The sequence below is a fragment of the Haloechinothrix halophila YIM 93223 genome (assembly GCF_000504245.1).
GTDB classification, from domain to species: Bacteria; Actinomycetota; Actinomycetes; order Mycobacteriales; family Pseudonocardiaceae; genus Haloechinothrix_A; species Haloechinothrix_A halophila.
On record NZ_KI632509.1, the window covers coordinates 4,266,545 to 4,324,215 of the forward strand.

The following is a 57,671-nucleotide window of genomic DNA, read 5'->3' on the forward strand; positions in this document are numbered from 1 at the left end:
TGCCTATGAAGATGTCGGCATGCCCGTCGCCGTCGAAGTCGCTGATCGCGACCGCGTTGGTGTTCCACAGTGGACCGTCGTATGTGTCGGTGCCGCCATGCGGCAGCAGCTCGGTTGGCCGGTAGGTGGCTGCGGAGAGCACCGTGTCGCCTTCGGGCCCGCTCTGGCCGTCCTTGGCGAGGAACACGATCGGGGTGCGGCCCCAGTAGTAGACGAGCAGGTCCATCCTGCCGTCCTCGTTGAAGTCGCCGGGCGCGCAGCCCATCGGCGCCATCGCGTGGTTCATCGGCAGCGGCGCGGGGTCCAGCGCGAACTCGTCATAGCGCCCGACACCAGCACCCGGCGTGGAGGTCACGACGACCTTGTCGATGCGAGGGTCGGTGATGCACAGGTCGTTGTCCAGGCCGTCGCCGTCGAGATCGTTCATCGCGATGCCCGCGCCGACCGACGAGATCCAGCCGTCGATGTGCTGGTACTCTTGATTGACCTTGCGGATCTCCTGCTGCTCGTACCCGCTCGGCATCGCGATCGACTTGGCCGCGAAACCGTACGAGTTGGCGACCTCCGATGTCTCGGCCTCCGACGCGGTCGGCCGGAACGACACCAGGTACATGCTGACCATCACCAGGACGGCCACGATCCCGGGCAGCTGTTTCCGCAGCCACCGCAGCGTCGCGCTCATCAGTTACCTCCCATGACTGCGAACTCGTTGGCGATCGACTGCCGCCATGTCTCGTAAGCGGGCACCGCGCCGTCGGCGGGGAGCCCGGACCGCGCGTCCTGTGTCAGCCGCGCCGCCCGCTCCGGTGTTGTGCCGCAGAAGATCCGCGTGGCCAACTCGGTGTGCGGCACGACGACGTCGCCACGCACTCGCGCCTCCGCGGCGAACGCGGCGGCCTGGGCGATCTGCGCCCGGTGATCACCGGCCTCGTCCCAGAACGCGCGCAGCTCACCCTCGTCCGCGCCGCCCGCATAGGTCGCCGCCAGGCCAGCACCGCTGTAGAGGTCGGCCTTGCGGCTGTCCGCGAATCGCTCGATCAGCGTGGTCACGCGGCTGGCGTCGGTGCCACCGACGAACCACAGCGCGCGGCCGATGCCCTGGTCAATCGCGCGTAGTGCGTAGCAGGCGCGGTACCGATCGATCCAGCGGAATTCGGCGGGCTGGTACTGCTCGTGCACGTAGCGGCGAGTGCGGAAGTACGCCTGGTGGAAGCCGTAGCCGTCGAGCACGAGCCAGCGCAGCAACGGGTCGAACGACTCTGGGTCCGGCCAGCGGAACCGGGGCAGCCGCGCCATTGCCCATCCGACGCCGACATAGGCGGTGTAGATGTGCTTACTGCCGTCTCCTGCAAGGAACCGGTGCACGTGCCTGTCACCGCCCAGCGGCAACCCGTCCCTGATCGCGAACCCCATCGCGGCGCCCTCATAGGCGAACCCCCGAAACCGAGTCGGCACCGTCTCCAGCTTGCCGACGGCGTCGGCAAGGGCAGCAGCCTCTGCCGCGTAGGAAAAGCCGGCGATAAACGACGTGCCAACCGTTTCCAACAGTTCCTGGGCCGCAGGACTCTTCTTATAGAATTGTCGTTTTTCTATCGATGTCGCCGAGGCATTCGGCGTGAGAACGCGACGACGAAGCGCACGCAAACCGGCTCCCACTATCGGCCTCCCATGAGATCAACGCAGCCGGAAAACTGCTGGAATCAGCGTCGCAAGCCGAGCAGCTCAACAGCTACTCACACGTTGCTGAGGGCGTTGGCGAGCCGCGCACGAATAGCACTTCGCCACAATTCATAAGCGGGCGCGGAATTGCCTTCCGCGGTTGTGGCGGTCTCGTCACCCACGGACGTCGCGGTGCCTGCTGCGACTTCGGTGGCATCGGCCAGCGCCACGGCGTCGGCGACACTGACACCCGCGAGCACGCGCGCCGCCAGCTCGGTGTGCTCCGGCACCGTGCCCGCGTAGTCGCGCGCCTTCGCCGCGAACACCACCCCGAGCGCGACGTCCGGCCGGTGTCGTCCCGCCGCGTCAGCGAGCGTGGCGAGCCCGTCGGCGTCGCAGCCACCGGCGAAGGTCGCGGCGAGCCCCACGCCGCTGAACAGGTCCGCACCGCGGTCGGCGTCGAACCGGTGCACAGCGGCGGCAACGGCGGCGGGATCAGCGCCGTGGATGAACCACAGCGCCCGTCCGATGCCCTGATCGACGGCGCGCGGGAAGTAGTCCGGCGCGCCTTCCCATGGGTACGGCTCCGGCCTGCGCTGCTGCTCGACCCAGCGGTGGGTGTCAAAGTAGGCCTTGTCGAAGCCGTAGCCGTCGACGGCGAGCCAGCTCATCGTCGGGTGGTACGGCACGCCGGGCAGTTCGGGCAGCACGCCGCGCCACAGCACGCGCGGCAGCCGGGCCATGGCGAATCCGATCCCAATGTAGGCGAGGAACAGATGTCTGCGGCCGGGCCCGAGCAGCAGCGCGCGCGTGCGGTCGCCACGTCCGCCGGGGAACGAGTCCGTGATCGTCCACGCCATCGTCGCGCCTTCGTAGGCGAACCCGCGTAGCTCGGCGTCGACCATGCCGAGCCTGCGCTCCAGCTCCGCCAACTCGGTGGTCTCCATGCCCCACTCGAACCCGCAGATCACCGACTGCGGGATCCGTTCGAGTTGTTCCGCCGACGAGGATGTCGCCCCAGGGAAGCCGCGCGTGGCGAAGCGCACCGACTCCAGCCGGGGCGCGAGCAGCTTCTTGCGCAGCACTCCGATCAATGTCGCCATGACCGCCCCTACGCGACCGCGCGCAGTGCGGCGCGCTCCGGTATGCCGGTCCGCTGGCCACCGGTGGTGATTCCGGCCGCGAGTGTGATCGCGAACGGCGGATCAGTCGGTCTGACCTCGCGCATCCGTAGCGCGATGCGGCTGACGTGACCCGCGGCCACCGACACCGGCTGCTGCAGATCGCCGAGGAAGATCCGAGGCACCCGCGGCCCGGTCGCGGCAGGCTCGGCAACCGCGATCACCCACCAGTCCCCTTCTGGCACGTTGTTGATCGCCATGTCGCCCCCGCCGGAGTGCGGCAGCGCGGTAAACGCGATCGGGCCGCGCTGGGGTATCCGGTTGTCGAACACTCCGATGAGGACGTCAGCGGGCGCGAGTTCGTCGGGGACGTCGACGGAACCCACGATCGACCCGCCGATCGCGGGACGCAGACCGACGCACGTCTTACCGACGCTACGCAGCTCCTGCAGCGAAGGAAGGCGGTGATACTCCGGAGCAACCGCGATCAGCATCTCCTCCACCTCGGGAGCGCGGTACTGCGTCGGCGTCATGCCGACCGCCTGGGTGAAGCGAGTCGTGAAGGTGCCGACGCTGCTGTATCCGACGCTGCACACGATGTCGGACACGGTCAGCGAACTGTTCAGCAACATCCGCTTCGCCTCGAACAACCGGATAGAAGTGAGATACCGTCCTGGTGTCACTCCGGTGTCCCTGGCGAAAATCCGAGAGAAATGAAAAGGACTGACGAACACCTCGGCGGCGATCTCATGCAGCGTGATCGGCTCGTGGTATCTCTCACGCATCGACAGAATTGCCTGTTTGACAGCCGTTTGCATGAGCACTCCTTTATCCGGTCGAGCAGTCTGATATCGACTACACGTCGGTAGTAGCGGAATCTCCGGTCGTAACCGGACAACATCAGTGAACCTCGCGGAAATACAGCCGCACTTGAGAACGACTGGAGGCTCGTTCGGGCGAGCGTCGACCGCGCGGGCATCCGGCTGGCCGCTGCCCGCCAGTGCACCACTGCCGGACAGATACGATCACGGCACCGTTACGAACGTCGCGAAGCTGTCATATCACCCATATCCGACACGTCACTATGTGAGGTTGCTCCACAGAGATCAGTTTGCTCCATACGGCCTACACAAGTGTTCGGAAATCAATGACAGACTTCGTGGCGTGACAGTGATCAGGGGAGGTCCGGATTGATCAAGGTCCTGCTAGCGGAGGACATGCACATGGTCCGGGGCGCGTTGGTCGCGTTACTGGACCTTGAGCACGATATCGAGGTGGTCTCGCAGGTCACCTCCGGTGACGAGATCCTGCCCGCGATCCGCGCGACCGGTCCCGACGTCGCGGTCATCGACATCGACCTCCCTGGAAAGGACGGCCTCACCGCAGCGGCCGAGATCAACGAACTACCCGAGCGCAGGTGCCGCACGCTCATCCTGACCAGCCTGAGCAGGCCGGGCACCGTACGCAGGGCGCTGGACGCAAGGGTCAACGGGTTCATGCTGAAAGACGCCCCGCCCGACAAGCTGGCCAACGCGATCCGGCAGATCGCGGCGGGCGGCAGGGTCATCGACAGCGATCTCGCCCTCGCCGCGTGGGAGTCCGCGGACTGCCCGCTCACCAACCGCGAGATCGAGATTCTGCGGCGCGCGGCGTCCGGCGAGACCGTCACCGAGATCGCGGCACACCTGTTCCTGTCGGCGGGAACGGTGCGCAACTACCTCACCACGACCGTCACCAAGCTCAACGCGCGCAACCGGGTGGACGCGATCCGGATCGCCACCGACGCGGGCTGGCTATGATCGCGCGGCGGGCACGGACGACGCATCCGGTGGCACACCCGATGTCACCGGCACTCGCACGCAGAGTCGGTAGACATCGTCGGTTTCCCGTCCGTAGCTGAGCAGGCCACCGACCTCCCGCACCCGATGCGACAGGTTCCTGATCCCGTTGCCGCCGTCAGCCGACCCGGCGTCGCTAGCCGGCACACCGCCGTCGCTGGCCGCGCAGTCATCGGTGACCAGGCCGTCGTTGCGGATCTCCAGCTGTACCTGTCCGCCCAAGTCCCGCAGCGAAATCTCACACCGTTCCGCCTTGCTGTGACGCAACACATTGGTGACGCCCTCCCGCGCGACCATCGCCAGCACCGACTCGCGGTCCGGCACCGACAACGCGACGGTGTTGATGACGACGTCAATGTCGGCCGACGCGAGCACCGATCGCGCCGAAGCCAGTTCGTCGGCCAGCGACAGTTCCTGATAGCCGCTAACCACCGAGCGCATGTCGCCGAGCGACTTCCGCGCGAGGGCGCCCATCTCGACGAGTTGCTGCCGCGCCCGGTCCGGGTACCTGGCAAGCACCTTGCTGGCCACCTCGGCCTTGAGGGTGATCGCGGACAACCCCAGACCGAGCAGGTCGTGGACGTCGCGGGCAAACCGCAGGCGCTCCTCGGCCACCGCGATGCGCGCCAGCTCACCACGGGCAGCATGCAGATCAGCCACCAGCCGCGCGAGCCGCGTCAGCCCATAGATCATCAGCGCGGTGGCCGCTGTCGTGGCGACATCACTGACCACAACCACCAACCCGCCGCCGAGCGCGGTCTGCAGCCACGCGACCCCGGTCAGCACGGCAAGAGCGAGCGGCACCGACACCGCCAGCCGGAACACCAGCAGCAGACTGCCCGCAAAGAACCCCGCAAAGCTCCGCAGCCACCACTCACCGAACAACAGCACCGGCGGAAAGACAAGGCAAGCCTGCGCGAGCATCACCATAATGTGCGGCACCGGGCGCGCGTGGATGCCGGGCAGCACGATATAGCCGAGCTGCAGCGCGAGCACCATGATGAGCAAAGTAGAACCCAGCGCGATCTTCCACGGCGTGGTGTGGGTGACCACGAGGTCGGTGAGCACGATGCCGCCGAAGCAGCCGAACACCCCCGCGACGACGACGGTCGCCAGCTTACGGGACACCGACGGCACGATCTCGCCGCCGCGATCGGCCACCAACGCGTCCGATTCGTCGGCGCTGCGCGGCACCGTCACCCGCAGCCGGTAGATCCCGTCGCCCGCCTGCCCCGCGGACATCTCGCCGCCAACGGCAGTCACCCGCCGCGCCAGACTGTCGAGGCCATTGCCGCTTGCGCCCTCGGTGCCCACGCCGCTCTGGTCGATGACGCCATAGTCGTCGACGTGAACGTTGCCATCGCCGCCAGCGACGTCCGCGCCTGCCGCATGTCGCTCGGCGACGCCATCGTTGACGACGTCCAGGTGGAGCCGATCACCGACCTGACGAACCGCGATCTCGCACCAGGTCGCGGCGCTGTGCCGCAGCACGTTGGTGACACCTTCGCGCAGTGCCGCGGCCACGGTGGTGCTCTCCATCTCGGCGAATTCGTCGTCATCGGCGTCGCAACGCACCGTGATCTCCGCCGCGGTGAGCACGGACCGCGCGGACGCCAGTTCCTCGGTCAGCGAAAGCTGCCGGTAACCGCTCGACACCGTCCGCACGTCCGCCAGCGCTCGCCGCGCGACCGCGAGGATGTCCCGCAGTTCATCCGCTGCCTGCGCCATGCGGGTGCGAAGCAGATCGACGGTACGGTCGATCCGCGCGATGATCGCCGACAGCCGGTTGCCAAGCAGGTCCTGCAGATCCTGCGCGAACCGGAACCGCTCATCCGCCACCCGCATCCTCGCCAGCTCATCGCGCGCGACATCGACATCACGGACCAGCGACGCCAGCCGCGTCAACCCATAAACGGCGAGCCCGGTCATCAGCGTCGTGAACGCGCTGTACACGACGACGAACGTCCCGTCGCCGAACGCCGCACGCATCCAGGTGAAACTCCCGACGGTGACGAAGAACAGCGGCACCGCCGACACAGCTGGCAACAGCAGCAGCACGCTCGCCGCGAGGATCCCCGGCAGCCCCAGCCACCAGGGAAAGTGCAGCGACGGCAAGTACACAAGGACAGCCTGAACCAGCAGCACGGCACAGACACCCGCCGTCGTCAGCTCACTGCGAGGCGGGCTGACGTAGCGAACCTGCACTCCGATCAGTGCGGCCAGGTAACCGAACCCCACGACGGCCTGCCACGACATCCCCGTGAAATACACGACCCGTGCGGCAGCCAGCACCCCGAGGCATACCAGGAAAGCGACTACCGTGACGGTCGCGAGCCGCACGGGCGATTGCCCACGTAGCGGCGTCAGTACGACCCCAGCTAAGCCTTTCATCTGCGGAAATACTGATCGAGTGTGGCGCGTTTCCGATACATCCCCTGCGCGATGTCCACCCGTATCATCGCCCCTCCTTGTGGGAGATCGGCTACAGACCGTCAGAGACGGTACACAGATGGGTATTCGCGAGGCAATAGGACAAACTTGACGCACCAGACGTTCACACAGTTGCCTCATTTCGGACGGTCGACAACACACTCCGCAACACTGACCTCATTGGGCCATGGCACATCGAGCACCCGATCGACGGTGTCCTGCGCGTCCACCGGAACGGCGTGCGCCGCGAGGCCCAGCGTCGCCGCGACGAGTGCGATCGTCTGCTGCAGCGCGCCCGCGTGCATCAACGTCGTGCGGTACGCCGCACCCGCCAACGCCCGCATCCGGTCCATCCTGGCGGTCATCGTCAGCACGGCAGCGGGGTTGCGCACGCACCCCGCAGCCATCGTGGCCATATCGAGTATCTCCCCCAGGTCGGATTCCTGGCGGTTGATCAAGGTCAGCGCGTGGCCCGCGGGGTCGTAGTGATAGATCCCGCGCGGCAGCGCGTCACACTGCCCGAGGCTGAGGTAGATCTCCAGCTCATAGAGGCAGGCCACGCTGAAGTACGGGCGCTGACTCGCCTCGTGGGTCATACCATGCGGCAGGTGCGGCGGACCCGGGCCACGCACCCGCGCGCTCCGGTACAGCAGCTGACCGAGCTGCTCCGCAGTGAGTTCACGGCCGGAGAAATCAGGGCAGGCCAGGTCGACCTCAAGCAACGCGCGCAGCGGGGTACTCGCCGCGAGGTCACCGGGTGTCGGCCGCGGCAGCGGAAACCGGGTTCCATGCGGCGGCGGTTTCACCGCGGGCGCCGACACGGTCGGCTCGCCCTCGGGGGTATCGCACGGGCCGTCGCCCTGCCGCGACCTGCTGCGCCGATGGAACATCAGCTCATGCGTGGTCCACGATCGCCACGTCGCCTCGGTATCCTCGGCGAACCGCCCGTCTCCCGCGTCGACGAGCACGATGCCGACAGCGACCAGATACGCGACGATATCGTGCGCGACTGGTGGCGTGACCCGCGCTAGAGTGGCCAGCTCGGCGAGTCCACGCGGTTGGGCGAGCGCGGTGGCGATGCTGGCCGCCACCGGCTGATGCAGGATCACCCGGAACTGTGCCAGCGGCGACTCCAGCACCAGCTCGCCGCCACAGGATCGCATCGTGGCGAACCGCGACAGCCGCGCCGACCGGGTCTGCTCGATCTCGGCTAGTGGGAACTCCGGGTCTGAAGCACTCGGCACGGCGGACAGCACGGGTCCCTGCCCATCGGGCAGGCCGAGCGAGCGCACCACGGAACCGCTGAGGGCGGCGAGCACGTCGTCGAGGCTGTCCACGACCCGGCCCTGGGACGATCCTCTGCCTCGCGCGGGGCTGACGTTACCCAGCGAGACCGGGCCGAGCGTCATTCGCCGCAACGACTCTCGCACCTGATCGTCCGGGTTCTTCACCACAATCTCGCCCCACATGCTGACGACGACGAGCGAACCGTGCTCGTCGTCGGTCTCCACGAGAACGTCGTCGCGCAACGACTGGAGGTGGATGGTCGAGGCCGATCCCCCAGTGCTCTCCACGGAAATCCAGCCCCCTACAGGAATATCGGAATCGGATTGAGCTCGGCATACGAGGTCGGCCGCTCGAGTCTGCCGAGCATGACCGGAACATCGTAGAGCCTGCCCGGCCCGAAGCGGGCCCAAAAATGCCGCATTCCCGGCACGATCACCTTGACGACCGGCATCCCGATGTCCGGTCGCGTTTGATCGAGCACCAACGTGTCCATGCCGAGAGTGGCGAGCCTCGTCGTGATCAGATTGACCTCCTGTCGAATGTCGTCGCGCCGCTGGTCGGGATAGTCAGCCGGGGTACGCGCGGCGAAGGAGGGATCACCGGCCAAATAGGGCTGGTTGGCCAGCGTGGCCTCGCGGAACCACCATGCCGCGTCCGGGTCGTCCAGCACGGCAGGCTCGTCAGCGCCATCGGCCTCATCGGCAAGGAAGGCGGGAGCGAACTGGTTCAGCTCGGTAACCGCGCGGCGCAGCGCGATGCGCGGGTCGAGGTGCGCGCCGAAACCAAACATGATTCGCTCCCGTGGGGCCGTCAGGCTGCGCGATACCGCGACCATCACCGGGATGTCGAGATCCGAGGTGACGTCGAGAACCCACAGCTCCCGGCCGAGCCCGCGGTATTCCGCGCGTACCCACGCGAGCCAGTCGTCGCCGAAAGCATCCAGGTCAACGGCGGGCGCGGCGATGCGGTTATACCACCACAGCGCCACCGCGTCGCGCTCGACGAGTTCGAGCAAACCTTGCAGCACGGCGTCCGCCAGTTCGCTGCCCGCCGCGTTGCCGTTGGAGTCGGAACACAGCCGCCCGCCGCCGAACTCGCTGGGTGTTCCGAAGTAGAGCATGGCCGTCGGTAGCAGCCGGTGACGTCGCTGGCGTAGCGACCACACCGGCGTCCAGTCGATCTCCTCGTGCTCGTCGAAAGGCTGGCCGACGGCGTGGAACCGGCCGTGCGCGCGGTTCCAGCGCTCCCGGTCGGCGTACTGCCGCTCGTGGATCAGCAGGACATCGTTCGGGTGAATAGCTCGCTCCCCCAGCGCGCGGTAGCTGCCGCGTTCCCGCGCCTCGTCGCCGTGGAACGTGGCGGAGTAGCGTTCCACTGCCTCGCACAGCGCGCCGACCTCGGCCTCGATGGCGGTCGCGCCCTTACCGCCGCTCTGCTCGCGCAGCCCGCGCCGGAAACCGGCCATGTCGCCGTGGCGTGCAGCCGCGTTGGCCCCTGACCGGTAGGAGTTGAACAGCGAGGGACACCGATTGTCCCTGGTGATCTCCTTGATGATGCCGGTGACCGGGCTGACGAGATGCTGATAACGCACCAGAACCTCCTCCGGTGGCAGCGATCGATGACCGCCGCCGTAGGAGGACTTCTCGGTCGGCCGCAGGACGACGGGACGATGGGCCATGTCAGCGATCAGCGACGGGTCACCGCAGTGCGAGCACTGCGGTCGCTGCCGCAGTTCGTGGCGGCTGCCGCTCAGATCGACGGTGTCGAGTGTCCACACGCAATGCTGCCCCGAGTAACGCAAGCCCGCCAGCCACTTGGTGGCTTCGAGCGCGATCAGGTTCAACCCGGTCGACAGTAGCGCGGGGATGGCGACGGCGGGGCGACTAGCGGGGCCGCGCCTACCGAGCGCGGCCTGCGCGCAGGCTTCCGCGTCGCGATGACGCCAGAGACAGTGAGCCAGGCAATGCCAGCAGCCGTGACCGGACTGGAAAACCGGCCCGACCCAGACCTGGGTGCCCACCGGTTTTGCCAGTAGCCACGGCACGCCAGCCTCGCGGTGCGCACGGTCGATCTCGGACAGTGCGGGATCGAGGTAGTCGTCGCAAACGACGACCGTGAGTTCCCCTGTGGGACGCGCCGAACCGGACGCCAGGGCCGGCCGTGACGTGACGGCGAGCCCGGCGGCGTCCAGCGCGCTGACGACCGTATCGGCGGTGATCGCGCTAGCCACCGACACGACGTCGACAGCGGAAGTGCGGCGACGCTCCACCGCCACACCGCAGGCGTCCCAGTAGGCCAGCGCCCGCTCGTCCATCCCGAGTTCCCGAGATGGTCCTACGGTCACCAACCCGGCGGCCATCAACTGCCGGATGAGTCCGGCGGCCTGCTCCGGGTCCACGCCGTGCGGCATGGCATAGAGCAGGTCCGCCATACTCCGAGTGCCGTCAAGCAGGGCGATGATCGGCTCGATTCCGCGCCCGCGCAGAACGGTCACGCCACGCTCCGAAAACAGATACGCGCCGTGCCCGTCGCACACCTCGGCGCGCAGGTGCCGCTTGAGACCGATCAGCTCCTGCTTCACAGCACTTCGCATTGTTAGGCAGCCTGGTTCCACGATTCGCCGTCAAAACCACAGGCGCCACAGAAACTGATAACGTCCGCAGTCGCCGAGTTGCTCCATTGATCGTATTCTTCGATAACCAACTCGTTCAACTCGTTGGTGTGAACATTGTCGTTGTTCGTTGACCGCAGACTGATGACGTTCGAATACTGAGGATCCCGGTGTTGCATCATAGCTCCTCGGGTTGTGGTCCATTCAAGAACCTATTGTCTGGCGTACGCCCGAGCGGTGACAGTTCAGAATTCATACCCTCAATATGCATTCTTCACAAATAGTGAGGTCTAATTCACAGCGGTACCGGTGGTCGCCACACTGTGGCGTTCCGTAACTCCTCTGCCACGCTTACCACTCGATCGTGGCTGCGTAACCTTGGTGAGCCATGAGGGAGGCTCCGGCGCACGTCACGGATAGGAGGCTCCGGCGTGCACGACGAACACTCCGTCACCGACACCATTGCACGTGGTGGCACCGAGGCAGGCGACATTGATGCGCGCGCGGTGACGTTCACGCTGCTCGGGCCCCTTGAGATCCGCAAGGATAACCAGGACTACGCGCCAACCGCGCCCAAGATCCTACAACTGCTCGCGATGCTGCTGCTGCGCGCGGGCGAAGTCGTCCACATCGATTCGATCATCAAGGAGTTGTGGGCAGGCGAGCCGCCACGCAGCGTGCGCACCACCATGCAGACCTACGTCTATCAGTTGCGCAAATGCATCGCGGCCAACAACCTCGCCGCCGACGCCGACAAGCTGCTGATCACCAAACCGCCCGGCTACGTGTTCCGGATCGAACCGCAGCAGGTTGACGTGTTCCAGTTCCAACAGCTCTGCGAGCAGGGCAAGGACCTTTTTGGGCAAGCGGACTACCGCAGGGCGTCGCAGTCGTTTCGCGCCGCGCTCGATCTCTGGGCGGGCCAGCCGCTCGCCAACGTGCACTGTGGACAGATACTGACCGCAGCGGCCGTTGAGCTGCAGGAACAGCAGCGGAACGCACTTCACCTGCGCATCCAGGCCGACATGGCAGCGGGCTTGCACCGCGAGCTGATCGGCGAGCTGCGCTCGCTGGTGACCACGAACCCGCTCGACGAGGGCCTGCAAGGTCTGCTGATGCGGGCGTTGAGCGCGAGTGGCAGGCGGTCCGACGCGCTGGCGACCTACCGCACACTGCGCGGCGTGCTGAACGAAGAGCTCGGCGTCGAGCCGTGCGACGAGCTGCAGCTGCTGCACCGAGAGTTGCTGTCGGCGGGCGAGCCCACTCGCTAACTACGGACTGTCGTCAACCGTCCGTCATCGCATCGCTGGATCGAGTGTGGCCCGAGCCAAGCTCGACCTCACCTCGAGCACGGGGGTGCATGCTGCCTGTCAGTTGTCCATCCGCTGCCGTCAGGAGCCGTCGATGTCGATTCTGTCATCGTTTCCGTCATTAACGGTGACCCGATCGCGAGTTCGTATCCGGCGACTCTCGACGTCAACAAGAAACGAACAATACCGCGCGCTAGCGAACCTATACCGTACGATGGGATCGCTGAAATATGCGATTCCGTACCGCCAACGACGTCCCGGCTCGACCCGGAATAGCTTCCGGGTCGCGTGTTTTTCGAGCGAGGCTTGAGCCCCGGTGACCAAACTCAAGTATGTCGGTTTAAACCGCATCGCGGAAACCGCAAACCACCACCGGTACAGTAAGGATGAAACTATGCCCGGTCGAACCTATGGACAGTTCTGCGGCCTCGCACGCGCCCTCGAACTCATCGGAGAACGGTGGTCCGTGCTCGTCATCCGCGACCTACTGCTCAGCCCAAAGCGCTTTACCGAGCTTGCCCAGTGCCTGCCCCGCATCCCCTCGAGCATCCTGTCCGCCCGTCTGAACGAGTTGGAGCAAGCGGGCGTGGTGCGCCGTCGCGTCCTGCCGCAGCTGGACGCCGCCGTCGTGTACGAGCTGACCGACTACGGCAGCGAACTGGAGCCCATCCTGCTGCAGCTCGGGCTCTGGGGTGCGCGGTCGCTGACCGAGCCGACCGAAGGCGACACCGTCACCCTCGACATCGCGATGCTGGCGCTGCACACGACGTTCCGTGCGGAGCACGCCGAGAACCTGCATGTGACCTACCAGCTGCACTTCGGCGACATGACCCTGCACGCCCTCGTCGACGACGGCACCCTCAAGGTCGCCGAGGGCCCGCTGCCCAACGCCGACCTCACCATCAGCACAACCAAGCTCAAGCAGCTCATGGCCGCCGACTTGACGCCGCAGGACGCGATCGCGAACGGCGACGTCACCCTCGACGGCGATCCCGAACTGCTCACCCAGTTCACCCAGCTGTTCCACATCCCGCCGGCGCCCACCCCGCCGCAAGGACTGACCACCCGCTGACCAGCGGCATGGTAGGAACGACGCCTTCAGCCCGCCCGGTGGCGGTACATCGTGCCGACGGGCGTTGGGAAGGCGTCGTTCGCCGCGGCTGGTGTGCCCGGCGCATCCTGCGCGACGGACGCTCCTCAGCAGGCCGCCATCTCCGGCACCGTGCCCGGCGGCACGGTGCCGATCTTCCAATGGCCGTGTTCCAGCGCGATGGGCAGGGCGAGCCACCAGCGGATGCAGCGGCGGGGCAGGATCACCGGCGCGTCGCGGATGTCCTGAGTGCTGGTGAAGCTCAGCAGCACCCGCATGGTGTCGTCGTGGGCGGTTTCGATGCGGTGGACCAGGATGTTGCCGTCCTGGGTGGAGCGGTAGTCGCGCAGCCATTGCTGCTCGGTCTTGGCGCGCACCCGTTCGCTCGTGACCGACGTCTTCCAGCGGTCGTAGTTGCGACCGTTGATGCCGTCGAAGTACGCCTGCAGCAGCCGCCGCACGGTTTCGTCGTGCGGGTGCCTGGCCGCGTCAGGAGTGAGCTTGACCAGCGGCGAGCCGGGCTGCTGCTCGGGCGCGAGCGAGGTCGTCGTCGGCAGGCTCACCGGACCGATCGCGGCGTCGCTGTCAGCCCGCTGGTAAAGATCCCTCGCGAGGAGACCGCCCGCGAGGGCGAGCGAGACGACGCCGATCAGTACCGGCACCAGCCAGCGGCTGCTCACGCTGGCGTTGACGATCGCTGGCACACGGCTAGCTTAGTAGCTCCCGACACCGGACTGGGCCAGACGAGTGATCAGCCGACCTGGTGCAACCAGGTAACGGTCGCGCCGTCCCCGGCGTGCCGGAAGGGTTCAAGCGCTTCGTCCCAACTGGACCCGAGAAGTTCGTCGATCTTGTGCGCGAACTGCTCACCCGCTCTGCTGGCATTGGCGAGCGCGCGCAGCTGGTCTTCGGCCACGATGATGTCGCCGTTCGCACTGGTGCGGCCGTGCCAGAGCCCGAGTCCTGGCGCATGGCAGAACCGTTCGCCGTCGACGCCGGGGCTGGGTTCCTCGGTGATCTCGAAACGCACCATCGGCCATGCCTTGAGCGCGTTCGCGAGCGCGCCGGCGGTGCCCGCTACGGCACGCCACGCGCATTCGGCGCGCAGTTGTCCTGGTGCCGCTGGCTGTGCGGTCCATTCCATCTCGGCCCGCTGTCCCAGAGCACCAGAAATCGCCCACTCGACGTGCGGACATACCGCAGCTGGCGACGAGTGGACATACACTACGCCACGGCTGAGCTCACGTGCGCTCACTGCTGACCTCCGCTAGTCGACGGTGCTGAATTGACGAGGAGCATCTTCCCCTACGACCTCGTCAATAGCCCCGGAGTTCAGTCACTGAGCGCGGGCTCGCTCTCCTTTATGGTCACACACTATGCCAATCTCGCCCCATCCGCACCAGATGTCACAACGAAAGATGGCTCACCGGGAGCCACAACACAACACGATCGTGTCATAGCTCCCGATGAGCCGGTGCGTTTTCGCGAGGAGGGTCAGGACGCCGTCAGGTGATCCACGGCGGCGACGACGTCAACGAGGCCCGTGCCCTTGTCGAAGCTCGACGTGTAGCTGTCGAGCGGTTCGTAGGCCGCGCCGTCGCTGTACTTGTACGCGGTTGCCTTGAGCGCGTCCTCGATCTCGGCAGGAGTGGCGTCCGGCTTGGCCTGGAACAACTGCGCCACGATGCCCGTGATCTGCGGCGCCGCCATCGACGTCCCGCTGATCACGTTGTAGGTGGCGAGGTCGAGCAGGCCAGGACCGCTATACGGCTCGCCCCCGGTGCTGCAGATCAGCAGGTACGGGCGGCAGGCGGACACGATCGCCTCACCGGGCGCGGAGATGTCCGGCCAGGTGGATGAATCCTCGGCCAGACCGCGCGAGGAGAAGTCGGAGATCTTGCCGTCGCGGGTGCCGGTGCCCTCATCGAAGTACGACGCCACGGAGAGCACGCCGGGCGTGGGGTCCTGCCCCGGCGGGTTGGACAGGCTCTGCGTGCCGTCGCCGCCGTCGTTGCCGTTGGCCCAGACCGTCACGACGCCTTCGGCCGCCAGGGCGCGCTGCAGCTTGACGGTCGCGGAGTTCGGATCGAACTCACCTCCGCCGCTGGGACCGTAGGAGTTGTTGATCACCTTGATCGGCGGGCACTCCTCGGCGGAGACGCCGGCGCCACAGGGTGCCTCGTGGTTCTCCAGGATCCAGTCCAGCGCGGCGTTGGCGCCCAGGATGACCAGACCGGCACCGGTGGAGACGGACACGATCTTGGCGCCAGGGGCGGAGCCGCCGACGTCGATGCCGGACAGCGAGTGCGGCGTCCCGGCCGCGATGCCGGTGACGTGGGTGCCGTGACCGCCGACCGAGAGCGTGTCGGTGTCCAGCGGCCCCGCGTCGATGATGCAGCCGGTGTCCTGGTCGGAGGTGCAGAGGCTCTTGAGGTTGCGCACCACCCGGCTGGAGCCGTCTTCCGCGGTGAAGGCGGGGTGGTTCGGGTCGACGCCGGTGTCGATGATGGCCACCGACGAGCCACTGCCGTCGAGCGGGTCACCAGTGGGGGTCGTCCGCGCCAGGCGCGCCTCGGCGCTGCGGGTGGCGACGGTGCCCGATGAGGCGAACAGTTCGATGGGGTCGTTGTTCTCGACGTAGGTCACGCCATCGGCCTGGCGCACGTCGCGCACCTGCTCGACCGTGCCGGTCGCCACGACCACGGCGATCTGGTCGAAGCTGGTGATCCGGTTCATGCCGGAGTCGGCGATAGCCTGGTTGGCCGCCGCGAGATCGGTGCCGTGGACAAGCGCCGTCACCTGCGCGCCGCCGGTGAGCGTGCCGAGCAGTCCGCTCAGGGAATCGGACACCGGCGCGAGCGGGGAATCGCTTTCCTGCGCGGAAGCGCCCGGGATACCCATCATGGGTAGTGCGAGCGCGGCGGCAGCGACCACCGCCAGCTTCCGGCGCCACCGTGAGCGATCGGTCATGCTGACCTCCTCATCGTGTTCACCCATTCGGGCGACCGTCGATTGGATCTACATAACTAGGTGAGCCGGCTCACTGTCAATAATGACGCTTAGGTAATGATGAATTTCGTTCGTGGCGTACGTCACTCAGCGCAACTTCGAGTGGTGGTGGATCGGTCACGCTGCGAATTGACAGCCAAGTCGAACCCACTCGATCGCATGACTGGATAATCTGTGCGCGTGACACCGAACGCTGCGCCGAACCCACCATCGCGACGCCACGCGGAGCGGAGGCAGACATGCGTCTGATCGGCGCGGGGGAACCGGGATCGCTCATCGCCGCTGACATCAGCGCGAGCCTGCGCGGCCTAGGCCGAGGGGACGAAACCGCAGGTGGCATCGCGATGATGCAGGTGAAGCCGCCACACTGTGGCGAGCCGTTCGACGCCGTCGTCGTTATGCCGCACGGTGTGCTGCTTATCAGCGGCGTCGAGCTGCCTGGGCCCACAATGCGGCTGGACGCGCCCCTGCACGGACAGTGGAAGGCCGACAACTGGCCGCTGGTCGGTTCGGGTGACGCCATGAACCCTGGTACTGGCGCGCTCGCGGCATCCCGGCACCTTGCCCAGCGGATCACCCACGAAGCCGGGTTGACGCTGCCCGTCGCGACGGTGCTGGCCGTTGGGCCGTTCGTCGACTCGGTCACGCCCGGCGAGGGTGACCTCGACCAGCCGGTGCGAGTGCTGTACCCGACGATCAACGGGCTCAAGACCGCCATCGCGGAGCTCACGCCGCCCGGCCCGCACCCGTGTTCCGCGGAACAGGCGCGCGCGGTCCTGCGCGCGGTCGACCCGGCGAGTCCGATCCAGCCGGACACCACGCTGGCGATGGAAGGCTTTCCAAGCGCGGTGACGACCGCGCGAGCTGGTGCGGAGTCGCGAGAGTCCGGTGGCGGGCAGGCGAGTGCGCCTAAGGCAGGAACGCCGCGGTCATCCACCCCTGATGCGCCGTCCGGCACACCAACTTCCGCTGCGTCGGCGGCGACACCGAACGGTGCCACGGTCGCATGGCAGGCGTCGTCCGGTGCGGTTCGCCACGGGCAGCCGCCTGCCGCGTCAGTCCCGGCGGTGCCTCCGTCGGCGTCCGCCGCGGCGCAGCAGCCCGCGCCCAGTCATCCGCACCCGGCACAGGGACCGCCACACCAGCGGCCGTCCAACGGTCCTCGGCAGCGACCGATGCTGCTGCGTCCGCTGCCCATCGCCGTGGTCTGCCTGCTCGTGGTCGGCCTCATCGCGGTGATCGCGGTCGCGACGGCGGGAGCAAGCGACACCTCCCCCACAAACACCACCGCACCCCTCCCCGACCTGGTCATCCACGACGTCGACGGGCTCGACTTTCACGTCATGGCGGCGAACACCGATCGGCGCTGCGCGCGCCACACCTACGGCGATCTGCGCACCGCCGTGGCCGACTCGGACTGTGAGGGCGTCCACCTAGGCAGCTATCTGACCAGCGTCGACGACCGGCGCGTCGCCGTCAGCGTGGCGGCTTTCGAGTTCCGCTCGTCGAAGCAGGCCAAGCGGATCGACACACTGGTGACCACCAAAGGCACCGGCTGGGCACTCGATCTGGCGACAGCCCGCGACGCCTGGCCGGATGCGTCCGGTATCGGCACGGCGTCCTATCGCAACGCCACCTCCGGCGCGAAGCTGCGCCTGGTCCGGGCTGTCTGGCTGGATGGCTCCGAGCACAGCGACGACACGTCACTCACTCCAGTGATCCAGCGCGCTTTCGCTGTACCTACACCGAACTTGCGCTGAACTTCGGACGGGACCTGTCGGATGCCCGCCATACGGTGGCAGGATCAGTCACAACCGACCCGAGGGGATGCCACGACGATGACGCCGACGCCCGACCTCGACCGGCGCGTGAGCCAGAATCGGCACGACATCGAAGAGATCTACATCAAGATCGACCAGACCAACGAGACGGTCGCGCGTATCGCCGCCACTCAGCAGGAACACAGCGCGATCCTGGCTCGTCACAGTGCTGTTCTGGACGAGCACAGCGCCAAGCTCGACGAGATCCTGACCATCCTGCGGCATGGACGCGGCACGTCAGGCAGCAGCTGACGCACCACACCAGACACACGGCGGGGCGGGCACGGAGACGTCTCCGTGCCCGCCCCGCCAGGGTCACAGACCTACAGCTGCTTGAGCTCCTCGACGATGTCCGCGACGGACGACTTGGCGTCGCCGAAGAGCATCGCCGTCTTCGGGTCGTAGTACAGCTCGTTCTCGATGCCGGCGAAGCCAGGGCTCATCGAACGCTTCAGCACGATCACCGACTGGCTCTGGTTGACCTTGAGAATCGGCATGCCGTAGATGGGCGAGTCCGGGTTGGTCTCGGCTGCGGGGTTGGTGACGTCGTTGGCGCCAATGACCAGCGAGACGTCGGTCTGCCCGAACTGCGAGTTGATCTCGTCCATCTCCTTGAGCGCCTCGTACGGCACGTCGGCCTCGGCCAGCAGCACGTTCATGTGGCCGGGCATCCTGCCCGCGACCGGGTGGATCGCGTAGGAGACGTTGATGCCCTTCTGCTCGAGCAGCTCGGACATCTCCTTGACCAGGTGCTGGGCCTGCGCCACCGCAAGGCCGTAGCCGGGAACGACCACGACGTTGCCCGCGTAGGCCATCTGGATGGCCGTGTCGGCGGCGCTGGTGCTGTTGACGTGCCGATCCTCGCCACCGGTGTCGCCACCTCCACCGGTGCCACCGCCACCGAAACCGCCCGCGACGATCGCGGGGATCGACCGGTTCATCGCCTTAGCCATCAGGCTGGTCAGGATGGAACCGGAGGCACCGACGATCATGCCTGCCACGATCAGCGCGGTGTTGTCCAGTGCGATGCCCTTGGCGGCGGCCGACAACCCGGTGAGCGCGTTGAGCAGCGAAATAACCACCGGCATGTCGGCGCCACCGATGGGAAGCACCACCATCAGTCCCAGGATCGCCGATGCGACCAGCAGGCCGATCATCCACCACTCGGAGGTCTGACCGGACGCGATCGCCACCGCGCACACCACGGCCGCCACGAAGGTCAACAGGTTCACCGGCTGCTGCAGCCGTCCCAGCCCGATGGGTTTACCGGGAAGGATCTCCTGCAGCTTGCCGAACGCGACGTTGGAGCCCCAGAACGAGATCGACCCGACCAGCGCGGCGAACAGCGACGCGATGACCTTGGACAGCTCCTCCTCGGCGAAGCCGCCGGTATCGCGGAACTGCGCCCACGAGATCAACGCGATCGCCCCACCGCCGAGGCCGTTGAACAGCGCCACCATCTGCGGCATCGCGGTCATCTTGACCTTGTAGGCGGACGGGATGCTGATGACGGTGCCGACCACGACGCCGAGCGCGATCAGCCACCAGTTGCTCATCCCGCGAATCAGCAGCGTCGCCACCACGGCGATACCCATGCCGGCCGCGGCGATCCAGTTGCCCTGCACCGCCGTCTTCGGGCCGGTCAGCTTCATCAGCCCATAGATGAACAGCGAGAAGGAGATGATGTAGAGGATGTTGATAAACGCGGGGTCCTGGATCCAGCTCACGCCGTCTCCTCCTGCTTCTTCGCCTTGTCACCGGGCTTGCCCTTGAACATCCCGAGCATCCGGTCGGTCACCAGGAAACCGCCGACGACGTTGATGGTGCCGAAGATGATCGCGATGACGAGCAGGATGTCGTTGAACACGCCGAGGTCAACGCCCTGACCGAGCACGATCAGCGCCGCGAGCACCACGACGCCGTGCACCGCGTTGGTCGCCGACATGAGCGGGGTGTGCAGCGTGTTGGGCACCTTGGAGATCACGAGGAATCCGGCGAACCCCGCGAGCACCAGGATTCCTAAGTTCTGTACCAGCTCGCTGTCCATCAGCTTTCCTCCGTCCCGCTCGCCGGCTCGGGTTGGCTGAGCTTGTCATTGCCCGCGACACACGACTTCGCGATGATCTCGTCGCCCGCGTCGAGCGTGAGCCTGCCGTCGGTGTCGATCATCAGTTCCAGCAGCTCGACGATGTTCCGCGCGTACAGCTCGCTGGCGTGGTCTGGCATCTCGGCAGACAGGTTCAGCGGCGATGCGATGGTGACATCGTGCGCCGTGGTGACCTGGCCTGGCTCGGTCAGCTCGCAGTTGCCGCCGGTCTCACCGGCGAGATCGACGATCACGCTGCCCGGCCGCATGCCCCGTACCGCCTCGGCGCTGACAAGCTTCGGTGCGGGACGTCCCGGCACCAACGCGGTGGTGATGACGACGTCGAAGCCGGTGATCGCCTCCGTGAGCCTGCGCTGCTGCTCGGCCCGCTCCTCCTCGGTCAGCTCACGGGCGTAGCCGCCCTCACCGACAGCCTCGATGCCGAGGTCGAGGAACTGCGCGCCGACCGAGCGCACCTGGTCGGCTACCTCGGGCCGGACGTCATAGCCGGTGGCCTGCGCGCCGAGCCGCTTCGCGGTCGCCAGCGCCTGCAGCCCCGCGACGCCAGCGCCAAGCACCAGCGCCTTGGCGGGCTTCACCGTGCCCGCCGCCGTGGTCAGCATCGGGAAGAACCGGGCCAAATGCTGCGCGGCAAGCAGCACCGCACGGTAGCCCGCAACGTTGGCCTGCGAGGACAGCGCGTCCATCGCCTGCGCGCGCGAGATCCGCGGGATGGACTCCATCGCGAACGCGATCACCCCGGCGTTCTCCAGCGCGCTGATCCGCTCTTGATCGGATAGCGGCGCGAGGAACCCGGCCACGATGGTGCCCTTGCGCAGCTTGGCGATCTCAGCCTCACCCGGGGGTGCCACACCCACCACGACGTCGGCGTCGTAAGGATCGCCGATGGTGGCACCCACCTCGGTGTAGTCGTCGTCCGAAACGTGCGCGCCCGCGCCTGCTCCAGACGCCACGACGACTCGCGCGCCCCTGCGCGTCAGTCGTTGCACCATCTTCGGCACCAGCGCGACCCTGCGCTCGTCCTCCCCCGATTCGGCGACCACACCGATCGTGATTGGCCTTGCATCCCCCGATTCGGTTCCCGTCACCGCAGCAACCTCCTGCCCGAGACATCAGCACGAAACTGGCCAGGATCGTCTGGCGTGCCGAATGTCTACCACGCCGCACTGTCCGGCGCGATCTTCGGTGGGCTTCATTACAGCGGGATTGAGCAGGATGTACGTATTACTGGCTCCGCCATCCGGCCACGCCTAACACGATCAGCCGCAGTTGTTTGCGCGCCTTGGCCGCGATCTCCTCGTCGGTGTCCGGGTCGGGAGTACGGACGTCGACGAGTTCCATCACGGTGCCGAGCATGGCGGTGACGATGAGATCAGCCATCATCCGCAGGTCGTCGGCGCTCCACTCGGTCAGTCCTTCGAACCGGCCGAGATCGATCGCCAGCTCGCTGGCGAACAGCCGCAGCTCGGTGGCGATCGCCGCCTGCACGGGGCCCGTCCCGCCGTAGCGCTCCCTGGTCAGAAACCGGAAATGAGCCTCGTTGGCGCGCACGTGCGTCCGCAAGGTGTGCACCGAGCTGCGGATCGCGTCGTCGTAGGTCGCGGGGTTCTGCCGCGCCTCCCTGATCATGGTGCGCAGGCTGCGCATTGCTCGCTCGACCAGCGCGATGCCCAGGTCATCCATGGACTCGAAATGACGGTAGAACGCCGTCGGCACGATCCCGGCTTCCTTGGCGACCTCGCGCAGGCTCAGTCCATCGAACGTGCGGTCCTTGAGCAGCCGCAATGCCGCGTCGAGCAGCGCTTGCCGGGTGCGCTGCTTGCGTTCCTGCCTGCTCGCCGGTTCATCGGCCTGCCGCGTTGCCACGACGTTCAGCGTACGTGCGTCCACCGCCGAATCCTCTCCGGGCCTATCGCCCAGCTCACAGTCGTGCCTGGTTGACACGGCCTCTCAATTCCAGTGCACTTGTTAGTGCACACATGTTCACTGTAATGCTTCAGCGGAGGGACGAGCACGTGACCACACTGCTGCCGAGAAGGGCAACGAGAGCGCGCGAAGCCGCGGTGTCGCTGGCGGAACGGCTGCTCACCCCGCACGGCATCGACCGCTACCTCGAACTCGTCGACCCGCTACTGGTGCGCTCGGAGATCAGGGCGCGCGTGACCCGCGTAGCACACCCGACCAGCGATACCGTCACGCTCACGCTGTCGCTGAGCAGGGCGTGGCGCGGGTTCAGCTCTGGGCAGTACGTGCGGGTCTCTGTCGACATCGACGGCGTGCGCCGCACCCGCTGCTATTCACCGGCGAACTCGCAGTACGGCGACCCGCGCACCCTGGAACTGACCATCAAGGCCGACCCGGACGGCCTGGTCTCCCGGCACCTGCACGAGCACGCACACGAGGGCATGGTGCTCGGCATCTCGCATCCGGACGGCACGTTCACGCTGCCCGAATGGCGGCCCGACTCGCTGCTGTTGATCAGCGGCGGCAGCGGCATCACGCCGGTGCTGTCGATGCTGCGCACGCTGCGCGACGAGGGCTATCAGGGCAAGGCGGTGTTCCTGCACTACGCCGACACCGCCGCCGAGGTGCTCTACCGCGATGCGTTGACGGAACTGGCGGACGACAGCGACGCCATCGACGTCGCGTTCGGCTACACCGCCGCTGAGTCAGGTGCCGACGTGCACGGCTTATTCACGCCAGAGCACCTGGACGCCATCGCGCCATGGTGGCGCGAGGCCGAGACGTACCTGTGCGGCCCGCCGGGGCTGATGGACGCGGTGCGTGCCGCCTACGCCGATGCGGGGATCAGTGAACACCTGCACACCGAGGAGTTCTCGCCGCCCGCGCTGGAGATCGACACCACCAACGCCACTGGCACGGTGCGGTTCGCCCACAGCGGCAGGGAGACGGCCAACTCCGGCGACGTGCTGCTTGAACAGGCCGAGCAGGCGGGGCTCCGGCCGGAGCACGGCTGCCGGATGGGCATCTGCTTCTCCTGCACCCAGGTCAAGACGAGTGGCTGCGTGCGCAACGCGCTCACCGGCGAACTCTCCGCCGAGGAGGACGAGGAGATCCAGCTGTGCATCTCCGTGCCCGTCGGCGACGTCGACATCAACTGCTGACCCAACCCACAGAACCACCGGAAGGGACCCCCACCATGACAGGACTGCAGGACCGACTCACTCCGGAGCAGGTCGAGGAGTTCGGCCGCGAACTGGACGAGATCCGGCAGCGGATCGTCGCCGACCTCGGCAAGGACGACGTCGACTACATCAACCGCGTCATCAAGACCCAGCGTGGGCTCGAGGTCGCGGGCAGGGGCCTGATGTACCTCGGATTCCTGCCACCGTTCTGGCTGGCGGCGGTGGCCTCACTCTCGGCGTCGAAGATCCTCGACAACATGGAGATCGGCCACAACGTGATGCACGGCCAGTACGACTGGACCCGCATCCCCGAGCTGAACTCGAAGACGTTCGAGTGGGACACGGCCGCGCCCGGTGACAACTGGCGGCACTCGCACAACTACCTGCACCACACCCACACCAACGTCCTCGACAAGGACCGCGACATCGGCTACGGCGTGCTGCGCATGGACCCGGATCAGAAGTGGCACCCGTACTACCTGGGCAACCCGGTCTACGCCACGCTGCTCGCGCTCTTCTTCCAGTGGGGCGTGTGGTTCCACGACCTCGAGGTCGACCGCATCGTCAAGGGCGAGCTGAGCTGGGCGGAGACCAAGGAAGTGCGCAGGAAGATGCGCGCCAAGGCCACCAAGCAGATCGGCAAGGACTACGTGCTGTTCCCGCTGCTCACCGGACCGCTGGCACCGCTGACGTTCCTCGGCAACGCCAGCGCGAACCTGGTGCGCAACCTGTGGGCGTTCTCGATCATCTTCTGCGGCCATTTCCCCGCGGACGTCGAGAGCTTCACCGAGGAGGAGACGGAGAACGAGACGCGCGGGCAGTGGTACCTGCGGCAGATCCTCGGCTCGGCCAACATCACCGGCGGGAAGCTGTTCCACATCATGAGTGGCAACCTGTCGCACCAGATCGAGCACCACCTGTTCCCGGACATCCCGGCGCGACGGTATCCGCAGATCGCGGACGAGGTGCGCGCGATCTGCGAGAAATACGATCTGCCTTACAACACCGGGCCGCTGCACAAGCAGCTCGCGTCCGTGGCGAAGAAGATCGTCACGCTGGCGTTGCCGCCCAAGGGCGCGCTGCGGGCGCTTGTCGGTGGTCACACCGACAAGTCAACCGAGGCGCGGCGGGTTACCGTTGAGACACAGCAGAATGGCTCACGCCAGGAAACAGCGGCATGAACGGGGCAGCGATGGTCGGCGAGTTCGAACGCAAGAAGGACACGGTGCAGGAACTGACCGAGTCGGCGGCCGAGCGCGTCGGCAACATCGCCAAGATCGTCACAGGCGCCGTCGTCGGGGTCGCGCGCGAGGTCGGCGACGGCATCACCGACGCGATCGAGATGCGTGAGGCCGCGCGGCGCGCCAAAAGCGACGACGAGGAGCGCGCGTAGCCCTCGTCGCGACGAGCAGCGTCGCGTATGTCGGCATGGACACAGGCGCGGATGATGGTCGTACGGTGGGGGTGTGGAATCCCAGGAGATCGAGGTCCGCACCGGCTCAACCGCCGTGGTGCACGACCTGACACGCGACGCGGAGAAGTTCCTCGCCGGATGCGGCGGCGGTGACGGCCTGCTGCACGTCTGGGTGCCGCACGCGACCGCGGGGCTCGCGATCATCGAGACCGGCGCGGGCAGCGACGACGACCTGCTGCGTGCGATCGACGACCAGCTTCCGCGCGACAGCCGCTGGCGCCATCAGCACGGCACCAGCGGCCACGGCAGGGATCACGTCCTGCCCGCGTTCCTACCGCCGTACGCGACGGTCCCCGTGCTCGGCGGCGCGCTCACGCTGGGGACGTGGCAGTCGATCTGCCTCGTCGACACCAACGTCGACAACCCCGTCCGCCGCGTGCGGTTCAGCCTGCTGCCCGGCTGACCGGCGCGGCACCGCGAGCAGAGCAAGACCCAAGGCGAGGATGCCGATCAGCACCCACACCGCGAGCATGACGTCGGGAGCATCGGGCGTGCCAGCGAATAGGCTGCGCAGCGCTTCCGCCGGGAACCGGAACGGCGTCCACGACCACAGCGCCACCCGGTAGCCGGGGTGCAACAGCTCGGGCACCTGGTTCGTCACCGCGGGCGCGACCAGGTACAGCGGCGCGAGCAGCGCCATCGCCCTGATACCAGCCAGGTGCAGCACCCCACCCTGCACGGCCGTGAACGCCGCCGCGGCCAGCGCGAGCAGGCCGACGACATCCCAGCCGAGCGGCAACGACGAGTCCCACAGCAGCACTAGCCCAACCAGCACGGCGGTCACGGCCACACTCGTCACAGCCAGTCCGGCAAGCCTGTCCATCGCACCGACCCGTACGCGGCTGCGCTGTGCGAGCAATGTCAACGCGGCACCTGCCACGAGACAACCCAGCCACGCCAGCGCGCTCAACGCGAGCGGCATCGCACGCATCGACGTGCCGACGGGATGAATCCGCTCGACCTGTACCAGCCCCGCGTTCGCACCAGGGTTCTGCGCGGCGACGGCGGCCAATAACGCCTGCCCCGCACCGGTCAGCGCCTGTCGCGCGACCTGCGTGCCCGAGGGATTGATCGCGCCAGACGTGACCACGGTGGCCTGCGGCCCGCCCGGACCAGAGGAAAGCTCGAGCACGCCGTATACCTCTTTGTCGTGCAGCAGGCTTCGGGCCCTATCCGGCGTGGTCAGCTCGATATCCAGCCGATCACCGGCCCGTGCCTCGAGTTCGCCCGTCGCCGCGCGCAACTGCGCTGCCGCCGGGTCGTCGGCAACCGCGACGGCGACCGGCACGCCGTCCGGCCCGGCACTGACCTGCGCCCCGAAGGTCAGCACCGCTAGAACGCTCGCGACCAAGGCGCCCACGAGGGCAGTAACCACGATCAGCGGCACCCGCTTGCTCACCGGTTTCGCCATGACCCCCTCCTCCTAATTCTACATACGATGAATTACGTCGGCCTGAGCGTACGACTGGAATCCGAAGATGTCAACGAGTGTTGAAATATGAGTAAGCGAGACGCTTTCCCATACGACACCGGTAAGGTTTCGCGCATGAACTACCCAGGGGGTTGGGACGGCCAGCAGGTCGACCCATTCACAGGCGATCCGATTCCGCACTATTACCCATCGCAGACCGGCTACCAGCAGCCGCAGTACCAGCAGGGCCAGGCAAGCTGGCAGCAGGAATACGGCGGGTTCGGCATGTACGAGCCGCCGGAACCGCCGAAGAAGTCACGCGGCCCGTTGATCGCGGCGCTTGCGGTCGGGTTCGTGGTCCTGCTCGGTGCGGGTGGTGCCATGGCGGTGCTGGCGCTGCGCTCCGACGAAGGCAGCGCCGCGGCATCCGTCGCGGCCACCGCAGCCCCGCTACCCACACCGCCGTCCTCGGAGCGGCCATCGTCGACGCCCGGCACGACAACTCAGGAACTGCCGGGTGAGCAGGAGATCCGCGTCGACGCTGTGACCCGCGGCTGGCAGGGGGTGTGGTCGCCGAAGGACAACGTCGCCTACGACATTCCCGAGAAGGACTGGGAAGTCGAGACGCCAAGCACGCTCGCGGGCTTCGAGAACCCCAACGGCGACACGGCGATCATGCGCGGCGTCTCGACCTACAAGGACAACTATTGCGGCGAGCCGGTGGCGGGCTGGCACCGCGCGCGGGTCGGAACGCAGACCGCGGGAGACATGGATCCCAGTAAGGCCGCGGTGGCGGCCACCCGGTTCTGGGGTGCGGCGGCCGGCGAACTCCCAGTGGACTCGAAGAAGGTCTCCCCCACAGCAGCCACGGAGGTCTCGATCGCGAACGGCGCGCGCACCGCTTACGTCTCGTCCGCGATCGTCCCGATGCCCGACCAAACCGGCGAGAAGTGCGCCGACTCGGACAAGGTCCGGCTGAGCGTCGCCGCCTTCCGGCCAGAGCCGGGTGCCGACACGATCATCCTGATCGTCTACACGGACGTCGGGGGCGGCGACGAGCTCGCCACCGACGTGAGCGACAAGATCATCGCGAGCCTGCGACCGTACGAGGGCTGACGGCCGATGTGCGCGACGAAAGCCGGGGTCACCGCACGAGCGCGGTGAGGTGGGCGAGGGTCTCGTCCACCGGCACCTCGGTGCGCTCACCGGTCGCGCGGTCCTTGACCTCGACGACGCCCTTGGTGAGGCCCTTGCCGACTACCAGGATGGTCGGCACGCCAACCAGTTCGGCGTCGGCGAACTTCACGCCCGGGCTGGCCTTGCGGTCGTCGAGGATGACGCGCACGCCAGCGTCGTCCAGCTCGGCTGCGAGCTTCTCCCCCGCCTCGGCCACGGTGTCGTCCTTGCCAGCGAGCACGATGTGCACGTCGGCGGGCGCGACCACGCGCGGCCATACGAGGCCGAGATCGTCATGGTGCTGTTCGGCGATCGCGGCGATCAACCGGGACACACCGACGCCGTAGGAGCCCATGGTGATGCGGATCGGCTTGCCGTCCGCGCCGAGCGCGTCCAGCGCGAACGCGTCACTGTACTTGGTGCCGAGCTGGAAGATGTGCCCGATCTCGATGCCACGAGCGGCCTGCAGCGTGCCGGAGGAATCCGGCGCGAGGTCGCCCTCACGCACCTCGGCGGCCTCGATGGTGCCGTCCGGTGTGAAGTCCCGCCCGCACACCAGGTCGACGACGTGGTGGTCGGGCTTATCGGCACCGGTCACCCACGCGGTGCCCTCGACGATGCGCGGATCAACCAGGTAGCGCACCTTGTTGTCCTGCAGCGCCTTCGGTCCGATGTATCCCTTGACCACGAACGGGTTGCGCTCGAAGTCAGCCTCGTCCAGCAGCGCGACCTCAGCGGGCTCCAGCGCGGCCTCAAGCCGTTTCATGTCGACATCCCGGTCACCGGGCACGCCGACACACATCAGCTCCCACTCGTCCGAGCCGGGCTGCCGAGTCTTGAGCATGACGTTCTTGAGCGTGTCGGCAGCGGTGAAGGTGCGGCCGATCTCCGGCTGCGCGTTGAGGTAGTCGACCAGCGTCTCGATGGTCGGCGTGTTGGGCGTGTAGTGCACCTGCGCGGCGGGCTTGTCCTCGATGGACTGCGCGGGTGGCGCCGGTGTCACGACGGCCTCGACGTTGGCGGCGTAACTGCCGTCGCTGCTGCGCACGTAGGTGTCCTCGCCGGTCTCGGATTCGGCGAGGAATTCCTCCGAGGCCGAGCCGCCCATCGCGCCAGAGGTCGCCTTGACGATCACGTAATTCAACCCGAGCCGGTCGAAGATCGTGATGTAGGCGGCGCGGTGCTTGTCGTACGAGGCCTGCAGCCCGGCCTCATCGAGGTCGAACGAGTAGGAGTCCTTCATGACGAACTCCCTGCCACGCAGGATGCCGCCTCTGGGTCGCGCCTCGTCGCGGTACTTCGTCTGGATTTGGTACAGGGTGACTGGATAGTCCTTATAGGACGTGTACTCGCCCTTCACGGTGAGCGTGAACAGCTCCTCGTGGGTGGGCCCGAGCAGATAGTCAGCGCCCTTGCGGTCGACGAGCCGGAAGACGTTGGGGCCGTACTCGGTCCAGCGGCCGGTGGCCTCGTAGGGCTCGCGCGGCAGCAGCGCGGGGAACTGGATCTCCTGCGCGCCGATGGCGCTCATCTCCTCGCGCACCACCCGCTCGACGTTGCGCAGCACCATGAGTCCCAGCGGCAGCCAGGAGAACCCACCCGGCGCGACGCGCCGCACGTAACCGGCGCGCACGAGAAGTCGGTGGCTGGGCACTTCGGCGTCGGCAGGATCCTCACGCAATGTGCGCAAGAACAGCGACGACATCCTGGTGATCACTCTGGTAGCTCCTTGACGACGAGCCTGCTCGGCTATGCACGCAGGGTATGCGACGCGCTCAGCGCCGTCGCAACCGGTTATCCGTCTCGAACGAGCGCCGCGGTCGCGTCCTGGCGCGACGCCACGCGTCGGCGGAGACGCGCGCCACGCCACCACCGCCAGGGGCGCGGGCGGTGACCGCGGGATCGCTTAGCCTGTCCGGGTGCTGGTTCTGCTTCCTCCGTCGGAAACCAAAGCCGTCGGCGGCGACGGCGCTCCGCTGGACCTCGACGCGCTGTCGTTTCCTGAGCTGACGCCGACGCGCCGCGAGCTGGTCGACGCGCTGCGCATGCTCGCCGACGACGTCCCCGCCAGTCTGGCGGCCCTCGGGCTGTCGGAACGGCAGTCGGCCGAGGTGGACCGCAACCGGCAGCTGCTGAGCGCGCCGACCGGCCCTGCCCTGCTGCGCTACACCGGGGTGCTCTACGACGCGCTTGGCGCCGCGGACTTCACCCGTGCCGAGTGGACGCGCGCCGAGGAGCGGCTCGCCACGGCGTCCGCACTGTTCGGAATCCTCCGGGCGGGTGATGCCATCCCGGCCTATCGGCTGTCGGCGAGCAGCACGCTGCCGGACGTCGGACCGTTGCGCACGGTGTGGCGACCGGTGCTGGAACCCGTGCTCGCCGGGCTGGACGAGCTGGTCGTGGATCTGCGTTCCGGTGCGTATGCCTCGCTGGCACGAGTGTCCGGCGCGGTCACGGTCCGGGTGGTCACGCTGGACGCGGCGGGCAAACGCAAGACCGTCAGCCATCACAACAAGGCGTACAAGGGCCAGCTGGCCGCCGCGCTGGCGCGCGCGACGCGGGAACTGGCCGACGTCGACGACGTGCTGACCACGGCGTCGGCAGCGGGGCTGAAGGTGGAGCGCACCGGCGAGTGGAGCCTGGAGCTGCTGACCGACTAGCGCGCTCATCGCTTCGCCAAGTCGGCGACCTCGTCGGCGCACCCCCAGGACAGCGTCACACCGACGCCGCCGAGCCCATAACAATGGATCACGTCGCCGTCCCGGTCGAGCCGGATCTCGTCCCGGTGTGGTCGTAGACCCACCTTGACGCGGAGCACCTCGGACTTCTCGATACCGGGCAGCAGAGTGGCGCAACGGCGCAGGATGTCCTCGGTGGTGCCTGGGTCTGGGTCGAGCGAGTACTCACCGAACTCCTCGGTGCCGCCACAGACGACGTGCTCGCCGTGCGGCAGGACGTAGCTGAAGTCGTCCTCGTCGACGATCCACTCGGTCAGGCCCGGATCGGCGACGTGGACCACCTGGCCGCGTGCCGGTCGGACGGTGTCGTCACCGGCGAGCCTGCCCGCGTCGAGTCCCGCCGCGTTGACCACCAGGTCGGTGTCGTCCGCGACATCGCTCAGCGCACGCACCGCGCGCCGTTCGAAGCCAACGCCCGCGCGCCGCAGCTCGGTGTCCAGCCAGGCCACGTAGCGTCCGGTGTTGACCAGCGGCGAGGTAAACCGCAGCGCGTCGGCGTACGGCGCGGAGACGCTGGCGTCCCGTGTCATGCCACCGACGGCGTCCATCCACGGTGGCAGCGGACGCTCGGTGCGCCGCAGCAGCGTGCCTGGCTTGAACCGCACGCCGGTGTCCGGCATCTCGGCGAGGCGGTGGAACTCGGCGACGCTGACCTGGGTCCAGCGCACGACCCGGTCGGCGGGTTCGGCGTGGCGGGGATAGATCAGCCCGCCAGCGACGGTGGTCGTGGTCTCTGCCAGCGGGTCCGCGCTGAGGACGGTGACCTGATGATCGCGCTGGGCCAGCCGTAGCGCGGCACTGAGCCCCACGACTCCCCCACCGATGACCGTGATCCGCACGCCGTCTCCCTCCGTGTTGAGCTTGCCGCCCCACACTGCCACGGAAACGACAACCTCGGAACGGGAAAGACGACGGCAGCCCGCGAGTGCTTCCACTCGCGGGCTGCCGTCATGCCTATGGTGCCGTCGGCGGGGTCAGTAGCGCTGGCGCCGACCGCCTGGTTTGCGCTCGCGCGCGCCCGCACGGCCGCGGTCACGCCCGGCACCCTGTCGCGGGTCACGCCGTCCGGTCGATCGCGCGCCACCGGGCCTGCTGGCCGGTTGCGGCTCGGCCAACGGCTCACCAGACGGCTGCCGCGCACCGGTGATCCGCGCCAACTGCGCGTCGCCGGGACGGACCTGGATGGTCGTCGGGGTGACACCCGCGCCGTCGGTCAGCCGCCGCATGCTGCGCCGCTGGTCCGGTGTGATCAGCGTGACGACGGTGCCGTCCGCCCCGGCGCGAGCGGTCCTGCCCGCGCGGTGCAGATAGTCCTTCGAATCATTGGGCGGGTCGACGTGCAGCACAAGGCTGACGTCGTCGACGTGGATGCCGCGCGCGGCGACGTCGGTGGCGACCAGCGCGTTCGACCTGCCGTCCTTGAAGTCGGACAGCACCCGGTTGCGCTGGCCCTGCGTCTTGCCGCCGTGCAACGACGACGCGGGCACACCCACCTGACGCAGCTGCTTGGCCACCCGGTCGGCATGGTGCTTGGTGCGCACGAACAGGATGGTGCGGCCGGTGCGTGCCGCGATCTCGGCGGCGACGACCTGCTTGTCCATCTTGGTGACCGAGAACACGTGGTGCTCCATGGTGGTCACGCTCGCTGTCACCGGGGCGACGGAGTGCTCGACCGGGTCGACGAGGTACTGGCGCACCAGCTGGCCGACCGCGCCGTCAAGGGTCGCGGAGAACAGCAGCCGCTGGCCGGTCTTCGGGGTGAGGTCGAGGATCTCGCGCACCTGCGGCAGGAAGCCCATGTCGGCCATCTGGTCGGCCTCGTCGAGCGCGACGAACCCGACGTCGGACAGCGTGCAGGTGCCCTGCCTGACGTGGTCGGAGAGCCTGCCAGGGGTGGCGATGAGCAGGTCGACGCCGCGCTTCAGCGCGTCTTCCTGACGGGTGAACGACATGCCGCCGACGACGGTCCGGCACCACAGGCCGCTCGCCTTCGCCAGTGGCATGAGCACGTCGGCGACCTGCATGGCCAGCTCACGAGTGGGTACCAGCACGAGCGCGCGGGGCCTGCGTGGCTGGGCCTTCCCGCCGTTGAGCCGCGCGAGCAGCGCCAACCCGAAGGCGAGGGTCTTGCCTGAGCCGGTCTGCGCCCTGCCGAGCACGTCGCGCCCGGCCATAGCGTCGGGCAACGTCGCCGTCTGGATCGGGAACGGCGATGTGATGCCCGCCTCACGCAACGCGTGCAGCAGCTTCGGCGGAAGGCCGAAGTCGTCGAATGACGCGGCAGGCCGCGACGTCGCGGGGGTGGTGTGGGGCGTGGCGTGCGGGGTGAATCGGTTCTTGACGACCGTCCGGTGACGGGGTTTCTGCTTGGGCGCGCGCGAACGCGGCTGCTCAGTAGTAGTCACAAATGCCTTTCGGGATGGTGGCACGTCACCGTAAGGCCCGGACAACTCCGCATCGGCGCAAAGCGATCTCACCGGCAACCGGTGGGGGTAACAGGGACGAACCCGGCGCGAGGTGCGCCATGAATCAACTTGGCAAGATTACCTGACGGCGTCGCACCGGCTGCACCCGGCCCATCGTCCTGGCACCTCTCCACATCGGAGGCTGGGTTCGGTGCGACACTGCACTACGTGAGCGTCGAAGGTCCTGCCGCCCCCGTACCAGCAGACAACGTCCTCGACTGGCTCGACGTCGAGGCCGAAAAGCGCGCCCAGGCTGGCCTGGTGCGCCGCCTGCGGCCGCGCGCGGCCGCTGCGACGGAGCTGGATCTGGCTGGCAACGACTACCTAGGCCTGGCCAGGGACAAGCGCGTCGCCGGAGCGGCAGCCGCCGCCGCGCTGAAGTGGGGTGCTGGCTCGACCGGCTCCCGGTTGGTCACCGGCTCTACCGAGCTGCACGCGGAGCTGGAGCTGGAGCTGGCGCGCTTCTGCGGGGCGCAGGCGGCGCTGGTGTTCTCCTCAGGGTTCACCGCGAACCTTGGCGCGGTCACCACGCTCAGCGGCAGGGAATCCGCGATCGTCACCGACGCGTCCATCCATGCCTCGTTGATCGAGGGCTGCCGACTCTCCCGTGCCGACGTCGCCGCGGTCGCCCACAACGACCCCAGCGCGGTGGCGCACGCGCTGCGCACCCGGCGGCACAAGCGAGCGCTGGTGGTCACCGACTCGGTGTTTTCCGTCGACGGCGACAAGGCCGACCTGACGGCGCTCAGTACCGTATGCCGCGAGACAGGCGCCGCGCTGCTAATCGACGACGCGCACGGGATCGGCGTCCTCGGCGACGGCGGCAGGGGCGCGGTGCACGAGGCGGGGCTCAACCAGGCGCCCGACGTCGTCACCACCGTGACGCTGTCGAAGGCGCTTGGCGCGCAGGGCGGCGCGGTGCTGGGGCCGCGTCGGGTGATCCGGCACCTCACCGAGAGTGCGCGAAGCTTCATCTTCGACACCGCGCTTGCGCCATCCAGCGCGGCGGCGGCGCTCACCGCGCTACGGGTGCTGAGCGAGGAGCCGCAGCGCGCCGAGCGCACCCGTGAGATCACCGCGAGGATGGCCGAGCGGTTCACGGCGGCGGGGCTGCCGACGAGCGCCCCGGAGGCGGCGGTGCTCGCGGTGCGCGCCCCCTCCCCTGACGACGCCGTGGCCTGGGCGGCCCGTTGCGCCGAGCGTGGCGTGCGAGTCGGCTGCTTCCGGCCGCCGTCGGTGCCGGACGGCATCTCCCGGCTCCGGCTGACGGCCAACGCTGGCTTGACGGATGCCGAGGTGGAGCAGGCGATCCAGGTGGTTACCGAGACGGCGCCGTCCGCCGCATCGTGACGTGCGGGATGCCGTCCTCGTCGTACGGCTCGCCCTCCACGCGGTAGCCGAACCGCTCGTAGAACCCGGTCGCGTAGGTCTGCGCACCGAGCACCGACTCGATGTCGCCGATGACGTCGAGTGCGGCCGTCATCAGTCGCGCGCCCGCCCCCGTGCCACGCGCGGCCACTGATGTGCACACTCGCCCGACGCGCAACACGCCACCGCCGTCGTCGACGATCCGCAAACAGCCCAGCATGGCGTCGGCGTCAGTGAGCCACAGGTGGCGGGTGCCCGCCAGCAGGTCGAGCCCGTCAAGCTCCGGGTACGCGCACTCCTGCTCGACGACGAAGACGTCGACCCGAAGTCGCAACAGGGCGTACAGGTCGGCGGCGGTGATCTCGGGACCGGATGCGGAGCGGACGTCTGTCATGCGCTGTGCTTAGCACACCGCCGTGTGCTGCCCATGCGCGCCGGGCGTGAGCGACTCAGGAAGGCGTCAGCCGCCGCCCAGGATCGGCAGGTCGAGCCCGCCGCTGTCCGGCTCACGGGACTCGCTCTCCTCGTCGGGGGCATCCTCGTCGCTGTCCTCCGCCGCCGCGATTTGTGCGGCGTAACGGCGCACCTCGGTGTAAACGCCGTATTTGCCTGCCCGTGCGCAGCCCTCGCCCCAGGACACGATGCCGATGAGCCTGCCGCCGGTAATCAGCGGGCCACCGGAGTCGCCCTGGCACGCATCGGTACCGCCCTCGCGGTATCCCGCGCACACCATCTCGGCCGGGGTGTAGGTGCCGTAGGCGTCCTCGCAGTCCGAATCGGCACGCAGCGGGACCCGGGCCTCCCGCAATCGGTCGGATGCCTCACCGCGCTCCGACGTCCTGCCCCAGCCCAGCACGGTCGCCTTCCTGCCCACGCGGTACAGCTCGTCGTCATCCTTGGTCGCGGGGCGGATCGTGCGGTACGGCAGCTTCTCGTCCAGCAGCAGCACAGCGATGTCGTTACCCTCGGTCACACTCGAGTAGTTCTCGGGAATCCATACGCGCTCGACGTTGGCTTCGGAGCCCTCGTCGCTGCGGACGTCGTTCCTGCCCGCGACGACGGTGAGGTCGTCCGTGTCGGCGCTGTCGACGCAGTGCGCGGCGGTGACGACTTTGTCCGGCGCGACGAGTGTGCCGCCGCAGTAGGGCGCGCCTTTCTCGTCGGCAAGGTAGACGACGTACTCGCGCTTGCCTGACTCGACCTCGCTGCCGCCGACGATCGCGGGCTGGTTCGCGGCCGAGAACGTGTTCGGCGCGGCGGACGTCACCGACACCAGGCCCAGCAGGCCCGCCGCCACGATGGCAACCGTCAGCCCCGCCCACCGGGCGAGCCTCGCCCTGTTGCTCACACACACTCCTCGGGATCGGATTCGGAACAACTCTCGGAATCGCTAGATGCGCGGCACGAGACTGCTCGATCGTACTGGCGAGGATCTCGACACGGCGTCACCGAATCGAGTGGATCTGGGCAACCTGGAACACTGCTCGATCGTCTACGGTTGACTATTCGTGTGACGCACTACGACCTCGTGATCATCGGTACCGGTTCCGGCAACAGCATCCTCGACCCGCGCTTCGCCGACTGGCGGGTGGCGATCATCGAGAAGGGGGTGTTCGGCGGGACCTGCCTGAACGTCGGCTGCATCCCGACGAAGATGTTCGTCTACCCCGCCGACATCGCGCGGGCGATCAGCACCAGCGACCCGCTCGGCGTCGATGCCGAGCTCCACGAGGTCCGCTGGGACGAGGTTCGCGACCGGATCTTCGGCAGGATCGACCCAATCGCGTCCGGCGGCAAGGACTACCGGGCGACGCACGCGGACAACGCCAACGTCACCCTCTACGACGGCACCGCACGCTTCACCGGCGAGCGCGCGCTGGAGGTGACGCCGAGCGACGACGGCGCACCGGAGTCGCTGACCGCCGATCGGATCGTGCTCGCGGCGGGCAGCAGACCGGTCATCCCGGAGGTCGAGGGCATCGAGGACGTCGACTACCACACGTCCGACACCGTGATGCGCATCGACAAGCTGCCCGCCAGTGTCACCATCCTCGGCAGCGGCTACATCGCGGCGGAGTTCGCGCACGTGTTCTCCGCGTTCGGCGTCGACGTCACGATGATCGCTCGCTCGAACGCGCTGCTGCGTGCGCACGACCTCGACGTCAGCACCCGGTTCACCGAGCTGGCGACAGAGCGCTGGGACGTGCGCACCCAGCGCACCCTTGTCGGGGCGCGCAAGACAACCGAAGGCGCCACGCTGGACCTGCTGACCAAGGACGGCGAGAGCGAGTCCGTCACGTCGGAGCTGTTACTCATCGCGGTGGGCCGCACGCCTAACGCCGACATGCTCGACGCCGAGGCAGGCGGGATCGCCACCATCGAAGGCAGGATCGACGTCGACGAGTATCAGCGCACCAGCGTTGACGGGGTCTACGCACTGGGCGATGTCAGCTCGCAGTACCAGCTCAAGCATGTGGCCAACCACGAGGCGCGGGTGGTGCAGCACAATCTGCTGCATCCCGACGACCCGGTGGCCAGCGATCATCGGTTCGTGCCGCAGGCGGTGTTCACCTCGCCGCAAATCGCGTCGGTCGGGCTGACCGAACAGGCGGCGCGTTCCAGAGGGCTGCGGTTCGTGACCGCTCTCCAGGACTACGGCGGGGTCGCGTACGGCTGGGCGATGGAGGACACGACCGGGTTCGTCAAGCTGCTCGCCGACCCGGCGACGGGGCAGCTGCTCGGCGCGCACATCATCGGCCCGCAGGCGCCTACCGTGATCCAGCCGCTGATCCAGGCGATGAGCTTCGGGCTCGACGCCCGCAGCATGGCGCGCGGACAGTACTGGATCCACCCGGCGATGCCGGAGGTAGTGGAGAACGCGCTGCTGCAGCTGGAGCTGGACTGAGCCCGAGAACCAGTACGCTCGGATACTCGATCAGCACACTGTTGATCAGCTTCCCGCGCGCTGTGACCATTAAGATCGGACAAAACGGTCATGGACTGGTCCTAGCGCGCAGCAAGTTGATCGACTTCGGCCAGGCTCGCCAGGCTCATGTCACGGCAGCGTCAGGATCTCCGCGCCGTCCGCGGTCACCAGCAGCGTGTGCTCGAACTGGGCGGTCCACTTCTTGTCCTTGGTGGTGACTGTCCAGTCGTCGTCCCACAGGTCGTAATCAATCGTGCCGAGCGTGATCATCGGCTCGATCGTGAAGGTCATGCCTTCCTCGATCAGCGTGGTCACCGACGGTTCCTCGTAGTGCAGCACGGTCGGCGCGGTGTGGAACGCGGGTCCGACACCGTGGCCAGTGAAGTCCCGCACCACGCCGTAGCCATACCGTTTCGCGTACGACTCGATCACCCTGCCGATGACGTTGAGCTGCCTGCCGGGCCGCACCGCCTTAATCGCGCGCATGGTCGCTTCTTTGGTGCGCTCAACCAGCAGGCGCACCTCCTCATCGACCTCACCGGCGAGGAAGGTGGCGTTGGTGTCGCCGTGCACACCGCCGATGTAGGCAGTGACGTCGATGTTGCAGATATCGCCGTCCTCGATGACGGTCGAGTCGGGGATGCCGTGGCAGATGACCTCGTTCAACGACGTGCAGCAGGACTTCGGGAAGTTGCGGTAGCCCAGCGTGGACGGGTACGCGCCGTGGTCGAGCAGGAACTCATGCACCACCTTGTCGATGTCATCGGTGGTGTTGCCCGGTTTGACGGCCTTGCCGCCCTCCTCAAGCGCCTGCGCGGCGATCCGGCTCGCCACCCGCATCGCCTCGATGACCTCAGGGGTGCGCACGCCGTTGCCAGGGACCCGCTTCGGCTCGGGCTTGTCCACGTACTCGGGACGGGCGATGGACTGCGGGACAGCACGGCGCGGTGACTGCACGCCTGGCTTGAGTGGAGCACGCATATATTCCACCCTAGCCGAGCTCCGTGAGCATCCTGCGGGCGACGTCGACCGCCGGTCGGGAGCTGCCACCACCCACGATCAGCACGGCGAACGCGGTGTCACCGGAGTATCCGACGAACCAGCCGTGCGACTTCGACCCGTCGCCGTACTGCGCGGTTCCGGTCTTGCCGTGCACGCCAGAGAGCCCGGACAGCCGCGTGGCGCTCCCCCTGGTGACGACAGCGCGCATCATGCGGCGCAGCGCCGAGGCCTCGGTATCGGGCAACGGCTCGCCGATGCGTTTGGCCTCGGTCCCTTCCCCCACGAGCAGCGTGGGGACCGGTGTCTCGCCAGCCTTGACCGTGGCGGCGGCCAGCGTCATGCCGAACGGGCTGGCGAGCACGGTGCCCTGCCCGAACCCGTTCTCCGCCCGCTGCACGCGATTCTCGGCAGGCGGCGCCGAGCCGGTGATCGTGGTGATCGCGGGAATGACGAAGTCCGCGCCGATGCCGAGGTCACGCGCCGCATCGGTGAGCGCATCCGGCGGCAAGTCGGTCGCCAGCGACGCGAACGTGGTGTTGCAGGACCGCGCGAACGCCGTCGACAGCCGCACCTTGCCAAGGTCGAACTCGTCCTGGTTGGGGATCTCTCTACCGTTGACGGTGATCGTGCCAGGGCAATCGACCATGCTGCGTGGCCGCACGTCGTCAGCGGTCAGCGCCGCCAACGCGGTGGCGATCTTGAACGTCGAGCCGGGTGGATAGCGACCGGTGAGCGCGATCGGTCCCTGCTCGTTGGCCTTCTCGTTCTGCGCCACCGCGAGCAGATCGCCCGTCGACGCCCGCATGGCCACCACGGCTGCCGGTTTCGGTGTGTCGTCGATCGCGTTCTCGGCGGCGGTCTGGGTGCGCTCGCTGAGCGTCGTCTCGACCGCCTCACTCGGTGCCGGTTCTTCCACGTGCAGTTCGGCGGTCTCCGCACCAGACGCGTCCCGCGCAATGATCCGCCAGCCGACCGTGCCCTCGATGCGTTCGCGCACCACACGGCGTATCGCGGACAGCACGTGCAGACCGAAGTCCTTGTCCTTGGCCAGCAGTCGTTCCTGCCTGCTGAACTTCACGCCGGGCAGCTCGTAGATGTCTGGCTTGACCCGCTGGTAGTCATTCTCTCGCAGCACCGCTACCAGCACGGACTCGTCCTTGCCGTCGACGTCGCGAGCCTGCCGCATGATCGAACGCGTCGTGATCGAATCGTCGAACCGTGCCAACGAGTCCGCGAGCTCCCCCGCGATCTCGCTGAGCCCGGCGTCTGCCCGCGCTTCGGCCGGGTAGAGCACGATGGACACGACCGACTGCGGGCGGAGCAGCGCCTGTCCGTCTCGGTCGAGGACAGGCGCGAGTTCGGGCGCTTCTTCGACGAGCGCCACGGTCTGCTGCGCGGCCAGCTCGGGGTGCAGCACCGTCGGTGTCCAGCGCACCTGCCAGCCTTCCTGACTGGGCAACAGTTCGAACTCGGTCTCGTAGCTCCACGTGCGGTCATCGGGGAGCTGCCAGGTGAAGGCGAGCGTCGCCCGTGCGCTGGCGGAGTCGGCTGCCTCGGCGACCGATCTGATCTCACCGGTCAGCGACTCGGGCTCCAGGGCGTCGATGGCCTGGTCGACGGTGTCCCGCGCTGATTCCGGCGAGTCGGTCAGCGCGGCAGCGCCGGTGATGTCGCCGTTGCTCAGCGCGCCGACGAAGGCCTGCACCGTGTCGTCCGGCCCCTCGGAGTCGAACAACGAGCAGCCGCTGACCGCGAGCACGATGACGAGTAGAAGACTGAGGCTGGTTCGCACGCCACCGGAGTATGCCGGACCACGCCGACACTCGGCGACGTCGGCGCACGCATATCGGCCCAGTGGCGCATGTTGGCCCGCGAATGCTTCCACTGGTGGCCGAAATCGCCACTCAAACGGCTCAGAACAGCGGCTTAGAACAGCACTGTCGCGAACTCACCGACCTTGGTGAAGCCGATCTTGCGGTAGGCGGCGAGTGCGGGCGCGTTGAACGAGTTCACGTACAGGCTCGCCGTCCTGCCGAGGTCACGGATCAGGGTGGCCGCCACCGTCGCGGTGCCCGCAGCGCCCAACCCGCCGCTGCGACGTTCGGGGTGCACCCAGACGCCCTGGATCTGACCGACGCTGGCCGACAGCGCGCCGATCTCGGCCTTGAACACCACCTCGCCGTCCTCGAACCGGGCGAAGGCACGGCCGCTGGCGATCAGCTCCGCGACTCTGGCGTGATAGCTGACGCCACCGTCGCCGAGCCGGGGATCGACGCCGACCTCCTCGGTGAACATCGCGACGGCGGCGGGATAGTAGCGGTCGATCTCGTGCCGCTGGACGCGGCGAACCCGGCTGTCGCACGCGACGGCGGGCGCGCGGTCCAGCGCGAGCAGCGGCTGCTGGCAACGCAGTTCCCGCGCCGGACCCCAGTCCCCTTCCAGTTCGTCCCATAGCCCGAGCACCTGGGTGGCGGGTCCAACGATGGACGAACACCGTCGCGGCCGCCGCAACGCGCGGTCGGCGAAGGATTGCAGCGCCCCGGCATCCCCGCGCAGCGGGATGAGGTTCGCGCCGACGAAACACAGCCCAGGCAGGCGAGCGTGACGGTGGTAGCGGGACTCGGGCGCCCAGAGTTCACCGCCGAGGCGGATCGGGTCCAAGCCGAGGCTCTCCACCCGGGAGCTCACCATGCAGCTCCCGACCGGGTCCGAGGCGAGCACAGCACGTACCGCCGGGTAGTCCCGTTCGTCGACAAGACGGGCGCCCGCGAGCCGCAACACGCATCCAGCGTGCCAGAACTTTCCGCCGGATACCTAGTGCCGCTGCCTGCGCGAACGGGTGGACCTACCCGGTCGGCGGCACTATTCGTGCACGCATCGCAGCGAGAACGTCACGCGCGACGTCCGATGCGGTGAATGGGCTCGTTCGTCGTGCCCGCCGACGGCGTCAGCTCACCGTCACCGTGGGCGAACCCTCACCGGAGTCCATGCCGGATTCCTCGGCGATGCGCATGGCTTCCTCAATGAGGGTCTCCACGATTTGGGCCTCGGGCACGGTCTTGATGACCTCGCCCTTGACGAAAATCTGCCCCTTGCCGTTGCCGGACGCGACGCCGAGATCGGCCTCGCGGGCCTCGCCGGGACCGTTGACGACGCAGCCCATGACGGCGACCCGCAGCGGGATCTCCATGCCGTCGAGACCTGCGGTGACCTCGTCGGCCAGCTTGTAGACGTCGACCTGAGCGCGCCCGCACGACGGGCAGGAGACGATCTCCAGCTTGCGGGGCCGCAGGTTCAGCGACTGCAGAATCTGCGCGCCGACCTTGACCTCCTCCACCGGCGGCGCCGACAGCGACACCCGGATCGTGTCCCCGATCCCCTGCCGCAGCAGCGCACCGAATGCCACCGCGGACTTGATCGTGCCCTGGAACGCCGGACCAGCCTCGGTCACGCCGAGGTGCAGCGGGTAGTCGCACTGCTCGGCGAGGATCTCGTAGGCCCGCACCATGACCACCGGGTCGTTGTGCTTGACCGAGATCTTGATGTCGTGGAAGTCGTGCTCGGCGAACAGGCTCGCCTCCCACAGCGCCGACTCCGCGAGCGCCTCAGGGGTGGCCTTGCCGTGCTTTTCCAGCAGCCGCTTGTCCAGCGAGCCCGCGTTGACGCCGATGCGGATCGGCGTGCCGTGATCCTTCGCCGCCTGGGCGATCTCTCCGACGCGATCATCGAACTTCTTGATGTTGCCGGGGTTGACCCGCACCGCGGCACAGCCAGCCTCGATGGCGGCGAAGACGTAGCGCGGCTGGAAGTGGATGTCGGCGATCACCGGGATCTGGGACTTCCGCGCGATCGCGGGCAGCGCCTCGGCGTCATCAGACGTGGGGCACGCCACCCGCACGATGTCGCAGCCCGCCGCGGTGAGCTCAGCGATCTGCTGCAACGTCGCGTTCACATCAGCGGTCTGGGTCGTCGTCATCGACTGCACCGAGATGGGATGGTCGCTGCCGACACCGACCGGTCCCACCTGCAGTTGGCGCGTCGTCCTGCGCTCGGCGAGCACGGGGGGCGGGCTGACGGGAAGGCCAAGGTCGACGGTCATCAGATCCGCAAGCTCCTCACACTTTACGGGTATTCGCCAGCAACGTTACCGCTATTCCGGCAAGCGGATCGGGTTAACGATGTCTGCCGTCACAGTGAGCAATACCACCGCGCCACCGATGATCACAAACACCATGGTGACCGCTGACAACTTTGTGTAATCCACTGGACCAGCCGCCGCTTTACCCATCAGCCTGCGGATAGCGTCGCGCGCCTTCTCATACCAGGTGACCGCGATGTGTCCGCCGTCGAGCGGCAGTAGTGGCAGCAGGTTGAAGATGCCGACGAAGAAGTTCAGCGCGGCCAGCATCAGCAGGAACAACTCCCACAGCCCGCGTTCGGCCGCCTCCCCGCCGATGCGACTGGCGCCGACGACGCTCACCGGGGTGTCGGGGTCGCGCTCGCCACCGAAGATCGCCTCGACGACCTTCGGGATGCGTTCCGGGAACCGCAGCAGCGCGTTCCAGGTGTTGACGAACATGTCGCCGGTGAACACGGCGGTCGCGGGCACACCGTCAAGCGCGCCGTACTCGAACTGGGACTTCACGCTGATGCCGATCATGCCGACGCTGACGATGCGCGGCTCGTCGCCCTGCTCGGCGGCCTGCTGGGTGATCTCGGGGCGTTTGGCCCGCATGACGTCGACGGTGAGCCGCACGGTATCGCCGTCACGCCGCACGTCGATGGGCGTCGGGCCAGAGCTGTCCCGGATCTCCCTGCGCACGTCGCTCCAGTCCGTGACGGCGGCGCCGCCGACGGCGGTGATGACGTCGCCAGGCTGCATGCCAGCCTCCGCTGCGGGGGTCGGATCCCCTGATTCGCACTGGTACTCGCGCAACTGCTGCTCGGTGGTGGCGTTCTTGACGCAGGACAGCGACTCGATCTGTGCCTTGCCGTCGATGTTCGGCAGGCCCATGCTCACCGCGAGCATGTAGAGCACGATGAAGCCGATGATGAAGTGCGTGATGGAGCCGGCGGCGAGCACGACGGTGCGCTTCCAGACCGGGTAGCGCCACATCGCCTTGGGCGACTCCTCCGGCGTGACCTCGTCGAGCGCGGTCATGCCCGCGATGTCGCAGAACCCGCCGAGCGGGACGGCCTTGAGACCGTACTCGGTCTGGCCGCGGCGGAAGGAGAACAAGGTGGGTCCGAAACCGACGAAGTAGCGGCGCACCTTCATGCCGAACCACTTCGCCGTCATCATGTGCCCGGCTTCGTGCAGCGCGATGGACACGCAGATGCCCAGCGCGAACAGCACTACCCCGAAGATGTAGAGGAGCAGGCTCGAATCCACGTACTAGTCCCTTCCCAGCTCAGCGGCGCGTGACCGAGCCCAGTTCTCGGCCGCGAGCACGTCATCGATGTCGCGTGGCGTCCGGTGCCATTCGTCCGCTTCCGCCACCACCTTCGACACAGTGTCCACGATCGACGTGAAGCTGGTGTTCTGTGCCAGGAACGCCTCGACGAGCACCTCGTTCGCGGCGTTGTAGACGGCGGGCAGACAGCCTCCGATGCTGCCAGCGTGCCTGGCGAGATCGACGGCGGGGAACGCCTCGGTGTCCAGCGGTTCGAACGTCCACTCGGCAGCGCGGCTGAAGTCACAGGCGGGCGCGGCACCGGGAACGCGGTACGGCCAGTTGAGCGCGAGCGCGATCGGCAGCCGCATGTCCGGCGGGCTGGCCTGAGCGAGCGTGGAGCCGTCGGTGAAGGTCACCATCGAGTGGACGATCGACTGCGGGTGCACCACGACGTCGATGGCATCGTAACCGACGTCGAACAGCAGGTGAGCCTCGATGAGTTCGAGGCTCTTGTTGACCATCGTGGCGGAGTTGATGGTGACGACGGGGCCCATGTTCCACGTCGGGTGCGCCAGGGCTTGCTCCAACGTGACCTCGGCCAACTCCGCCCTGGTGCGGCCTCGGAACGGGCCGCCGGACGCCGTGAGCACCAGCCGGTCGACCTCCTCGGCGCGGCCACCCCGCAGCGCCTGGGCGAGCGCGGAGTGCTCGGAGTCGACAGGCACGATCTGCCCGGGTGCTGCCGCCTTTTGAACGAGCGGACCACCCGCGACCAGGGATTCTTTGTTCGCCAAGGCGAGTGTCGCGCCGGTGTTCAGAGCTTTCAGGGTGGGCGCAAGGCCCTGTGACCCTGGCATGCCGTTGAGGACGACGTCCGCCATGGTGGCGTCGATCAACTCGGTGACAGCGTCAGCCCCGGCGAACACCCTGGGCAGCGCGAACTCGCCTCGCGAGTAGCCCCGGCGTTGGGCCTCGGCGTAGAGAGCGAGCTGGACGTCTTCCAGCGCGGTCGGCCGGACCACCGCGATCGCCGCAACGCCGTGGGTAATGGCCTGCTCGGCCAGCATGGCGGGGTCCGAGCCGCCAGCCGCGAGGCCCGCGATGCGGAACCGCCGCGGATTTCGCGCGGCGACGTCGAGCGCCTGGGTGCCGATCGAGCCGGTCGAGCCTAAGACGAGGACGGATCGGGGGGCAGTGCGGCTGTGGGGCTCGCGGACGCCGGTGGTGCCGGTGTCGTTCCGCACGGTGCTGTCACGGCCGCTATGGCTGAGGTCACCGAGGATGCCAGGGGTGTTCATCGCATCCCATTCTCCCCGATGCCCTGCAAAGCCGATGTGAGCGGTGTGTAATCATCGACGCCGGGTAGATGAACCGGTGCCAGATGCGCCAGTTGCCTGCCCACTGTGACGTGACGCAGAAGGAGTAATCGTGGCGCCGACGAAGCAGATCGAGACGAAGCCGCAGGTCGACCCCCGCGACGAGCCGTCAGCGGAGTGGGGCTGGCACGGCTCCTTCCCCAAAGCGACACAGGTCATGGGCTGGACCATTGTCTTCGTGCTGCTGGCGATGCTCATCGGCAATCACGAGGGGAACGTGGAGAATCTCTGGCTCGTCGGCTTCGCCGCCGTCATCGCGGGGATGCTGGTGGCGGACATCCGTCGCCGGCGGTTGTCCTGGCGGCGGTGAGCTACTAGTTCTCCCCAGCCAGCTGCCCGCACGCGGCGGCGATCTCCTGGCCGCGGGTATCCCGTACCGTGCACGCAACGCCACCGGCGTTCACCCTGCGCACGAACTCGCGCTCCACGTCCTTAGGGCTGGCGTCCCACTTCGAGCCGGGTGTGGGGTTCAGCGGAATCACGTTCACGTGAACCAGATGGCCCAGGTGCTCACGCAGCCGCTTGGCCAGTAGATCCGCCCGCCACGGCTGGTCGTTCATGTCCCGGATCAGCGCGTACTCGATCGACACCCGGCGTCCGGTCCGCTCGAGGTAGTACCGCGCGGCGTCGAGCACCTCGGATACCGGCCACCGGTTGTTCACCGGCACCAGGGTGTCGCGCAGTTCGTCGTCCGGGGTGTGAAGCGAGACCGCCAGCCGTACCTGCAACCCCTCGTCAGCCAGTCGGCGGATGGCAGGCGCCAGCCCAACCGTGGACACCGTCACCGAGCGTTGTGAGATACCCAGGCCCTCCGGTGTGGGCGCTGTGATCCGTCGTACCGCCGCCAGCACACGCTTGTAGTTCGCCAGCGGCTCCCCCATGCCCATGAACACGATGTTCGACAACCGCCCTTCGGCGGGTTCGCCGTCCGGACCTGGCATCAGCCCGTCGCGCATCACCGCGGCCGCCGAGCGCACCTGATCGACGATCTCCGCTGTCGACATGTTCCGCTCAAGGCCGCCCTGACCGGTCGCGCAGAACGGACACGCCATACCGCAGCCCGCCTGGCTGGAGATACACAACGTCGCCCGATCCGGGTAGCGCATCAGCACGCTCTCCAGCAGCGTGCCGTCGTGCGCTCGCCAAAGCATCTTGCGCGTGGTGCCCTCGTCGCACGAGATCGCCCGCACCTCTGTCAGCAACGGCGGCATGAGCTCGGCCACGAGCCGTTCCCGCGAGGCAGCCGGAATATCGGTCATCTCCGCTGGATCGACCGTCAGCCGGGAGAAGTAGTGATTCGACAGCTGCTTGGCGCGAAACGGCTTCTCGCCGAGCTCGGCGACAGCGTCCGCGCGCTCGGCCGCCGTGAGGTCAGCGAGGTGCCGCGGCGGCATGCCGCGCCGGGGTGCGTCGAAAACCAGCGGGAGGGCAGTCATAGCATCCATCAGTCTCCCACGGGCGGAGATGTGACGTTCGCCTGGCGTTGCCTCAGGCCCTGGCCCGCATCACCTGATCGAGGCATGATGCCGAGTGGAGGGCCGACATGACGTCACATACCACCACAATTCGCCCTGCCCCCGGCACCCCATGCTGGATCGAGCTCGCCACACTGGACGAACGCGCGGCACAGGCGTTCTACGCCGGACTATTCGGCTGGCGCTACCACACCAAATCCGACCCAGCCACGGGCACCTACACCATCGCGAGCATGGGCGGCGTGCCAGTAGCGGGGCTCTATCGGGTGCTGCCGAACCAGCCGCCGTCCTGGCTGCCGCACCTCGCCGTCGCCAATGTCCGCAGCGCGGTCGGCTGGGCAACCAACCTCGGCGGCACGGTCCTGCTCAACCCGGTCGACATCCCCGGCAGGGGCACCATCGCGCACGTCCAAGACCCATCAGGCGCGGTCTTCGTGCTGTGGGAGACACCGGACGACTGGACATTCGGCAGCGAGGCGCCCGGCATGTTCAGCGCGGCTGACCTCAACACCTGGGACGGTGACGCCGCCGATGGCTTCTACCCCACCTTGTTCGGGCTCACCAGCCGACAGATCGGCTACGCCCCCGGCATCGACTACGTCGAGTGGCGCCTCGACGAACCGATCCTGTACCGCAACATCATGGGCGGCGAACACCACCGGACCACGCCACCGCACTGGCTCATCTACGTCACCGCCGACCCACGCGTGGGTACCGATGCGATCACCGCACGAGTGGAGTCACTCGGCGGCGCGGTCATCCTGGCACCGTTCGACACCGGATTCGGCCGCGCCGCCGTCCTTGCCGACCCGAGCGGCGCACGGTTCGCCATTACTGACCACAGCAGGCCCGACCCGGACTGGCGCGCCGAAGTTGAGGACCCGTACGACGACTGACCGGCGATAGGAGCTCCTATACGAACGCCGCCAGCAGCGCCCACGACACCACGACCGAGGGCAGTAGCGAGTCGAGCCGGTCCATCATGCCGCCGTGACCAGGCAGCAGGTCACCCATGTCCTTGATGCCCAGGTCGCGCTTGATCACGGACTCGACCAGGTCTCCCAGCGTCGCCGTCAGCACGATCGCGGCGCCGAACGCAACGCCCTGCCACACCGCTCCGCCCAGCAGTAGCGTCACCGTGACGCCCCCGGCGATGATGCCCGCCGTCATCGACCCGGCGAAGCCCTCCCAGCTCTTCTTCGGGCTGATGCTGGGTGCCATCGGGTGCCTGCCCTTGAGGACCCCAGCGGCGTAACCACCGACGTCCGAGGCGATCACCGCGATCAGGAACGTCAGCACCCGCGCGACGCCGTCGTCCGGCAGCACCAGCATCACCGCGAACACCCCGCACAGCGGCACATACCCCAGCGCGAGCGTGGTGGCGGAGACGTCGCGCACGTAACCCTCGCTGCCCCCTGGCAGTCGCCACAGCAGCGACAACAGCACCGTCGCCACCAGCGCGACCACGGCGGCCTGCAGCCCGAACGGCCACACCAGCCACATCATCGCCTGACCGCCGACCAACACCGGAATGAGCGGGATCCGAATGCCCGCCGCGCCACGCAATGCCGTCGCCAGCTCGATCGTCCCCACGGCCAGCGCGATCGCGACAACGCCGATGAACACGTGCCGCACAGTCAGCAGCGACACCAGGACGCCAGCGCCGAGCACGACACCAACGGCGATCGCGGCGGGCAGATTCCTGCCTGCGCGCGAGACCTTCTTCGGTTCGCTCACGGCAGACTCATCCACGCGCCGCTCCGCCCTGATCGCGCACACTGGCTCCTAGACCTCAAGCAGCTCGGCTTCTTTGTGCTTGACCAGCTCCTCGACCTGGTGCACATAGGTGTCGGTGAGGTTCTGCAGCTCCTTCTCGGCGCGATTCACCTCGTCCTCGCCGACCTCGCCCTCCTTGCCGAGCCGCTCCAGTTCCTCCTTGTGCTTGCGGCGCACGCCGCGGATGGAGATCTTGGCGTCCTCGCCCTTGGACCTGGCGACCTTGACCATCTCCTTACGGCGCTCCTCGGTGAGCTGTGGGATGTTCACGCGGATGATGGTGCCGTCGTTGGTCGGGTTGACGCCGAGGTCGGAGTCACGGATGGCGCGCTCGATCTCGTTGAGCTGGCTGGCGTCGTATGGCTTGATGACGGCCATGCGCGCCTCAGGGATCGACACGCCCGCGAGCTGATTCAGCGGGGTGGGCGCACCATAGTACTCCACGGTGATTCTGGAGAACATCGCGGGCGTCGCACGCCCCGTCCGCACCGAGGCGAGGTCTTCCTTGGCGACGGACACCGCCTTTTCCATCTTGTCCTCGGCATCGAGGAGGGTCTCGTCGATCACGGTTACTCCTTGCGGCTCTGCTGCGGCTTGGTCTTGTCAGCCCCTTGATGCGGGCACAGGTGCTGCCGGGGTCGCGACAAGCGTGCCGATCCTCTCACCACGCACCGCGCGAGCGATGTTGCCCTCCGTCAAGAGGTTGAACACGATAATGGGCATCTTGTTGTCCATGCACAGCGAGAACGCGGTCGAGTCGGCGACCTTGAGACCCTTCTCCAGCGCCTCGGCATGGGTGATCGTCGCGTACATCGTCGCGTCGGGATCGGTCCTGGGATCGGCCGTGTAGACGCCGTCGACGGCCTTCGCCATGAGCACGACGTCGCAGCCGATCTCCAGCGCCCGCTGCGCCGCCGTGGTGTCGGTGGAGAAGTACGGCAGCCCCGCGCCGCCGCCGAAGATCACGACTCGGCCCTTCTCCAAGTGACGTTCCGCCTTACGGGGGATGTAGGGCTCGGCGACCTGCCCCATGGTGATCGCGGTCTGCACCCTGGTCGGCACGCCTTCCTTCTCCAGGAAGTCCTGCAGCGCGAGGCAGTTCATGACGGTGCCGAGCATGCCCATGTAGTCGGCCCTGTCCCGATCCATGCCACGTTGTTGCAGCTCAGCGCCACGGAAGAAGTTGCCCCCGCCGATCACGACCGCGATCTGCGTGCCGCCCCTGACGACGTCGGCGATCTGGCGGGCCACGTCGTGCACGACGTCGGGATCGACACCGACCGCGCCACCGCCGAACATCTCACCGCCCAGCTTGAGCAGGACTCGCCGGTAGCCGCCAGGCTGATCTGTCGTCACGCTTCCTCCTGTGCTTGCCCGACCCCGTTCATGATTGTGCCCCGTCCCCCAGTGCGCGGGGACGGGGCACAAACGTTACTCAACGGCTTGCTGCGCCGTGATCACCGGTTCAGGCCTGGCCGACCTCGAACCGCACGAACCGCGTAACCGTGGCGCCTGCCTCGTCAAGCAGCTGCTTGACGGTCTTCTTGCTGTCGGTCACCGACGGCTGCTCCAGCAGCACGTTGTCCTTGTAGTAAGCGTTGACCTTGCCCTCGACGATCTTGGGAAGGGCGCGCTCCGGCTTGCCCTCCTCCTTGGCCGTCTGCTCGGCGATGCTCTTCTCCTTCTCGATGACGTCCGCGGGGACGTCATCGCGGGAGAGGTACTTCGCCCGCAGCGCGGCCACCTGCATCGCGGCACCACGCGCGGCCTCGGCGGCGGCGTCGCCCTCGCCGGTGTACTCAACGAGCACGCCGACGGCTGGCGGCAGCCCCGCGCCCCTGCGGTGCAGGTAGGTCTCGACGGTGCCTTCGAAGTACGCGGCCTTCTTCAGCTCCAGCTTCTCGCCGATCTTGGCCGACAGCGCCTGGATCGCGGCATCGACCGTGCCGCCGTCCAGCTCGGCTGCCTTGACCTGCTCGACGTCCGTTGCCTTGGCGGTGCGCGTGACCTCGACGATCTTGTCGGCGAGCGCGACGAACTCGTCGTTCTTGGCGACGAAGTCCGTCTCCGAGTTCAGCTCGATCAGCGCGCCGCCGCCACCGGCGACGAGACCCTCGGCAGTGGCCCGCTCGGCACGCTTGCCGACGTCCTTGGCGCCCTTGATGCGCAGGAACTCGACCGCTTTGTCGAAGTCGCCGTCGTTCTCCTCGAGCGCCTTCTTGCAGTCCATCATGCCGGAGCCGGTCGTGTCGCGGAGACGCTTGACGTCAGCCGCGGAGTAGTTCGCCATCGTGGTTGTTCCCGTTCCTCTCGATGCTGTGGTGGCGATCAGGACCCAGTGGTCTGCTCTTGCTTGGCTGCGGCGTCCGCGTCGGCGGTCTCGTCCGGCTTGGCGACGGCATCGGCGGCGTCGGCGGCGTCATCCTTGCCCGCGAGCAGTTCCTTCTCCCACTCAGCGAGCGGCTCGTCGGTGGCGACACCGGCCTCCGGCTTCTCCTCGCCCTCGGCGGCACCGTTGCGGGCGCCGGAACGAGCCAGCAGACCAGCGGCAGCGGCCTCGGCAACAACCTTGGTCAGCAGCGCGGCCGACCGGATGGCGTCGTCGTTGCCCGGGATCGGGTAGTCGACCTCGTCCGGGTCGCAGTTGGTGTCGAGCACCGCCACGACCGGGATGCCCAGCTTGCGGGCCTCGCCAACGGCGATGTGCTCCTTCTTGGTGTCGACGATCCACACCGCGCTCGGCACCCTGGACATGTCGCGGATACCGCCGAGCGTGCGCTCCAGCTTGTCCTTCTCACGGGTCAGCGTGAGGATCTCCCGCTTGGTGAGCCCCTGGAAGCCGCCGGTCTGCTCCATCGACTCCAGTTCCTTGAGCCGCTGCAGCCGCTTGTGCACGGTCTGGAAGTTGGTGAGCATCCCGCCGAGCCAGCGCTGGTTGACGAACGGCATGCCGACGCGCAGCGCCTCGTTGGCGATGGCTTCCTGTGCCTGCTTCTTCGTGCCGACGAACAGGATCGACCCGCCGTGCGCGACCGTCTCCTTGACGAACTCGAACGCCTTGTCGATGTAGGTCAGCGTCTGCTGCAGGTCGATGATGTAGATGCCGTTGCGCTCGGTGAGGATGTAGCGCTTCATCTTGGGGTTCCAGCGCCTGGTCTGGTGCCCGAAGTGCACACCGGAGTCCAGGAGCTGCTTCATGGTGACGACGGCCATGACCGAAAGCACCTCTTTGGCGTCTCGGCGGTGCGCCTGCGCACCGCCTGTGTCGGTTGTCGCGGCTGCCGGGTGGTCAGCCGCCCTGGTGCGGTGCCGGTGCCCTGACCCCGAGGATGTCCCCGGGGACCGCAGGACGCCGTGGCCGGCTTGGGTGCCTTCGCACCTGCCGGACCGCGCACACGCACGCGAAGTCAATCCGCGCAAGGCGGACCGCATGGCTTAGTGTACGCGGGGTGTCACGGCCGTTGAGCAGCGGATAGGCCTGCGCGAGTTGTTCCCATCCCCCGGACGTGTCGCCGTCGTGGATGCGGCTGGCGCCATCGGCGTGCGAAGTTATCCCCATTTCCACGGGAGCCTGCCATGACGGGTTCTGGCGGGCCACGGTACGGGCATGACGACACGACGACCGCGCATGCCACTGCGTGCCCTGTTGCTGCTGGTGTTCGGGGTGATGGCGCTGCTTCCGGCGGCGACCCTGTCGCCAGGTGCCTTCGCGACCGAGACTCTCGCCGACAGCGATCGATCGGATCCACCCCGGTTCGAGTGGCCATTACCGGGCAGACCCGACGTCGTCCGGCCGTTCAGCGCGCCGCTCTCCCCGTTTGGGCCCGGCCACCGGGGCATCGACCTGGTAGCCAAACCAGGCACGCCGGTGTACGCGGCCAGCGACGGTGTGGTGATCTTCGCTGGAAGGCTCAACAACCGGGGTGTGGTCTCGATCGACCATCAACTGCTGCGTACCACATACGAACCGGTGGAACCGGTGGTCACGAAGGGTGAGCAGGTCTATGCGGGCCAGCAGATCGGCACCCTCAGACGCGGCCATCCCGGCTGCGTACCAGCCTGTCTGCACTGGGGCGTCCGTAGAGGAACGGCACCCACGGAGTACCTCAACCCGCTTCCGCTACTGACCGCGCACACCACGCTCCGGCTGAAACCATGGCCGGAGTGAGCCGCGCACCTCCCGGCGAGGCTCGCCTACGTGGTCAGACACCAGCCTGCTCGGTCAACTTGGCGCGCAGCCGCAGCACCGCCCTGGTGTGCAGTTGGCTCACCCGTGATTCCGTGACGCCGAGGACCTTGCCGATCTCGGCGAGTGTGAGGCTCTCGAAGTAGTAGAGGCTGACCACGATCCGGTCGCGCTCGGCGAGCTGCGCGATCGCGTCGGCCAACTGCCTGCGGTTGTCCCTGTCGACCAGCACCGAGACCGGGTCGATCGCGTCATCGTCCGGCAGCGCGTCGACCAGCGAGCCGGAATCCCGGCCGGCGCCGATCAGCTCCTCGAGCGCGACGACGCTGGTCAGCCGCAGCTGACCGTAGAGGTCCCTGAGTTCACTGACGGTGTAACCAAGTTCGTCGGCGAGTTCGACATCGGTCGGGGTGCGGTGCAGCCGTCCGCCGAGGCGTTCCAGCGCGCGCTCGACTTCGCGTGCCCTGCTGCGCACCACCCTGGGAACCCAGTCCTGCGAGCGCAGATCGTCCAGGATCGCGCCCCTGATGCGCTGCATCGCGTAGGTCTCGAACTTCCAGCCCCTGTCCGGGTCGAACTTCTCGATGGCGTCGACGAGGCCGAAGACACCAGAGCCGATCAGATCCCCGGTGTCGATGTGCGTCGGCAACCCGGTGCCGACGCGGCCCGCGACGTACTTCACCAACGGTGCGTAGTGCAGCACCAGCCGATCACGCAGCGCGCGGCTCGGCGAGCAGACGTAGTCACGCCACAGCTCGTCGATATCAGCGGTGGGGGTGCCGGTGTCGATGTGTCCGTTCCGATCTGTCGCGTGCTCGTCGGGCGGTACCTCGGCGTGTTCCCGCTCGGTCGTCGTGGCCGGGTTCATGGCCGTCTCAACAACTCGGGACGCCGCCTTGTCACCGATGCGGTCGTCACGCTCGGGGATGGGTTCGGTCATGTATCGCCTTCAGCCGCTCGACGGTCACATGAGTGTAGAGCTGGGTGGTGGCTAGCGTAGCGTGACCAAGTAACTCCTGAACGCTGCGAAGGTCCGCCCCACCGTTGAGCAGGTGCGTCGCCGCGGAATGCCGTAATCCGTGCGGGCCGATGTCCGCGGCACCAGGCACGGTATCCACCGCGGAGTCCACGATCCTACGGACCGCGCGCTGCCCGATGCGGCCACCGCGCGCGCCGAGAAACACGGCATTGTCCGCTACCCTCCGTGATTGCTGGTTAGCAGCCCGGGACGAGCCCTCGGAGCCATGCTGGGACGTGGCGCGGTCGCCCGCCAGTCTGGGTCTGCCATGATCAAGCCACCCCCGTAGGGCCGCGGCCGCCGGTTCCCCGAACGGCACCATGCGCTCTGTTCCTCCCTTGCCGAGCACCCGCAGCAGGCGCACCGAGAAGTCGATGTCGTCGAGATCGAGACCGCAGAGTTCCGCGACCCTGATGCCGGTCGCATACAGCGTCTCCAGAATCGCGTTGTCCCGCAACGCCACCGGGTCCTGCTCGGCGGCCGCCGTGCCGGACGCGCACAGCATCTTCCCCGCCTGATCGGCGCTGAGCACGGCGGGCAGCGTCCGCCGTGGGCGTGGCGCGAGCACCCGCACGCCGGGATCGGTGTCGAGGTGCCCCGCCCGGTGCGCCCACGCGGTGAACGTGCGCACGGACGCCGTCCGGCGCGACATGGTGGAGCGGCTGATGCCCGCCGCGTGCTGGGCGGACAACCAGCCGCGGATCTCGCCGATGTCCAGTCCGGTGAGGTCGGCGTCGTCCGGCACCGGCTCACCACTGGTGTCGTCCGATCCGTTCTCCCCATCGCCAGGGCTGGCCGCCTTCTGGGCGGCGTCAGTCACGCCGTGAAAGCGTGCCAGCAACGCCACGACATCGCCCAAGTAGGCGCGCACGGTGTGCTGGGACAGGCCCCGCTCCGCGCTGAGGTGGTGTTCGTAGTCCGCGACGATCGCCGCCGTCGCACGCGGCAGCACCGCCCACAACGCGGCAAGACCGGGCGCGTGGACACGCCCATTCCCTCCGTCCCTCGCCATGCTGTTGACGCTGCGCGAGCGGGCCCGCGTCGTCAAGCACCGTCAGCCCGTGTCGCACCGTCCGCGACCCGAGCCACGCCGCCACCCGGCCTCGCATCGCTGGCTGAGACCGTCGAGTTCCAACGCACACAGCACCGCGCGAGCCTTGGCCACGGGCACGCCCGACTCGGCGGCGATCCACTGGACCGACCGCCCGGCGCGCGGCAGCAGCGCATCGTGCACGCGCAGTGCGTCGCCACTGAGCCGGTCGGTACCTCGGCGCGGCGGTTCGGCGGGCCTTGCGAGGTCGATGCCGAGCCTGCCGACGTCTTCCAGGACGTCGTCGGCTGTGGTGACCAGCCTGGCGTCCCCGGAGCGGAGCATCTCGTGGCAGCCGGACGACGTGCGCGACGTGAGCGGCCCTGGCACCGCCATCACCGCCTTGCCGAGCGTGGCGGCTGTCCCCGCGGTGTTGCGGGCACCGCTGCGCCGGTCGGCCTCCACTACGACCGTGCCCGCGCTCAGCGCCGCGAGCAGCCGGTTGCGCACCAAGAACCGGTGCCGGGCGGGTGGTGCCGCGTCGGTGTACTCGCTGAGTACGATGCCGCGCTCCGCGATGCGTCGCAGCAGCGTCTGGTGCCCGGCCGGGTAACCAGCATCGAGCCCGCAACCGAGCACGGCGGCGCTCACACCGCCTGCCGCGAGTGATCCCCGGTGCGCGGCGCCGTCGATGCCATACGCCGCGCCGGACAGCACCGTCACGCCGGACTGGGCGAGGGTGTAGGACCACTCGGCGGCGATGTGTTCGCCGTAGCCGGTCGCGGTGCGGGACCCGACGATGGTGACCGCCCGATCAAACGCCTCGTTGAGCTGGGCTGGTCCGCGTCCCCACAGCGCGATGGGCCCGGTCATGCCCGCGACGCCGCGTCCGTCAGCTACCCGCAACGACAGCAACGGCCACTGCGGCCACTCGTCGTCCTCCGGGATGATCAGCCGCATCCCGGCCTCCTGGGTGCGAGCGAGGTCAGCGCCGGTGACTTCGCGGCCGCCGCGGGCGGTCGTCTCCTTGGCAACGGCGTCCGGCACCGCGCCATCCCGGATCCGGCCCGCGGCCTCGACGGGACCGCACTCCGCGATCAGCGCGGCCACGGCGGGCGCGGGCGGTTCAGCGACGGCGAGCAGGTACGCCCTGGCGAGCCGGATCTCACTGATGTCGGTCATGCCGCCGCCCTGTCTCGCAGGTCCATCGCCGCCGCCACTTCGTCTGCCCCTGGTCTGCCGCGGCCGGCAAGGTCGGTCAGCGTCCAAGCGAGCCGAAGACACTTGTCCGCACCACGAGCCGTGAGAAATCCGCGTCGCAAGCCGCGGTCAAGCAGCGCGGTAGCGTCGGGACTCGGGGCGACGGTGGTACGCAGCCGAGGTCCGGGCACGTCGGCATTGGTCCGCCAGCCGTGTTCCGACCAGCGCTGTCGCGCCCGGTCCCGTGCCGCGACAACCCGCTCGCGGACCGTCGCGGTCGATTCGGGCTGCTCGGCGAGAGCATCGTGCATGGTCTTGACCGGGTGCATCGGGACGGTGATATCGACTCGGTCCAGCAGCGGCCCGGACAGTTTGCCGAAGTAGCGCCGTCGCGCCATCGCTGAGCAGGTGCATTCCGCTTCGTGGCGTGGCGCGCACGGGCACGGGTTCGTCGCCATCACGAGCTGGAAACGTGCCGGGTAGGTCACGACGCCGCGCGCCCTTGCGAGCCGGACCTCACCCTCCTCCAGCGCGGTGCGCAGCGAATCAAGGCGGTTGGCGCCAAACTCACAACTCTCATCAAGAAAGAGCACGCCACGATGAGCCTTGCTGACCGCCCCCGGCGCAGCGAGCTGTGATCCGCCACCGATCAGCGCCGCGGTCGAGATGGAGTGGTGCGGCGCGATGAACGGTGGCGTTCGTACCAGCGGTGCATCCGCTGCGAGCGAACCGCCGACGGAGTGCACCGCCGTCACCTCAAGGGCCTCGCCGGTCGACAGCGGCGGCAGCAGGCCAGGCAGGCGTCGCGCCAGCAGAGTCTTGCCTACGCCCGGCGGACCAATCAGGAGTATGTGGTGGCCGCCAGCCGCCGCGACCTCCATCGCCCAGCGCGCTTCCGGCTGACCTCTGACGTCGGAGAGGTCGGCGATCTCGTGCTCGACCGGCTCGCGTGGCTCCGGCGCGGGCCGCAGCGTCACGACATCACGACACCAGGCAAGGACTTCGGCGAGACTGCCCGCGCCCAGTACCTCGACTCCATCGACGAGACCGGCTTCGGCCAGCGTGTCGTGCGGCACGACGACCCGGCGAAAACCGTGGTCGCGAGCGCCGAACACACTCGGCAGCACGCCGCGCACCGGCCGGATCCTGCCGTCGAGCGCAAGTTCACCGAGCAGCACGGTGCCCGCGAGCTTCCCGGCTGGCACGGTGCCCGCCGCCGCGAGCACCGCCAGTGCGATGCCCAGGTCGTAAGCGGAGCCGACCTTGGGCAGATTCGCCGGGGACAGCCCAAGCGTCACCTTCCTGGCTGGCCAGTCGCAGCGGGAGTTGCGCACGGCGGAGCGAACCCTGTCCTTGGCTTCGCGCAGCCCGGTATCGGGCAGCCCGACGAGCGTCGTGCCGGGTAGGCCGACACCGATATCGGCCTCGATCTCTACCGGAACGCCGCGCACGCCGAACAGCGCCATGGACCACACCCGTGCGATCGGCATCAGAACGCACCCTCGATGTGCTCCAGCCACGCCTGCCCGTCCTCGTCGAACAGCACACTGATCACGTCGAACCGGACCGGTCCCCACGGGCGGTGATACGTGCACTGCCATTGCTGGGCGAGCCTGCGAATGCGGGCGATCTTGGTGCGAGTCACCGACTCGGCGGGGACGCCGAAGCCCGTCCCGGAGCGGGTCTTGACCTCGCAGACGATCAGGAGCGTGCCGCGCGAGGCGATGATGTCCAGTTCGCCCGCTCTGCTCCGCCAGTTTCGAGCCAGCACCGTGCAGCCCTGCTGCTCCAGGTGTTGCGCCGCGAGATCCTCACCTTCGCGTCCCAACTCCTGCTGCGTGGCGCCCGTGCGCCGGTCGACTGCCATCGCCTACCCCCAGTTCGTGACCCGTCATGTGTGGCCACACCACGGTCACGCGGCGATGGGTGCGAAACCAGACCGATTTCGCGGCTGTGGACAACTCAGCGCGGTGGATGAGCTGGTGCGTTAACCATCAGTCAACGAGGAGGCCGGGCCAGCAGACGACCAACGAGAGGCCGCGCCGTGGCACGAACAATCAGCCAGCGAAGGGACCGTCCTCCGGCAAGCGGAGGTCCGGTTTGTCGAGTTCTTCGACGTTGACGTCCTTGAAGGTGATCACCCGGACGTTCTTCACGAAGCGTGCGGGCCGGTACATATCCCAAACCCAGGCGTCGGACATGCTGACCTCGAAGTACACCTCGCCA

At 67.8% G+C, this 57,671-nt stretch carries 53 protein-coding genes and 1 pseudogene (2 of these 54 running past the window's edge); 16 read left to right on the plus strand and 38 right to left on the minus strand.

Annotation, left to right across the window (positions count from 1 at the left end; all coding sequences use genetic code 11):
* The 4 genes from AMYHA_RS19385 to AMYHA_RS19400 all read right to left on the minus strand — a co-directional run.
* A protein-coding gene (locus AMYHA_RS19385; RefSeq protein WP_034273283.1) for a CRTAC1 family protein crosses the window boundary here: on the minus strand, nt 1–682 show its 5' end (the start). Its footprint begins 1,310 nt before the window's first position; 682 of the gene's 1,992 nt are visible here — the first part of the coding sequence; it begins with the start codon at nt 680–682; the stop codon falls past the left edge of the window.
* Entirely contained in the window at nt 682–1,656 is a 975-nt protein-coding gene (locus AMYHA_RS19390) for a DUF1702 family protein (protein ID WP_084037379.1), read from the minus strand. The genes AMYHA_RS19385 and AMYHA_RS19390 overlap by 1 nt, the downstream gene beginning before the upstream one ends.
* Nucleotides 1,657–1,733: 77 nt before the next feature.
* The gene (locus tag AMYHA_RS19395; protein WP_034273287.1) at nt 1,734–2,762 is read right to left on the minus strand and encodes a DUF1702 family protein; all 1,029 of its coding nucleotides are present in this window, start codon (nt 2,760–2,762) and stop codon (nt 1,734–1,736) included.
* 8 nt (nt 2,763–2,770) lie between these two features.
* A complete protein-coding gene (locus AMYHA_RS19400) occupies nt 2,771–3,598 on the minus strand; it encodes a helix-turn-helix transcriptional regulator (protein ID WP_034273290.1) in 828 nt (275 codons plus the stop codon).
* A gap of 372 nt (nt 3,599–3,970) precedes the next feature.
* On the opposite strand from AMYHA_RS19400, the gene AMYHA_RS19405 reads away from it, so the two are divergent.
* Nucleotides 3,971–4,579, plus strand: a complete 609-nt coding sequence (locus tag AMYHA_RS19405; RefSeq protein WP_034273293.1) for a response regulator transcription factor — start codon at nt 3,971–3,973, stop codon at nt 4,577–4,579.
* Here AMYHA_RS19405 and AMYHA_RS25980 read toward each other — a convergent pair.
* From AMYHA_RS25980 to AMYHA_RS19420, 3 genes are all read right to left on the minus strand, one after another.
* The gene (locus tag AMYHA_RS25980) at nt 4,574–6,958 is read right to left on the minus strand and encodes a sensor histidine kinase (protein ID WP_051400106.1); all 2,385 of its coding nucleotides are present in this window, start codon (nt 6,956–6,958) and stop codon (nt 4,574–4,576) included. The two genes, AMYHA_RS19405 and AMYHA_RS25980, sit on opposite strands and share 6 nt — an antisense overlap.
* A gap of 227 nt (nt 6,959–7,185) precedes the next feature.
* A complete protein-coding gene (locus tag AMYHA_RS19415; RefSeq protein WP_231104824.1) occupies nt 7,186–8,622 on the minus strand; it encodes a SagB family peptide dehydrogenase in 1,437 nt (478 codons plus the stop codon).
* 14 nt (nt 8,623–8,636) lie between these two features.
* Nucleotides 8,637–10,928 carry a TOMM precursor leader peptide-binding protein gene (locus AMYHA_RS19420; RefSeq protein WP_034273296.1) on the minus strand — a complete coding sequence of 764 codons (2,292 nt, stop codon included), beginning with the start codon at nt 10,926–10,928 and terminating at the stop codon, nt 8,637–8,639.
* 449 nt (nt 10,929–11,377) lie between these two features.
* Between AMYHA_RS19420 and AMYHA_RS19430 the strand changes: the two genes are divergently transcribed.
* On the plus strand, nt 11,378–12,217 hold the full coding sequence (locus AMYHA_RS19430; protein WP_231104826.1) for an AfsR/SARP family transcriptional regulator: 840 nt from the start codon (nt 11,378–11,380) through the stop codon (nt 12,215–12,217).
* Nucleotides 12,218–12,650: 433 nt separating this feature from the next.
* Nucleotides 12,651–13,328: a winged helix-turn-helix transcriptional regulator gene (locus tag AMYHA_RS19435; RefSeq protein WP_034273301.1), complete on the plus strand. Its 678-nt coding sequence runs from the start codon at nt 12,651–12,653 to the stop codon at nt 13,326–13,328.
* 125 nt (nt 13,329–13,453) lie between these two features.
* Here AMYHA_RS19435 and AMYHA_RS19440 read toward each other — a convergent pair whose 3' ends face one another.
* The 3 genes from AMYHA_RS19440 to AMYHA_RS19450 form a co-directional block, all read right to left on the minus strand.
* On the minus strand, nt 13,454–14,050 hold the full coding sequence (locus AMYHA_RS19440) for a hypothetical protein (RefSeq protein WP_231104828.1): 597 nt from the start codon (nt 14,048–14,050) through the stop codon (nt 13,454–13,456).
* A 47-nt stretch (nt 14,051–14,097) separates the two neighbouring features.
* Nucleotides 14,098–14,601 (minus strand): DUF3145 domain-containing protein, encoded by a 504-nt coding sequence (locus AMYHA_RS19445; RefSeq protein WP_034273305.1) that lies wholly within the window; start codon nt 14,599–14,601, stop codon nt 14,098–14,100.
* A gap of 239 nt (nt 14,602–14,840) precedes the next feature.
* Complete coding sequence (locus AMYHA_RS19450) at nt 14,841–16,316, minus strand: S8 family serine peptidase (RefSeq protein WP_034278031.1); 1,476 nt, start codon at nt 16,314–16,316, stop codon at nt 14,841–14,843.
* 278 nt (nt 16,317–16,594) lie between these two features.
* Here AMYHA_RS19450 and AMYHA_RS19455 point away from each other — a divergent pair, with 278 nt between their 5' ends.
* Both AMYHA_RS19455 and AMYHA_RS19460 read left to right on the plus strand, forming a co-directional pair.
* Nucleotides 16,595–18,115 carry a hypothetical protein gene (locus AMYHA_RS19455; RefSeq protein ID WP_034273308.1) on the plus strand — a complete coding sequence of 507 codons (1,521 nt, stop codon included), beginning with the start codon at nt 16,595–16,597 and terminating at the stop codon, nt 18,113–18,115.
* 78 nt (nt 18,116–18,193) lie between these two features.
* Nucleotides 18,194–18,427, plus strand: a complete 234-nt coding sequence (locus AMYHA_RS19460; RefSeq protein ID WP_034273311.1) for a hypothetical protein — start codon at nt 18,194–18,196, stop codon at nt 18,425–18,427.
* A 71-nt stretch (nt 18,428–18,498) separates the two neighbouring features.
* Here AMYHA_RS19460 and AMYHA_RS19465 read toward each other — a convergent pair whose 3' ends face one another.
* The 4 genes from AMYHA_RS19465 to AMYHA_RS19480 form a co-directional block, all read right to left on the minus strand.
* Entirely contained in the window at nt 18,499–19,902 is a 1,404-nt protein-coding gene (locus AMYHA_RS19465; RefSeq protein WP_269189767.1) for an NAD(P)(+) transhydrogenase (Re/Si-specific) subunit beta, read from the minus strand.
* The gene (locus AMYHA_RS19470; protein WP_034273313.1) at nt 19,899–20,222 is read right to left on the minus strand and encodes an NAD(P) transhydrogenase subunit alpha; all 324 of its coding nucleotides are present in this window, start codon (nt 20,220–20,222) and stop codon (nt 19,899–19,901) included. The genes AMYHA_RS19465 and AMYHA_RS19470 overlap by 4 nt, the downstream gene beginning before the upstream one ends.
* Nucleotides 20,222–21,370 (minus strand): Re/Si-specific NAD(P)(+) transhydrogenase subunit alpha, encoded by a 1,149-nt coding sequence (locus AMYHA_RS19475; protein ID WP_034273315.1) that lies wholly within the window; start codon nt 21,368–21,370, stop codon nt 20,222–20,224. The genes AMYHA_RS19470 and AMYHA_RS19475 overlap by 1 nt, the downstream gene beginning before the upstream one ends.
* Nucleotides 21,371–21,506: 136 nt before the next feature.
* On the minus strand, nt 21,507–22,148 hold the full coding sequence (locus AMYHA_RS19480) for a TetR family transcriptional regulator (protein WP_231104830.1): 642 nt from the start codon (nt 22,146–22,148) through the stop codon (nt 21,507–21,509).
* Between the two features lie 149 nt (nt 22,149–22,297).
* Between AMYHA_RS19480 and AMYHA_RS19485 the strand changes: the two genes are divergently transcribed.
* The 4 genes from AMYHA_RS19485 (at nt 22,298) to AMYHA_RS26590 (ending at nt 25,305) form a co-directional block, all read left to right on the plus strand.
* Nucleotides 22,298–23,407, plus strand: coding sequence for a ferredoxin reductase (locus AMYHA_RS19485; RefSeq protein WP_034278038.1), 1,110 nt, complete (start codon nt 22,298–22,300; stop codon nt 23,405–23,407).
* A gap of 35 nt (nt 23,408–23,442) precedes the next feature.
* Complete coding sequence (locus AMYHA_RS19490; protein WP_084037381.1) at nt 23,443–24,609, plus strand: fatty acid desaturase family protein; 1,167 nt, start codon at nt 23,443–23,445, stop codon at nt 24,607–24,609.
* Between the two features lie 11 nt (nt 24,610–24,620).
* Entirely contained in the window at nt 24,621–24,821 is a 201-nt protein-coding gene (locus AMYHA_RS19495) for a hypothetical protein (protein ID WP_034278042.1), read from the plus strand.
* 73 nt (nt 24,822–24,894) lie between these two features.
* The gene (locus AMYHA_RS26590) at nt 24,895–25,305 is read left to right on the plus strand and encodes a YjbQ family protein (protein WP_084037382.1); all 411 of its coding nucleotides are present in this window, start codon (nt 24,895–24,897) and stop codon (nt 25,303–25,305) included.
* On the opposite strand, the pseudogene AMYHA_RS19500 reads toward AMYHA_RS26590, so the two are convergent.
* Nucleotides 25,249–26,313, minus strand: a pseudogene (locus AMYHA_RS19500) (ABC transporter permease); the annotation flags it as partial. The gene AMYHA_RS26590 and the pseudogene AMYHA_RS19500 sit on opposite strands and share 57 nt — an antisense overlap.
* A gap of 135 nt (nt 26,314–26,448) precedes the next feature.
* On the opposite strand from AMYHA_RS19500, the gene AMYHA_RS19505 reads away from it, so the two are divergent.
* Nucleotides 26,449–27,429 (plus strand): hypothetical protein, encoded by a 981-nt coding sequence (locus AMYHA_RS19505; protein ID WP_034273318.1) that lies wholly within the window; start codon nt 26,449–26,451, stop codon nt 27,427–27,429.
* 28 nt (nt 27,430–27,457) lie between these two features.
* Here AMYHA_RS19505 and AMYHA_RS19510 read toward each other — a convergent pair whose 3' ends face one another.
* Nucleotides 27,458–29,206: a proline--tRNA ligase gene (locus tag AMYHA_RS19510; protein WP_034273320.1), complete on the minus strand. Its 1,749-nt coding sequence runs from the start codon at nt 29,204–29,206 to the stop codon at nt 27,458–27,460.
* A 202-nt stretch (nt 29,207–29,408) separates the two neighbouring features.
* On the opposite strand from AMYHA_RS19510, the gene yaaA reads away from it, so the two are divergent.
* Nucleotides 29,409–30,149 carry a peroxide stress protein YaaA gene (gene yaaA, locus AMYHA_RS19515; protein WP_034273322.1) on the plus strand — a complete coding sequence of 247 codons (741 nt, stop codon included), beginning with the start codon at nt 29,409–29,411 and terminating at the stop codon, nt 30,147–30,149.
* A gap of 5 nt (nt 30,150–30,154) precedes the next feature.
* Here yaaA and AMYHA_RS19520 read toward each other — a convergent pair whose 3' ends face one another.
* Both AMYHA_RS19520 and AMYHA_RS19525 read right to left on the minus strand, forming a co-directional pair.
* Nucleotides 30,155–31,108, minus strand: a complete 954-nt coding sequence (locus AMYHA_RS19520) for an FAD-dependent oxidoreductase (protein WP_231104831.1) — start codon at nt 31,106–31,108, stop codon at nt 30,155–30,157.
* Nucleotides 31,109–31,201: 93 nt separating this feature from the next.
* Nucleotides 31,202–32,632 (minus strand): DEAD/DEAH box helicase, encoded by a 1,431-nt coding sequence (locus tag AMYHA_RS19525; RefSeq protein ID WP_084037383.1) that lies wholly within the window; start codon nt 32,630–32,632, stop codon nt 31,202–31,204.
* A gap of 228 nt (nt 32,633–32,860) precedes the next feature.
* On the opposite strand from AMYHA_RS19525, the gene AMYHA_RS19530 reads away from it, so the two are divergent.
* Nucleotides 32,861–34,042, plus strand: coding sequence for an 8-amino-7-oxononanoate synthase (locus AMYHA_RS19530; RefSeq protein ID WP_034273325.1), 1,182 nt, complete (start codon nt 32,861–32,863; stop codon nt 34,040–34,042).
* On the opposite strand, the gene AMYHA_RS19535 is transcribed toward AMYHA_RS19530, so the two are convergent.
* A complete protein-coding gene (locus AMYHA_RS19535; protein WP_034273328.1) occupies nt 34,011–34,454 on the minus strand; it encodes a GNAT family N-acetyltransferase in 444 nt (147 codons plus the stop codon). The genes AMYHA_RS19530 and AMYHA_RS19535 overlap by 32 nt on opposite strands.
* Before the next feature lie 66 nt (nt 34,455–34,520).
* Nucleotides 34,521–35,408, minus strand: a complete 888-nt coding sequence (locus tag AMYHA_RS19540) for a S1 family peptidase (RefSeq protein WP_084037384.1) — start codon at nt 35,406–35,408, stop codon at nt 34,521–34,523.
* 162 nt (nt 35,409–35,570) lie between these two features.
* Here AMYHA_RS19540 and AMYHA_RS19545 point away from each other — a divergent pair, with 162 nt between their 5' ends.
* The gene (locus AMYHA_RS19545; RefSeq protein WP_034273331.1) at nt 35,571–36,965 is read left to right on the plus strand and encodes a mycothione reductase; all 1,395 of its coding nucleotides are present in this window, start codon (nt 35,571–35,573) and stop codon (nt 36,963–36,965) included.
* Between the two features lie 150 nt (nt 36,966–37,115).
* Here AMYHA_RS19545 and map read toward each other — a convergent pair whose 3' ends face one another.
* From map to dxr, 6 genes are all read right to left on the minus strand, one after another.
* The gene (map, locus tag AMYHA_RS19550) at nt 37,116–37,967 is read right to left on the minus strand and encodes a type I methionyl aminopeptidase (RefSeq protein ID WP_034278050.1); all 852 of its coding nucleotides are present in this window, start codon (nt 37,965–37,967) and stop codon (nt 37,116–37,118) included.
* Between the two features lie 10 nt (nt 37,968–37,977).
* The gene (locus AMYHA_RS19555; RefSeq protein WP_034273334.1) at nt 37,978–39,780 is read right to left on the minus strand and encodes a penicillin-binding transpeptidase domain-containing protein; all 1,803 of its coding nucleotides are present in this window, start codon (nt 39,778–39,780) and stop codon (nt 37,978–37,980) included.
* Between the two features lie 134 nt (nt 39,781–39,914).
* The gene (locus AMYHA_RS19560; RefSeq protein ID WP_034273337.1) at nt 39,915–40,769 is read right to left on the minus strand and encodes a GNAT family N-acetyltransferase; all 855 of its coding nucleotides are present in this window, start codon (nt 40,767–40,769) and stop codon (nt 39,915–39,917) included.
* Nucleotides 40,770–40,935: 166 nt separating this feature from the next.
* Nucleotides 40,936–42,087 (minus strand): flavodoxin-dependent (E)-4-hydroxy-3-methylbut-2-enyl-diphosphate synthase, encoded by a 1,152-nt coding sequence (gene ispG / locus AMYHA_RS19565; RefSeq protein WP_034273340.1) that lies wholly within the window; start codon nt 42,085–42,087, stop codon nt 40,936–40,938.
* Between the two features lie 51 nt (nt 42,088–42,138).
* Nucleotides 42,139–43,368 carry a M50 family metallopeptidase gene (locus AMYHA_RS19570; RefSeq protein ID WP_034278052.1) on the minus strand — a complete coding sequence of 410 codons (1,230 nt, stop codon included), beginning with the start codon at nt 43,366–43,368 and terminating at the stop codon, nt 42,139–42,141.
* A 15-nt stretch (nt 43,369–43,383) separates the two neighbouring features.
* Nucleotides 43,384–44,682, minus strand: coding sequence for a 1-deoxy-D-xylulose-5-phosphate reductoisomerase (gene dxr, locus AMYHA_RS19575; protein WP_084037385.1), 1,299 nt, complete (start codon nt 44,680–44,682; stop codon nt 43,384–43,386).
* A gap of 127 nt (nt 44,683–44,809) precedes the next feature.
* On the opposite strand from dxr, the gene AMYHA_RS19580 reads away from it, so the two are divergent.
* Nucleotides 44,810–45,070 (plus strand): DUF2631 domain-containing protein, encoded by a 261-nt coding sequence (locus AMYHA_RS19580; RefSeq protein WP_034273343.1) that lies wholly within the window; start codon nt 44,810–44,812, stop codon nt 45,068–45,070.
* Nucleotides 45,071–45,074: 4 nt separating this feature from the next.
* Here the strand turns inward: AMYHA_RS19580 and rlmN are convergent, their stop codons facing one another.
* On the minus strand, nt 45,075–46,196 hold the full coding sequence (gene rlmN / locus AMYHA_RS19585) for a 23S rRNA (adenine(2503)-C(2))-methyltransferase RlmN (protein ID WP_034273345.1): 1,122 nt from the start codon (nt 46,194–46,196) through the stop codon (nt 45,075–45,077).
* A gap of 107 nt (nt 46,197–46,303) precedes the next feature.
* Here rlmN and AMYHA_RS19590 point away from each other — a divergent pair, with 107 nt between their 5' ends.
* Entirely contained in the window at nt 46,304–47,131 is an 828-nt protein-coding gene (locus AMYHA_RS19590; RefSeq protein WP_034273347.1) for a VOC family protein, read from the plus strand.
* 16 nt (nt 47,132–47,147) lie between these two features.
* Here the strand turns inward: AMYHA_RS19590 and AMYHA_RS19595 are convergent, their stop codons facing one another.
* From AMYHA_RS19595 to rpsB, 5 genes are all read right to left on the minus strand, one after another.
* Nucleotides 47,148–47,972 (minus strand): phosphatidate cytidylyltransferase, encoded by an 825-nt coding sequence (locus AMYHA_RS19595; protein WP_269189768.1) that lies wholly within the window; start codon nt 47,970–47,972, stop codon nt 47,148–47,150.
* 48 nt (nt 47,973–48,020) lie between these two features.
* On the minus strand, nt 48,021–48,578 hold the full coding sequence (gene frr, locus AMYHA_RS19600) for a ribosome recycling factor (protein WP_034273349.1): 558 nt from the start codon (nt 48,576–48,578) through the stop codon (nt 48,021–48,023).
* Between the two features lie 36 nt (nt 48,579–48,614).
* On the minus strand, nt 48,615–49,367 hold the full coding sequence (gene pyrH / locus AMYHA_RS19605; RefSeq protein ID WP_034273352.1) for a UMP kinase: 753 nt from the start codon (nt 49,365–49,367) through the stop codon (nt 48,615–48,617).
* A 109-nt stretch (nt 49,368–49,476) separates the two neighbouring features.
* Nucleotides 49,477–50,301 (minus strand): translation elongation factor Ts, encoded by an 825-nt coding sequence (gene tsf, locus AMYHA_RS19610; protein WP_034273354.1) that lies wholly within the window; start codon nt 50,299–50,301, stop codon nt 49,477–49,479.
* Between the two features lie 38 nt (nt 50,302–50,339).
* The gene (rpsB, locus tag AMYHA_RS19615; RefSeq protein ID WP_034273357.1) at nt 50,340–51,224 is read right to left on the minus strand and encodes a 30S ribosomal protein S2; all 885 of its coding nucleotides are present in this window, start codon (nt 51,222–51,224) and stop codon (nt 50,340–50,342) included.
* Nucleotides 51,225–51,618: 394 nt separating this feature from the next.
* On the opposite strand from rpsB, the gene AMYHA_RS19620 reads away from it, so the two are divergent.
* Nucleotides 51,619–52,179, plus strand: coding sequence for a M23 family metallopeptidase (locus AMYHA_RS19620; RefSeq protein ID WP_034273360.1), 561 nt, complete (start codon nt 51,619–51,621; stop codon nt 52,177–52,179).
* A gap of 34 nt (nt 52,180–52,213) precedes the next feature.
* On the opposite strand, the gene AMYHA_RS19625 is transcribed toward AMYHA_RS19620, so the two are convergent.
* From AMYHA_RS19625 to AMYHA_RS19650, 6 genes are all read right to left on the minus strand, one after another.
* A complete protein-coding gene (locus AMYHA_RS19625; protein WP_231104832.1) occupies nt 52,214–53,137 on the minus strand; it encodes a FliA/WhiG family RNA polymerase sigma factor in 924 nt (307 codons plus the stop codon).
* Nucleotides 53,112–54,227 carry a tyrosine recombinase XerC gene (locus AMYHA_RS19630; protein WP_084037387.1) on the minus strand — a complete coding sequence of 372 codons (1,116 nt, stop codon included), beginning with the start codon at nt 54,225–54,227 and terminating at the stop codon, nt 53,112–53,114. Before AMYHA_RS19630 ends, AMYHA_RS19625 begins: the two co-directional genes overlap by 26 nt.
* Before the next feature lie 42 nt (nt 54,228–54,269).
* A complete protein-coding gene (dprA, locus tag AMYHA_RS19635) occupies nt 54,270–55,427 on the minus strand; it encodes a DNA-processing protein DprA (RefSeq protein ID WP_034273365.1) in 1,158 nt (385 codons plus the stop codon).
* Nucleotides 55,424–56,935, minus strand: coding sequence for a YifB family Mg chelatase-like AAA ATPase (locus tag AMYHA_RS19640; protein WP_034273366.1), 1,512 nt, complete (start codon nt 56,933–56,935; stop codon nt 55,424–55,426). The genes dprA and AMYHA_RS19640 overlap by 4 nt, the downstream gene beginning before the upstream one ends.
* A complete protein-coding gene (locus tag AMYHA_RS19645; RefSeq protein ID WP_034273368.1) occupies nt 56,935–57,312 on the minus strand; it encodes a YraN family protein in 378 nt (125 codons plus the stop codon). The genes AMYHA_RS19640 and AMYHA_RS19645 overlap by 1 nt, the downstream gene beginning before the upstream one ends.
* A gap of 190 nt (nt 57,313–57,502) precedes the next feature.
* Nucleotides 57,503–57,671: the 3' portion of a DUF2469 domain-containing protein gene (locus AMYHA_RS19650; protein WP_034273369.1), read on the minus strand. It continues 155 nt past the right edge of the window; only the last 169 of its 324 coding nucleotides appear in the window; the start codon falls outside the window, past its right edge — the gene reads right to left on this strand; it ends in the stop codon at nt 57,503–57,505.

Bases quoted from the DNA above. Each gene is read 5' to 3' on its own strand.
- AMYHA_RS19640 (WP_034273366.1), bottom strand. From the start codon at position 56,935: ATGCCGATCGCACGGGTGTGGTCCATGGCGCTGTTCGGCGTGCGCGGC.
- map (WP_034278050.1), bottom strand. From the start codon at position 37,967: ATGCGTGCTCCACTCAAGCCAGGCGTGCAGTCACCGCGCCGTGCTGTC.
- AMYHA_RS19400 (WP_034273290.1), bottom strand. From the start codon at position 3,598: ATGCAAACGGCTGTCAAACAGGCAATTCTGTCGATGCGTGAGAGATAC.
- AMYHA_RS19620 (WP_034273360.1), top strand. From the start codon at position 51,619: ATGACGACACGACGACCGCGCATGCCACTGCGTGCCCTGTTGCTGCTG.
- AMYHA_RS19470 (WP_034273313.1), bottom strand. From the start codon at position 20,222: ATGGACAGCGAGCTGGTACAGAACTTAGGAATCCTGGTGCTCGCGGGG.
- tsf (WP_034273354.1), bottom strand. From the start codon at position 50,301: ATGGCGAACTACTCCGCGGCTGACGTCAAGCGTCTCCGCGACACGACC.
- AMYHA_RS19495 (WP_034278042.1), top strand. From the start codon at position 24,621: ATGGTCGGCGAGTTCGAACGCAAGAAGGACACGGTGCAGGAACTGACC.
- AMYHA_RS19630 (WP_084037387.1), bottom strand. From the start codon at position 54,227: ATGGCGAGGGACGGAGGGAATGGGCGTGTCCACGCGCCCGGTCTTGCC.
- ispG (WP_034273340.1), bottom strand. From the start codon at position 42,087: ATGACCGTCGACCTTGGCCTTCCCGTCAGCCCGCCCCCCGTGCTCGCC.
- AMYHA_RS19490 (WP_084037381.1), top strand. From the start codon at position 23,443: ATGACAGGACTGCAGGACCGACTCACTCCGGAGCAGGTCGAGGAGTTC.
- AMYHA_RS19590 (WP_034273347.1), top strand. From the start codon at position 46,304: ATGACGTCACATACCACCACAATTCGCCCTGCCCCCGGCACCCCATGC.
- AMYHA_RS19455 (WP_034273308.1), top strand. From the start codon at position 16,595: ATGCGTCTGATCGGCGCGGGGGAACCGGGATCGCTCATCGCCGCTGAC.
- AMYHA_RS19625 (WP_231104832.1), bottom strand. From the start codon at position 53,137: ATGACCGAACCCATCCCCGAGCGTGACGACCGCATCGGTGACAAGGCG.
- AMYHA_RS19395 (WP_034273287.1), bottom strand. From the start codon at position 2,762: ATGGCGACATTGATCGGAGTGCTGCGCAAGAAGCTGCTCGCGCCCCGG.
- AMYHA_RS19535 (WP_034273328.1), bottom strand. From the start codon at position 34,454: ATGACAGACGTCCGCTCCGCATCCGGTCCCGAGATCACCGCCGCCGAC.
- AMYHA_RS19460 (WP_034273311.1), top strand. From the start codon at position 18,194: ATGACGCCGACGCCCGACCTCGACCGGCGCGTGAGCCAGAATCGGCAC.
- rlmN (WP_034273345.1), bottom strand. From the start codon at position 46,196: ATGACTGCCCTCCCGCTGGTTTTCGACGCACCCCGGCGCGGCATGCCG.
- AMYHA_RS19420 (WP_034273296.1), bottom strand. From the start codon at position 10,928: ATGCGAAGTGCTGTGAAGCAGGAGCTGATCGGTCTCAAGCGGCACCTG.
- AMYHA_RS19450 (WP_034278031.1), bottom strand. From the start codon at position 16,316: ATGACCGATCGCTCACGGTGGCGCCGGAAGCTGGCGGTGGTCGCTGCC.
- dprA (WP_034273365.1), bottom strand. From the start codon at position 55,427: ATGACCGACATCAGTGAGATCCGGCTCGCCAGGGCGTACCTGCTCGCC.
- rpsB (WP_034273357.1), bottom strand. From the start codon at position 51,224: ATGGCCGTCGTCACCATGAAGCAGCTCCTGGACTCCGGTGTGCACTTC.
- dxr (WP_084037385.1), bottom strand. From the start codon at position 44,682: ATGAACACCCCTGGCATCCTCGGTGACCTCAGCCATAGCGGCCGTGAC.
- AMYHA_RS19505 (WP_034273318.1), top strand. From the start codon at position 26,449: ATGAACTACCCAGGGGGTTGGGACGGCCAGCAGGTCGACCCATTCACA.
- AMYHA_RS19645 (WP_034273368.1), bottom strand. From the start codon at position 57,312: ATGGCAGTCGACCGGCGCACGGGCGCCACGCAGCAGGAGTTGGGACGC.
- AMYHA_RS19435 (WP_034273301.1), top strand. From the start codon at position 12,651: ATGCCCGGTCGAACCTATGGACAGTTCTGCGGCCTCGCACGCGCCCTC.